The organism is Leptospira wolbachii serovar Codice str. CDC (genome assembly GCF_000332515.2).
In the GTDB taxonomy this organism is placed as follows: Bacteria; Spirochaetota; Leptospiria; order Leptospirales; family Leptospiraceae; genus Leptospira_A; species Leptospira_A wolbachii.
On record NZ_AOGZ02000014.1, the window covers coordinates 2311498 to 2369168 of the forward strand.

At 38.2% G+C, this 57671-nt stretch carries 44 protein-coding genes and 1 pseudogene (2 of these 45 only partly in view); 13 read left to right on the top strand and 32 right to left on the bottom strand.

Annotated features, from left to right (window positions below):
- Positions 1-155, top strand: the 3' end of a protein-coding gene (locus LEP1GSC195_RS16395) for a multicopper oxidase domain-containing protein (protein WP_015680807.1). 907 nt of this gene lie to the left of the window's left edge; 155 of the gene's 1062 nt are visible here — the last part of the coding sequence; the start codon falls outside the window, past its left edge; the stop codon is at positions 153-155.
- Positions 137-703 carry an SCO family protein gene (locus LEP1GSC195_RS16400; protein WP_015681842.1) on the top strand — a complete coding sequence of 189 codons (567 nt, stop codon included), beginning with the start codon at positions 137-139 and terminating at the stop codon, positions 701-703. The genes LEP1GSC195_RS16395 and LEP1GSC195_RS16400 overlap by 19 nt, the downstream gene beginning before the upstream one ends.
- Here the strand turns inward: LEP1GSC195_RS16400 and LEP1GSC195_RS16405 are convergent.
- The 11 genes from LEP1GSC195_RS16405 to LEP1GSC195_RS16455 all read right to left on the bottom strand — a co-directional run bounded on the left by LEP1GSC195_RS16405 (position 681) and on the right by LEP1GSC195_RS16455 (position 11184).
- Positions 681-2597 carry a sensor histidine kinase gene (locus tag LEP1GSC195_RS16405; RefSeq protein WP_015682500.1) on the bottom strand — a complete coding sequence of 639 codons (1917 nt, stop codon included), beginning with the start codon at positions 2595-2597 and terminating at the stop codon, positions 681-683. The genes LEP1GSC195_RS16400 and LEP1GSC195_RS16405 overlap by 23 nt on opposite strands.
- Before the next feature lie 10 nt (positions 2598-2607).
- On the bottom strand, positions 2608-3261 hold the full coding sequence (locus tag LEP1GSC195_RS16410) for an energy transducer TonB (RefSeq protein ID WP_015682490.1): 654 nt from the start codon (positions 3259-3261) through the stop codon (positions 2608-2610).
- The gene (locus LEP1GSC195_RS16415; RefSeq protein WP_015681199.1) at positions 3258-3659 is read right to left on the bottom strand and encodes an ExbD/TolR family protein; all 402 of its coding nucleotides are present in this window, start codon (positions 3657-3659) and stop codon (positions 3258-3260) included. The genes LEP1GSC195_RS16410 and LEP1GSC195_RS16415 overlap by 4 nt, the downstream gene beginning before the upstream one ends.
- 2 nt (positions 3660-3661) lie before the next feature.
- Complete coding sequence (locus LEP1GSC195_RS16420) at positions 3662-4276, bottom strand: MotA/TolQ/ExbB proton channel family protein (RefSeq protein ID WP_015682747.1); 615 nt, start codon at positions 4274-4276, stop codon at positions 3662-3664.
- A 1-nt stretch (position 4277) separates the two neighbouring features.
- Positions 4278-4781, bottom strand: coding sequence for a hypothetical protein (locus LEP1GSC195_RS16425; protein ID WP_015682097.1), 504 nt, complete (start codon positions 4779-4781; stop codon positions 4278-4280).
- Positions 4781-7297: a TonB-dependent receptor plug domain-containing protein gene (locus tag LEP1GSC195_RS16430; RefSeq protein ID WP_015682742.1), complete on the bottom strand. Its 2517-nt coding sequence runs from the start codon at positions 7295-7297 to the stop codon at positions 4781-4783. The genes LEP1GSC195_RS16425 and LEP1GSC195_RS16430 overlap by 1 nt, the downstream gene beginning before the upstream one ends.
- A complete protein-coding gene (locus LEP1GSC195_RS16435) occupies positions 7269-7610 on the bottom strand; it encodes a hypothetical protein (protein WP_015682217.1) in 342 nt (113 codons plus the stop codon). Before LEP1GSC195_RS16435 ends, LEP1GSC195_RS16430 begins: the two co-directional genes overlap by 29 nt.
- A complete protein-coding gene (locus LEP1GSC195_RS16440) occupies positions 7607-8005 on the bottom strand; it encodes a hypothetical protein (RefSeq protein ID WP_040506877.1) in 399 nt (132 codons plus the stop codon). Before LEP1GSC195_RS16440 ends, LEP1GSC195_RS16435 begins: the two co-directional genes overlap by 4 nt.
- 8 nt (positions 8006-8013) lie before the next feature.
- The gene (locus LEP1GSC195_RS16445; RefSeq protein WP_015680878.1) at positions 8014-8385 is read right to left on the bottom strand and encodes an LIC20211 family lipoprotein; all 372 of its coding nucleotides are present in this window, start codon (positions 8383-8385) and stop codon (positions 8014-8016) included.
- Between the two features lie 126 nt (positions 8386-8511).
- Positions 8512-9249 (bottom strand): LytR/AlgR family response regulator transcription factor, encoded by a 738-nt coding sequence (locus LEP1GSC195_RS16450; RefSeq protein WP_084597422.1) that lies wholly within the window; start codon positions 9247-9249, stop codon positions 8512-8514.
- Between the two features lie 9 nt (positions 9250-9258).
- Positions 9259-11184 (bottom strand): PP2C family protein-serine/threonine phosphatase, encoded by a 1926-nt coding sequence (locus LEP1GSC195_RS16455; protein ID WP_015681914.1) that lies wholly within the window; start codon positions 11182-11184, stop codon positions 9259-9261.
- Between the two features lie 92 nt (positions 11185-11276).
- Here LEP1GSC195_RS16455 and LEP1GSC195_RS16460 point away from each other — a divergent pair, with 92 nt between their 5' ends.
- The 3 genes from LEP1GSC195_RS16460 (at position 11277) to ahpF (ending at position 14468) form a co-directional block, all read left to right on the top strand.
- Positions 11277-12194, top strand: coding sequence for a hydrogen peroxide-inducible genes activator (locus LEP1GSC195_RS16460; RefSeq protein WP_015680926.1), 918 nt, complete (start codon positions 11277-11279; stop codon positions 12192-12194).
- A 106-nt stretch (positions 12195-12300) separates the two neighbouring features.
- Positions 12301-12864, top strand: coding sequence for an alkyl hydroperoxide reductase subunit C (gene ahpC, locus LEP1GSC195_RS16465; RefSeq protein WP_002979255.1), 564 nt, complete (start codon positions 12301-12303; stop codon positions 12862-12864).
- 44 nt (positions 12865-12908) lie between these two features.
- The gene (gene ahpF / locus LEP1GSC195_RS16470; protein WP_015681409.1) at positions 12909-14468 is read left to right on the top strand and encodes an alkyl hydroperoxide reductase subunit F; all 1560 of its coding nucleotides are present in this window, start codon (positions 12909-12911) and stop codon (positions 14466-14468) included.
- Here the strand turns inward: ahpF and LEP1GSC195_RS16475 are convergent.
- Together LEP1GSC195_RS16475 and LEP1GSC195_RS16480 are read right to left on the bottom strand one after the other, a co-directional pair.
- Positions 14454-16832, bottom strand: a complete 2379-nt coding sequence (locus tag LEP1GSC195_RS16475) for a PAS domain-containing protein (protein WP_015680666.1) — start codon at positions 16830-16832, stop codon at positions 14454-14456. The two genes, ahpF and LEP1GSC195_RS16475, sit on opposite strands and share 15 nt — an antisense overlap.
- A 44-nt stretch (positions 16833-16876) precedes the next feature.
- Positions 16877-17311, bottom strand: coding sequence for a hypothetical protein (locus LEP1GSC195_RS16480; RefSeq protein WP_015681676.1), 435 nt, complete (start codon positions 17309-17311; stop codon positions 16877-16879).
- Positions 17312-17458: 147 nt separating this feature from the next.
- On the opposite strand from LEP1GSC195_RS16480, the gene LEP1GSC195_RS16485 reads away from it, so the two are divergent.
- Genes LEP1GSC195_RS16485 through LEP1GSC195_RS16495 form a run of 3 tightly spaced genes read left to right on the top strand, consistent with a single transcriptional unit; the run spans position 17459 to position 26344 of the window.
- Entirely contained in the window at positions 17459-22528 is a 5070-nt protein-coding gene (locus LEP1GSC195_RS16485) for an alpha-2-macroglobulin family protein (RefSeq protein ID WP_015682482.1), read from the top strand.
- Positions 22525-24714 carry a transglycosylase domain-containing protein gene (locus LEP1GSC195_RS16490; RefSeq protein WP_015681575.1) on the top strand — a complete coding sequence of 730 codons (2190 nt, stop codon included), beginning with the start codon at positions 22525-22527 and terminating at the stop codon, positions 24712-24714. Before LEP1GSC195_RS16485 ends, LEP1GSC195_RS16490 begins: the two co-directional genes overlap by 4 nt.
- Positions 24715-24757: 43 nt before the next feature.
- Positions 24758-26344: a sulfatase-like hydrolase/transferase gene (locus tag LEP1GSC195_RS16495; protein ID WP_015680554.1), complete on the top strand. Its 1587-nt coding sequence runs from the start codon at positions 24758-24760 to the stop codon at positions 26342-26344.
- Here the strand turns inward: LEP1GSC195_RS16495 and LEP1GSC195_RS16500 are convergent.
- A complete protein-coding gene (locus tag LEP1GSC195_RS16500) occupies positions 26341-27012 on the bottom strand; it encodes a TetR/AcrR family transcriptional regulator (protein WP_015681956.1) in 672 nt (223 codons plus the stop codon). The genes LEP1GSC195_RS16495 and LEP1GSC195_RS16500 overlap by 4 nt on opposite strands.
- A 231-nt stretch (positions 27013-27243) precedes the next feature.
- On the opposite strand from LEP1GSC195_RS16500, the gene LEP1GSC195_RS16505 reads away from it, so the two are divergent.
- Entirely contained in the window at positions 27244-27654 is a 411-nt protein-coding gene (locus LEP1GSC195_RS16505) for a DUF5329 family protein (protein WP_015680925.1), read from the top strand.
- Between the two features lie 78 nt (positions 27655-27732).
- A complete protein-coding gene (locus LEP1GSC195_RS16510; protein WP_015681303.1) occupies positions 27733-28908 on the top strand; it encodes a YncE family protein in 1176 nt (391 codons plus the stop codon).
- Positions 28909-28958: 50 nt separating this feature from the next.
- On the opposite strand, the gene LEP1GSC195_RS16515 is transcribed toward LEP1GSC195_RS16510, so the two are convergent.
- A complete protein-coding gene (locus LEP1GSC195_RS16515; RefSeq protein WP_015681320.1) occupies positions 28959-29807 on the bottom strand; it encodes an NAD(P)H-binding protein in 849 nt (282 codons plus the stop codon).
- A gap of 147 nt (positions 29808-29954) precedes the next feature.
- On the opposite strand from LEP1GSC195_RS16515, the gene LEP1GSC195_RS16520 reads away from it, so the two are divergent.
- The gene (locus tag LEP1GSC195_RS16520) at positions 29955-30851 is read left to right on the top strand and encodes an AraC family transcriptional regulator (protein ID WP_015680852.1); all 897 of its coding nucleotides are present in this window, start codon (positions 29955-29957) and stop codon (positions 30849-30851) included.
- On the opposite strand, the gene LEP1GSC195_RS16525 is transcribed toward LEP1GSC195_RS16520, so the two are convergent.
- The 6 genes from LEP1GSC195_RS16525 to LEP1GSC195_RS16555 form a co-directional block, all read right to left on the bottom strand.
- Positions 30819-31688, bottom strand: a complete 870-nt coding sequence (locus LEP1GSC195_RS16525; RefSeq protein ID WP_015682744.1) for an RNA polymerase sigma factor — start codon at positions 31686-31688, stop codon at positions 30819-30821. The genes LEP1GSC195_RS16520 and LEP1GSC195_RS16525 overlap by 33 nt on opposite strands.
- Complete coding sequence (locus tag LEP1GSC195_RS16530; protein ID WP_015681032.1) at positions 31685-32062, bottom strand: DUF1304 domain-containing protein; 378 nt, start codon at positions 32060-32062, stop codon at positions 31685-31687. Before LEP1GSC195_RS16530 ends, LEP1GSC195_RS16525 begins: the two co-directional genes overlap by 4 nt.
- A 166-nt stretch (positions 32063-32228) precedes the next feature.
- Positions 32229-33848, bottom strand: a complete 1620-nt coding sequence (locus LEP1GSC195_RS16535; protein ID WP_015681795.1) for a hypothetical protein — start codon at positions 33846-33848, stop codon at positions 32229-32231.
- A 109-nt stretch (positions 33849-33957) separates the two neighbouring features.
- Positions 33958-35556, bottom strand: a complete 1599-nt coding sequence (locus tag LEP1GSC195_RS16540; RefSeq protein ID WP_015682304.1) for a hypothetical protein — start codon at positions 35554-35556, stop codon at positions 33958-33960.
- 303 nt (positions 35557-35859) lie between these two features.
- Positions 35860-37383, bottom strand: a complete 1524-nt coding sequence (locus LEP1GSC195_RS16550; RefSeq protein ID WP_015682569.1) for a hypothetical protein — start codon at positions 37381-37383, stop codon at positions 35860-35862.
- A 55-nt stretch (positions 37384-37438) separates the two neighbouring features.
- Entirely contained in the window at positions 37439-38869 is a 1431-nt protein-coding gene (locus tag LEP1GSC195_RS16555) for a glycogen/starch synthase (RefSeq protein WP_015680851.1), read from the bottom strand.
- A 70-nt stretch (positions 38870-38939) separates the two neighbouring features.
- Between LEP1GSC195_RS16555 and pckA the strand changes: the two genes are divergently transcribed.
- A complete protein-coding gene (gene pckA, locus LEP1GSC195_RS16560; protein WP_015681935.1) occupies positions 38940-40532 on the top strand; it encodes a phosphoenolpyruvate carboxykinase (ATP) in 1593 nt (530 codons plus the stop codon).
- Between the two features lie 133 nt (positions 40533-40665).
- Here the strand turns inward: pckA and LEP1GSC195_RS16565 are convergent, their stop codons facing one another.
- From LEP1GSC195_RS16565 to LEP1GSC195_RS16610, 9 genes are all read right to left on the bottom strand, one after another.
- Entirely contained in the window at positions 40666-41049 is a 384-nt protein-coding gene (locus tag LEP1GSC195_RS16565) for a DUF1761 domain-containing protein (protein WP_232227823.1), read from the bottom strand.
- A 118-nt stretch (positions 41050-41167) separates the two neighbouring features.
- The gene (locus LEP1GSC195_RS16570; RefSeq protein WP_232227824.1) at positions 41168-42016 is read right to left on the bottom strand and encodes a helix-turn-helix transcriptional regulator; all 849 of its coding nucleotides are present in this window, start codon (positions 42014-42016) and stop codon (positions 41168-41170) included.
- A 586-nt stretch (positions 42017-42602) separates the two neighbouring features.
- Positions 42603-45923 carry a chitobiase/beta-hexosaminidase C-terminal domain-containing protein gene (locus LEP1GSC195_RS16580; protein WP_015682750.1) on the bottom strand — a complete coding sequence of 1107 codons (3321 nt, stop codon included), beginning with the start codon at positions 45921-45923 and terminating at the stop codon, positions 42603-42605.
- Between the two features lie 296 nt (positions 45924-46219).
- On the bottom strand, positions 46220-46726 hold the full coding sequence (locus LEP1GSC195_RS16585) for a DUF1993 domain-containing protein (protein ID WP_408605946.1): 507 nt from the start codon (positions 46724-46726) through the stop codon (positions 46220-46222).
- 161 nt (positions 46727-46887) lie between these two features.
- Entirely contained in the window at positions 46888-47826 is a 939-nt protein-coding gene (locus tag LEP1GSC195_RS16590; RefSeq protein ID WP_015681027.1) for a hypothetical protein, read from the bottom strand.
- Positions 47827-47971: 145 nt separating this feature from the next.
- Positions 47972-49582, bottom strand: coding sequence for a TPM domain-containing protein (locus tag LEP1GSC195_RS16595; RefSeq protein WP_015682496.1), 1611 nt, complete (start codon positions 49580-49582; stop codon positions 47972-47974).
- Positions 49583-49931: 349 nt separating this feature from the next.
- The gene (locus LEP1GSC195_RS16600; RefSeq protein WP_015682512.1) at positions 49932-50762 is read right to left on the bottom strand and encodes a hypothetical protein; all 831 of its coding nucleotides are present in this window, start codon (positions 50760-50762) and stop codon (positions 49932-49934) included.
- Positions 50763-50939: 177 nt separating this feature from the next.
- Positions 50940-51752 (bottom strand): hypothetical protein, encoded by an 813-nt coding sequence (locus tag LEP1GSC195_RS16605; protein WP_015681827.1) that lies wholly within the window; start codon positions 51750-51752, stop codon positions 50940-50942.
- Between the two features lie 12 nt (positions 51753-51764).
- Positions 51765-52583: an LA_0442/LA_0875 N-terminal domain-containing protein gene (locus tag LEP1GSC195_RS16610; protein ID WP_015680513.1), complete on the bottom strand. Its 819-nt coding sequence runs from the start codon at positions 52581-52583 to the stop codon at positions 51765-51767.
- A gap of 265 nt (positions 52584-52848) precedes the next feature.
- On the opposite strand from LEP1GSC195_RS16610, the gene eat reads away from it, so the two are divergent.
- Entirely contained in the window at positions 52849-54144 is a 1296-nt protein-coding gene (gene eat / locus LEP1GSC195_RS16615) for an ethanolamine permease (RefSeq protein ID WP_015682777.1), read from the top strand.
- Here eat and LEP1GSC195_RS16620 read toward each other — a convergent pair.
- Both LEP1GSC195_RS16620 and LEP1GSC195_RS16625 read right to left on the bottom strand, forming a co-directional pair.
- Positions 54141-56213 (bottom strand): adenylate/guanylate cyclase domain-containing protein, encoded by a 2073-nt coding sequence (locus LEP1GSC195_RS16620; RefSeq protein WP_015681763.1) that lies wholly within the window; start codon positions 56211-56213, stop codon positions 54141-54143. The two genes, eat and LEP1GSC195_RS16620, sit on opposite strands and share 4 nt — an antisense overlap.
- Positions 56214-57671: pseudogene (locus tag LEP1GSC195_RS16625) on the bottom strand (FMN-binding glutamate synthase family protein) (it continues 105 nt past the right edge of the window).

Genomic DNA, 57671 nt, shown 5'->3' on the forward strand with positions numbered 1-57671 from the left:
TCGTTCCCGATGGACATTCTGATGTTGTGACGATTGGCCAAACAGAACGAGTTGTGATTGAGTTTGTGCTTAAGAAAAAAGGTCGGTATATGTTCCATCCGCACCAAACTCATATGGCTGAAAATGGAGGAATGGGTTGGATCGTAGCCGTATAACGCTCGTATGTGTATTATTAGTCTTTAGTTTTTTTTCTTTTTGTAAATCGAAAGAAGATACAATCAAAGAAGAGTGGAAACATCTTTCCTTTGTAAAACCTGATGGAAATTTGCTCGAACCAAAGTTTTGGTCTGAAAAAAAATCAGTTTTATACTTTGGATTTTCCCATTGTCCGGATATGTGTCCGTTAGCGTTGACCAATTTTGGTAGGGCCTCATTGATACTCGGGGAAAAGTCGAATCGGTTTCGATTTATTTTTGTGACACTGGATCCTGAGAGGGATTCTCCTACGACTTTGAAAAACTATATACAGAATTTTCCTGGAAAGAATTTAACAGCACTTTCTCCCAATGCAGAGTCTCTAAGCAAACTTACGGATCTATTTGGAATTGTCAGAGAAAAAGTGGGTGAAGGGAAAACCTATAGAATTGATCATTCTAATTTTATTTATGTATTGGATGAAGATCTTAATACGCTCGCAAATTTTCCTGGCGGAGTTTCTGCAAATGCTCTGGCAACAAAACTTAGAGAACTTGCGGAACTCTAGAAGTGAGTATAATTTCGATTTCTGTTCTCGCACCTTCAGGATAATTTCTAGTCACTTCGAAACTAAACTCGGAATAAAGATTTTTTAATCGTTCTTTTATATTTCCTAAAGATCGTTCTAATAGTTTTCCTTTATCGGAAAGTAAGTCGTCTGGAATACCAATCCCATTGTCGTAGACAACAAAACTAAAAACAGAATCACGTATCATTTTTGCATGAATGAATAATTGGAACTGTTCGTCCGCCGACCCACGAAATCCATGTTTAAAAGAATTTTCTATGATGGGTTGAAGGAGGAGTGGTGGTAGTATGACCGAAGAAAAGTCGCCAGATTTTTTAAAATCAATTTGGATTGTATCGTAAAACCTAAGTTTTTGTAGATGGAGATAATCCTCTAAAAAATTCCATTCTTCTTCGAAGGGAATCCAATCTCTATCAGTTCTGTCTGAAATGAATCTATAATTATTTGCAAGACTCAAAATAGCATCGCCAATTAACTCTGGTTTAATTTTATGCAGAGCGTGGATAGTATTTAGAGAATTGAATAAATAGTGTGGACTCATCTTTGTTTGTAAGGTTTTGAGTTGGCTTTCTTTCAGCGACTTTTCTGCTTTTAATAAATCTTCTTTGTACAATTGTGCCTTTTGCCGGTTTGCGAATATCGTACGCTCTAAAGCAAAACCTTGAGAGATTACGCCAAATAAAACACCCCAAAGAACGACTTTGTTTGTGGAGTTATCATTTGATTTGATTGCTAGGAAAATTTCTAAAATTACAAGGAAGAGTGTGACACTAAAACCTATAAAATGTCCAAACGCATCAGGGTTTCCTTTTTTCCAAGCTTCATAGGTAATATAAATTGGTCCAAGTATATTGAAGAGGTTGAATAGGATAAAAAAACTTCTGCTACTGATAAGTAGCGTATGTGATACATCAAAGAATGGAAGGGAAAAAACTAAAATGGTAGTCAACGTACAAATCAATACATCTATATAAATTAATATATCGAGAACTCTATAACTTCCACTCCCAAAAAGGCGACGAACGCCTGATAACATAGGGATAAAAACAAAGTTAGATGATATCGTCGTTAGTATAAATAAAGTTTCCGAATTGGTAAATAAATAACGAATGAATACATTGGATGTAAGTCCTAACAATCCAAAACATAAGGAAAATGCCGAAAAATCTAAGAGGATATTGTATTGCTTTTTGTATTCAATAAAATAAACAAGAGCACAAATGATTCCGATCATCAAAAAGAAGGAATGAAAGAAAATGGGAGTCAGGTTTTTTAATGCGACCTCACGGTACAAGGCTATTTGTTTTCCGACTAAATTTTCGACTATCGAGATTATAAAGAGAATCCCTCTTTTGTGATATAATCTTAAGTAGTAGTATTCTGAAGTATCGTTGGGAATTTTAATCCATGCAAACTTTGATTGGAATATGTTAGGTAACTTTTCCTGTTCCAAAAAATTCCCGTATTTAAATATAGAATCACCGTATTCGTTAAATATTTCTAGATTTAACCCACCATGTTCTAATAAAAAAAATAAATCTTCGTTTTCTTTGTGATTCGGAAAGGCTTTAGAACGTAACCAGATGAATTCTGAATCTGTGATTCGTTGGAGTTCTGTATCATTGATCCAACCCGAAGTTGATTCCCAATATACTTTGTGCATTTTTTGAAAATCAATTTTGCCATTATCATCTGTCGGTATGTCACCAACAAAGTATTCTGTATTTTCTGTTAGATAGTATTCGGAGATTGAACTGTCAGCTGGTTTTAAAATGGAATAAGCATACGAAGTTAATGAAACTGTTATGACGAGAGAGAGGAGGCAGATGGATAGAGTTGGCCTTTCTAAAAATCTGCTCCAATAGGTTTCCATTGAATTGATGTTAGTCTTCTAACGAAAACAAAATAGGTAATCTATGTGCCATTTTTTTAGGATGTCCCTGCACATAACCTGGACTAAACCGAACTCGTTTGATGAGTTTCATGGCAGCTTCTTCAAATCCATATCCAGCTCGACCGGAAACAATTTTTGCCGATTGTAAACTCCCGTCTTCATTTACTTGCACAAGTAAAACAACTTGTTTTTCAACAATATTGGCAGCCTTTGCTTGCGGAGGAAAGTATTCTTTTAAATCAAAGTCAATGATCGCTGTGGGCATTTTGTCTCCGTTAAAAGAGAAAAGATATCCGTCCTTATCTGTACCATTGCCTGAAAGTTGGTTTGGGTTGATGTCAGAGTTGTCAGGTTCATCGGCTTTGTCTTTGTTACTTCCTTCTACCCATTCTTGTTTTTCTATCGGTGCGGGAGAAGAAGTACCACCAATAAGCTCAGGAGGGATTTCTTCAAAACTGACATCCACATCTTCGAAGTTTGATTCTTCGATCACCTCATCACCATGCAGTTGACTAATCTTATAACCAGCGTAAGTAGCGGTATGGACAAACAAACTCCCAATCAAACAAATGTGGAACAAACGTTCTTTGTTTTGTTTAATCGATTTTTTGAATGATACCAATAATTCCGCAAGGCGATTCATTTTTTTACACTGAGGGCAATTTTAGTAACACCCGCTTTTCGGATGATTCCCATCAGCTCCGTAATTTTTCCATAAGGAAGACTTTCGTCTGCAGAAAGCGTCAAACGCATATTAGGTCTAATCTTTGCTTCTCTTTCTAGATTTCGCACTAGACCAGAAATGTCTGTATCTTTCCCTTCCAAAAGAATGGCACCTGTTTTGGTAATTGCTACTTGCACTGATTCTGCAACATTCGGATCAGCTGCCTGTACTTTGGGTAAATTGATATTTAAACTTTCTTTTTTTAGGAAGTTTGCCGTTACCATAAAAATTACTAAAAGAACTAAAATCACATCCACCATGGGGGTGATGTTAATACTTCCGATTTCTTCGTCTTGAGAACCTGATGCTCCAGCCATAATTATACCTTTGTCTTATTCATTTGATAAGAGAGTAGTTCTTTTTTGAGGATTTCCATATTCTGTAAAATGACTTTAGATTTTCTAGAAAAATAATTGTTTGCCATAACCACAGGAATTGCAACTGCAAGACCCGCTGCCGTTGCAAGTAGAGCTGTTGAGATGGACCGCATGACTACTTCCGCACCCGAACTTCCCAATGTCCCTAAACCATAAAATGCTTTGATGACGCCAAGAACCGTTCCTAGTAGTCCAATAAACGGAGCATTGTTTCCTAAAGTATTTAAGATAGGTAAACGTTTCTCCAACTCCAATTTCTCTGATAGTATCTGGCCATCTAAACTTTCATCCAGACCCTTTCTTCCTAATTTCAATTGTTTGAGAGCAAATTGCACAAATCTTGTATAAATGGATTCTTCGCCTGCATCTGTTTTCCAATGGATTTCAGGTTCTTCTTGTAAGGATGTTCTAACTTCGTTTAAGTAATCTTCGTTTTTTTTACCTAAAGTTTTTTTATAATAAATTAACCTTTCCGCAAAAACTGCCAATGCGATCACACTCGCTACTGCCATTGCAATAAAGATTAATTCTTCGCCTATTTCTACATACTCTTGCATACTATTCTCCGTTTTGAATGTTATTAAATAATAAATATAATGGAATTTGGTCTGCACTTATCTGATTGTTAGTCGATGCAAAACAAGATCGCAAACATGAAATTGCCGTACTAGAAGTTAGACTGGATTCTATTAGTGCTGGGATTGTCGATTGAGCACAAAGCCCTGAATTGGTTTTTGATTTCCAATCAGTTACTTGGCAATTGAAGGCACAGGTTTGTGCAATACCCGACATATTTTTATAAGCAGAATTTGAAATCAATCCTTGGCAAGTCAATGTTTTTGCATTGGATGTAGTTTCAGTAAACGGTGCGCCAACCGTTTGAGCATAAGCTTTGAAACATAGATCTTTATTTGTAATCATCGACTCACATGTCTCTTGTGGAGCATTCTGAGTGAGAAGATATTGTAGTAGTACTGTCTCTTTGTAGGAATCTTCAAATTTTTTAGATTCAGTACAGGAGAGAGTTATTGTGAGACAAAGGAGAAAGATCCAATACTTCATTAGAAATGTACCTCCATACCAATATTAAAAAATGGAATTACAGTTCCGCCTGGCAGTTGTAAGGTCCCAAAGGTATCATTTTGTTTTGGGTTGGTTGCCGAAAATGGTCGTGAATTATCAAAGTCATATCCGTTTTTATTTTTTCTCATATAAACGTTTACGATTTCTAAATACCAGTTCATGTATCCCCAGGAATAGTTTTCAAAAATATCGAACCGAATGTCAAATCTATGAAAATCAGTTCCGCGTTTCACGTAACCATATTCGGACGTGTAAGGATTATTCGAATACTGTGGGTTCCAGTAAGTGAGTCCGTTGAGTGGATTTGAAAATTTACCGCCGTCATCACCAACAACCGGACGTGATGGAACAGATGTTAAATAACTCCAACGACCACCAATTTGAAAACCTTCACTCATTCTCCAGCCGTAGATAAAGTTTGCAACATGGGTTCTATCCCATGGTGCTAGTTGTTCTTTTGAATTTGGAAAATAGGCAGCGAGGATTTTCCTTTCTATTCCACCAATTTGAGAATTATCACCTTCGTATATTTGGTATAAATTTGTGTTTTGAAAAGACTGTGACCAGGTATAGGAAATCCAACCAAACCAGTCCCTCGTGCCGGGACGTGCATTTTTACGAATTAAAAGTTCATATCCATGCGACCATCCAGTAGCACGGTTTGAGTAATTTAACGGTCGATTGGCGACAATAGGTTGTGTTAACCATTGGCCTTTGTCTGGATTTAAGCCAACAGGAGACGATGCATAGGGATCATCAATGATTGTATCAGTGAACTGGTTTTTAAACATTTCTACTTTTACTTGCCAAACTTGATCTATTTTTTGATCGATACCAGCACTGACTTTTCTTGCCCTTTCGAATCGTAAATCAGGGTTTCCTGTTTCTGAATTAAAATTTGTAGTAAGTGGAAATCTAGAAACATCTCCCCCACTTCCATAAACAGTCATTCCCTTACCAACTTCAGGGAATGTATAGGAAGCGGTTGCTCTTGGTGTTAAAGCACCATTGCCAGTGACTTGAATATAATCATAACGAGCACCGGGTTCAAAAAGAAAGTTTCCGAACTTAAAGTGAAGTGTTGTATATGCATTGTAGTAAGGAGTATTTCCTTGTATACTTAAGGGCCTACCAACAAAATCCGGGCTTGCCGAGTTATATGGGTTAGGCGATTGATTGGTTGGATCTCGTAATGCTACCTCAGTTCCATAATCTCTAAAAGAAAATTTTCTAACTTCAGTTCCAAAATCAACTTTTAGAAACCTTGCAGCTGTCCAATATGCATCTTGCCGAACACCAACATAACTTCCTCTTTGGTATTGTTTTCCTTGTATGGATCCAAAACCAACATTATATTCACCAATTGGGTCAAAGTTAATCAAAGTTATGCGGTTCTGAAATTTATCACCTGGAATCCAAGTGTATCTAAGTGCTGTAGTTCGAAAACTTTGGCCAAAACTTGCTCTTGCTCCACTAAGAAGGGCCAGAGCAGAGGAAGTTGGATCATTGGCTGGTTTGTTCGGAACATCGATGGCAAAGTTATCTTGAGCCGTTAGGTTATAAAAAGAGATTTGGTGTTCCGGTGTAAAGTTATGAACGTATTTAATTTGAGAGTCGTTATAACGCGGAAGACGAATCCCTTCTGGTAGAAGTCCCGTGGCACCTAATGTTTTATCCAAATATCCAAGTTTGCCAGCAATTGCAAGATATCCTTTACCGCCTGAAGTGGGTGTCGCCGCATACGCAGTTGTATTCCATAAGGAAACTTGAAAAGCACCTTTCGTTTTCTGAACAGAGTCAACAGTTTCAATTTCAATTATTCCACCTGTCGCATTATTAAAGTTTGCTGGATAAGCACCTGAATATAAGTCAATGGATTTGATTAAATCGTTATGAATCACAGATGTTAATCCGTCCAAGTGAAATGGATATAAAATGGGGAGATCATCATAAAGATATGTGTTTGCATTGGGATTGGCACCCCGAACGATAATACCATTGGCACCACCACCAAACCCGATATTGGGAATGACACCGGGAAGGGTTTCCAAAGCACGAAGAGCTTCCCCAAAGGTTCCTGGCATCCGTTTGATTTCTTCATAACGAACCTTCGTACGAGAAGACACGGTTTTTTCCCGTTCCCCTTCCACTACGATTCCGGTTTTTGGAGCACTAGTTTTCTTTTCGGTGTAGATGGTCCTTGATTCATCTTCGGATCCCACGGAGATTTTTATTTCTTGTATCCCAGTATCACGTAACAAACGCAAGGTGTAGTCTCCAGCAGATGGAAAATCTAGTGTAACATTTCCTTCTGCATCAGTTTGAGCAAATTTTTTCGTTTCAAAAATTAGAACCGATAAGTTCTGTTCTGCAATTTCCTTTTTCGGATTGATCAATTTAGCTCGGATACTCACGGCAAAGAGTGGTGATCCAAAACAAAAAAGAAAAATCCCAAATAGGATACGGTTATTTAATTTGAGTTTTGCTGATTTCATTGAAGTTTAAATACCAAGGGATATCTCCCGTTTCTTGTTCGAGATAAATGAGCGTACAAGGTAAAGGATATCCAAGAAATGGACATTCTGTACGTGTAATCGCAATCGTACACAAATCCAAATTTCTTTGGACTGGTTTATTCAGAACTAACAAAGGTGGATTGGGAATGGGATTTCCACATTTTTCGGATGCAAATTTCGCTGCAGCATAAACTTGGCTTTGTGCATCGTTTGTCTCTACTCGATCAATACCTGATCCACAATTGACAGCGAGTACGATGAAGAATAAACTGATACCTGCTAAGCCTTTCATTTCGTACCTTTTGTTCCGGGAATTTCCGTCTCTTCCGGTTGGCCAACAACATCCGCAGTTACGTTTACCACGGTTACTAGTCCAAGAGGAAAATAAGCTTTATCTTCTCTCTGGATTTTGATATTGATTAAAGTTTTTCCAGTGGGATATTTTTCTAAAATTTGACTCATCGCCAATTCTACGTTAGGTGCTTTTGTTACAGGGAACATTCCAAGTAAGTAGAAAGCGGAGTCTTGACCTTTTCCTTTGCCGAGGATTTTATATTCTGTGGAACGGACAACTGTAGCTGAGTCAAATAAATGAATTTCTTTAGGGACATGAGAACCGATACAGCCCATAACCATGATTAAGGCAGATAAGGTGCTTATAAAGAATTTGAGAATAGAGGTTTTCATTCGTGATACTATTTTTTGCTTTTAATCGTTGGTTGTGATGGAAAACGAACTAAGTCACCTTTGATGGTGAATCGATAACGCGTTAATGGACCAAAAATGGACTTATCATTCCAATAACGAATGTTAACGAGTGCATCTCCCGCATCTTCTTCCATAACTTTTTCGTACAAATCAGTAATGGGTGGTTCAGAGAAAGGGATACCGAAGATGATCAAATCCAATGCATACCACGTAAAGGTTTTCTCTACAGTTTTCACGGTTTCGTAAGGTGTATTTGGGATCGGTTTGTTACTTGTAGCAATTCCAACGGAAGAAGAGGCACAATGGACTAAACCTAAAAATAAAAGAAAGATACTAATAGTGGCAAAAAAATGTTTCATAAAAAGACTCCGTCTGTGTCCAAATCCCATTTTTATGGGTTTGGTCAACGGATTAATTATACTAACGATGATTAACTACTTAACTCGGAATGAACGCTACATATTCCGGAGTGAAATCTAAAATGATTACAATTTGAGTGCTTCTTTTAGATTTTGAGCAAAGGAGCGGCCAACCGGGAGGGTGGTTTCATCCTCGTTTTTTAGTTGGATGGTATAGGATCCGCCCTTGTCATAACGGAGACTAGTCACATAATCCAAATTAACTAAAAATCCTTTATGGATTCGAATGAATTGTGTCGAAGGTAATTTTTCCTCAATTTCTTTAAGTAATTTTGAAGTTTCGTAGTCCTTTTGTGAAGTGTGGATCACGCAACTTTTGTTATTTGCAGAAATGAATTGGATGTCTTGGAACGGTAAAAGAAACACAGCAGAATCTGATTGTATTTTGAGATTGGTTAACTTTTCTTGGGTGGGCTTTTGGGTTTGTTTTGATTCCTGTAAAAAACGTAAAGCTTTATCTACGGATTTTCTAAATCGTTCAAAGGAAAATGGTTTAAGTAAATAGTCGGTCGCATCTAAATCAAAGGCTTCTACCGCATGTTCACTGTAAGCTGTTGTTATAATAAAAAAAATGGATTTGTTATGTTCTTTTCTTAAAATATCCATTCCATTGACAGCAGGAAGGTTGATGTCCATAAAAACTAAATCAAATTGTTTTTCTTGGAGTAGATGCAGGGCTTTGTCTCCACTTTCCGCTATCCCTGCTAGTTTTAATTCGGAACAGTTCATAATATAATCCATCATAAGCATCCTTGCGGGATACTCATCTTCAATGATTAGAACTGAATAGGTGGAGGCGTCCATGGATATAATTTATGTTACATCAATAAAGAAAAAAGTGACATCATCTTTTAATTCTTCTTCTGAAAATTTCGAAATTTGAACAATGATTTCCCTAGACAAAGTTTCTATATCCTTGTTTTTTCCTTTTTCCAGTAGATCAAGTATTTTGCCTTCACCAAATAATTTATTTTCTGCACGAGCTTCTGTTACTCCGTCTGTGAAAAAGAAATACCGATCGCCTGGTTCCATTTTGTGAGTCCATTCTCCATAAGTAAATGAGTCTCGCCAGCCAATGATTGGTCCTCGTATATGCATAAATTCGAATTTTCCTTCGACACGATTGTAAATGATGGGGTTGGGATGTCCTGCTGATGAGAAGGTGATGGTTTTTTCATTTGTATCAATAAGTGCGCAACAAGCTGTAATAAAATATCTGCTGACAAGTGATGTCAAAGCTTGGTTCATGTGTTCTAAAACATCTTTAGGTGAGTTTATGTTTTTTGTTGATTCTCTAAATTGTACCTTTACCATAGAAGATACAAAAGCCGCGGGAACACCGTGTCCTGCTACATCAGCAATTAACAAAAGCAGGCGATGGTCATCAAGTTCTACCCAGTCGTACAAATCCCCTCCCACTTGTTTCATGGGAAGGTAGGTGGTATGGATTTTAATCCCGATTGTATTGGGATGTTCTTTCGGTAAAAGATAACTTTGGAGTTGGGATGCAAAGAACAAGTCTTGTTCTAAATCCTGGTTTTTTTCTCTAAGTTCTAAGGTTCTTTCGCGGACACGAATTTCCAAATCCTTTGTTAGTATTGAAAGTTCTTTTTCATTTTTTGCATGTCGGTAAGAAATTGCGACTCCTGAAAGAATCATTAGAATTAAAAAACCGTATTGTGTTAAATAGATATTTTTTCCCGATGTTACATCGATGATGATATCAATTGTTGCGCCAATGCAGATACAAATAAACCCTACTGCCAAAAAGTAAGCTTCTGCTTTTTTTGCTTTAGCGGCCCGAATGACCCCTCGAATGATAAAGAACACGACCAAAATAAGTGAAAATTCCCAAATCCTGAGAAGTAGAATCCTTGTCGGAATTTGAATTTCCCAGGTTTGCGCAAAGGCAAGACAAAAAAGGAAAAATATTAACAACCTTTCTTTTAGGTGGAACTTGGTTTGGAATAAAGAATAACTAAATAAAAAAATGGAAATAGGAAGTAGTGTCTGAGCTGTAAAAAAAACTTTTAACCAAAAGAAAAAAGAAAAATTTGTGTATGTATAACTAATATTTAATAACGGAAGTCTCCACATAACGAATATTAATGTGGAAAGTAGAAGGTAAAAATTTGCTTTGGCCTGTCTTTTTAAGACAATAGAAAAAATTTGGTAAGCGCCAATTCCAAAGAACAACATGATAAAACAAAAATCTCGCCCATCCTCTCGGATGATGAATTCTTGTAATTGCTCGTAATTTCCCATCACGGGAACTTTCCGAAACAAACCACCCTGAAAGGTTTTATTTCGGAAATGAATTTCAATTTCTAGTTCGTTGACTTCATTTACTTTAAGAACAGAGCCAGGTATAAAATATAGTCTTTTGTAATACCAGTTGGGGGAATACAATCCATCCGCAGAAACACTACCGGTTTCTCCTAACAAAACACCATTGATAAAAAGTTTGTCGACCTCTTGGACCCGGTCTAAGTAGATACCAAGTGGTTTGTTGTTTGGTTCGTAGTAGAAGTTGGTTTTATACGACCCGTGAATCGGTGGGTTCAGTCCTTGTAAAGAGAGACCTTTTCCGACTTGGATTGGTTTTGTTTCCCCTTGGGACGTAAATGTCCATCCTTTCGACAGTGTCGTTAGGTAATCTGGACTTACTTTTAGTCGTTCCGAAGAAAGCGAAAAAACCGCGGAAAGTAAAATGGGGAAAATAAATGAGAGGGATCTCATCACTATCGGCTAAAGATAGTTGTATAAAGAGAGAATGCAAGTTGATTTTCAATCTCTCACATAGTTTAGTAATTTTTTTGGAGAGAATCTAAATGACAATCACTCAACTTCGATATATCGTTGCTTTGGATCAGTTTAAGAGCTTCGCGAAAGCCGCCGAACATTGTTTAGTCGCTCAGCCTACATTAAGTTTACAAATTCAAAAAGTGGAACAGGAGCTTGGTTTTGAATTGTTTGATCGAAAGAAAAATCCCGTCATTACAACTAAATTGGGAAAGGCGGTTGTCGATCAGGCTAAAAATACTTTAAAAGAGGCAGACAAACTCTATGAAATTGCTGGCCAATGGAAGGATGAGCCGGCCGGAAGTATTTCTATTGGAATCATTCCAACTGTAAGTAATTATTTGATTCCTTCTATTTACCAGAGTTTACAAACTGAATTTTCTAAAGTAAACTTTCGAATATCGGAATTACCTACCTTAACCATACTTGAAAAATTGGAATCGGAGGAAATTGATTTAGGGATTCTCGCAACTCCGCTGAAAATTCCTAATATCGTAGAACACCAGCTATACTACGAACCCTTTGTAGTGTACTATCCCAAAAATGCCAAAGAAAAATCTACATCTGTTTCCATGAAACATATCGAAAAATACCCCTTACTCGTGCTTGGTGAAGAACATTGTTTTCGCCACCAGTCCCTAAAAATCTGTAACCGTAACTCACTTGCAAAGATCGAAAGTGGAAGTGTGGAAACTCTAAAACGCATGGTGGATATGGGAATTGGTGTAACCCTTTTACCCAAACTCTCTGTGGATAAATCTTCGGAACGGATTGTTCCTTTTGATTCTCCGGAGCCTGCTCGGGAAATCAGTTTGGTATATAAAAAGGGATTTTACAAAACCAAAATTTTAAAAAAACTCACTAGTTTGATTCTTGGTGTGATTCCTAAAGAATACCATTCTAAAGAAAAATTTAAAATCATTGGGGTGTCTTTAAACCAAGATTAGATTTAATCCGCCCAATAGCTTTTATAAATCCGATCATTTATAGTATTTATTTTACAAATGATCAATTTGCGAGTATATTCTTCTTAATAACAAAGGAGGATATTCAATGTCCAATATCAACACTCAAATTCCTGACTTTACCACGGAAGCTTTCCATAACGGTGCTTTCAAAAAAATTAGCAAAAAAGACGTCCTCGGAAAATGGTCCGTATTTGTTTTTTATCCTGCGGATTTTACTTTTGTTTGCCCGACAGAACTTGGCGACGTAGCTGATTATTATGCTGAACTCCAAAAAATGGGAGTGGAAGTGTACTCTGTCTCCACTGACACACACTTTGTTCACAAAGCTTGGCACGAAGCAAGTGATACTATCAAAAAAATCAAATTCCCAATGTTAGGTGATGCTTCTGGAAAGATCACTCGAGGATTTGGAATTATGATCGAAGAAGATGGTCAAGCTCTTCGAGGAACATTTGTAGTGAACCCAGAAGGTGTGATTAAAACGGCAGAAATCCATGATCTTGGGATCGGACGTTCTGCTGAGGAACTTGTACGTAAAGTGCAAGCAGCACAGTATGTTGCAAACAACGACGGAGAAGTTTGTCCTGCAAAATGGAAACCAGGTAATTCCACTTTGAAACCAGGCCTTGACTTGGTAGGAAAAATCTAAACTAAATTAGGCGGGTTTAAGCCCGCCTAAATCGGGAGGCTATTATGTTAGATGAATCAACAAAAGAACAAGTAAAACAATACTTCGAAAGAATCAAAAATCCAGTAAACATACGATTGTATTCGGGAGATCATGAAAAACGTGAGGAGTTGATTGAGTTTTTAAATGATATCGTCTCCTTAAGTTCTAACCTTTCTTTGGAACATTCTGCGGAAAAAAACGATGGTCTTCGTTTTTCCATTGTTTCGGAAGGAAAACCAACTGGAATTGAGTTTTCAGGAATTCCAATGGGTCATGAGTTCGCATCATTGATCTTAGCAATTCTTCAGTCCGGTGGAAACCCAATCAGATTGGAAGAGGGAATTCTTTCTGCAGTCTCAAAACTAAAAGAAAACTTACACTTTGAAACATTCATCTCTCTTGATTGTCATAATTGTCCCGAAGTGGTTCAAACTCTCAATAGTTTTGCCCTAGTGAATCCTTTCATTTCGCATAACATGATTGATGGGGCCATGTATCCCGATCTTGTAAAAGAAAAAAATATCCAAGGAGTTCCCGCAGTTTTTCTAAATGGAAAACGATTCCTTTCAGGAAAGGCAGAAGCATCCATTATTTTCGATAAACTTTTGGAATTGTATTCCGTTCCTGAAACAAACGAAGAAAATTCCGATATCACCAATCCATCTGATATTTACGATGTAACCGTCATTGGTGGAGGACCGTCTGGTGTGACAGCGGCAGTTTATTCTGCAAGGAAAGGATTAAAAACCCTTGTCATCGCGGATAGGTTAGGTGGTCAGGTGAAGGACACTTTAGGGATCGAAAATATTATATCAATTCCTTATACAACTGGCCCAGAACTTACTCACGTTTTGTCAGAACAATTGGACAAAAATCAAATCCTCAAAAAAGAAAATGTCAGAGTTTTGAAAATTGAATCTGGGAGTTTAAAAACCATCCATTTGAATACGGGAGAACGTATCATTACAAAAACAGTAATTCTGTCAACTGGTGCCAAATGGCGTGAACTCAATGTTCCCGGTGAAAAAGATTTTATTGGAAAAGGGGTTGCCTATTGTCCTCATTGTGATGGTCCTTTCTTTAAAGATAAAGATGTTGCTGTTGTTGGCGGAGGAAATTCTGGTGTAGAAGCTGCACTAGACCTTAGTGGAATCGTGAAATCAGTCACCTTGATTGAGTTTGGTGACAAGTTGAATGCCGACCAAGTGTTATTAGATAAAGTGGCTCAGTCTCCGAATATAAAAACTTTGGTCAAAGCACAAACTATGGAAATCCAAACCAATACAGAGAAGGTCACCGGGCTTACTTATAAAGATAGAAGTTCAGAAAAGTCAGAAACCATTCCTCTCGATGGAGTTTTTGTTCAGATCGGACTTGTACCGAACAGTAGTTTTGTGAACGATTTAGTGGCGACTAACAGATTTGGCGAAATACTTGTCGATGAAAAATGTAAAACCAATGTAGACGGAATTTTTGCTTGCGGAGATGTGACAAACACTCCTTACAAACAAATTATCATCGCCATGGGTGAGGGAGCAAAGGCTGCTATCAGTGCTTTTGAATATCTATTACACGCGGCCTGAGGATATCCATTTTTCAATAGTAGAATAAAGATCGGTGGCGGAAATTGGTTTGGTAAGAAAGTCATTCATTCCAGATTCCATCGCCGTATCTTTTACTGAGAAAAAAGCTCCCGCCGTTAATGCAATGATGGGAGTTTTTTTATTAGAACCTTTTTCAAGTTTTCTAATTTCCCTCGTTGCCGTATAACCATCCATAATTGGCATTTGTAAGTCCATAAAAATCAAATCGGGTATCTGTTGTTGGAACTGATTGACTGCATCTGCACCGTCAATTGCATATCTTAGTTTTATATTTGGGTATCTTTTTAATAACATTTTAGATAAGAGTTTTTTGTTTAAATCATTATCTTCCACAATCAAAATGTCATTCTGAATTAGATTATTCTCAACGATAATGGATTCATCTGGAGATGTTTGTTTTTCTTCGAATAAGTTGGATGATACGGATCCCGTTGTATTTACTTGCAATGATAAAACAAAACTAAATATACTTCCTTTCCCAAGTTCACTATCGAAACGCAAGTAGGAGTTCATTTTCTGGATCAGTTCACTCGTTATAGTGAGACCAAGTCCGGTACCACCATACTTTCTTGTAATAGAAGTGTCCGCTTGTGAAAACGAATCAAATAATTTTGACTTTGAGTTTAGGTCGATACCGATTCCCGTATCTGAAACAGAAAACTCAATATCAATGATGTCGTCAGTTTGTTTGATTGTTTTTACAGAAACTTCAACTTTTCCCTCGTGAGTGAACTTGATAGCATTTCCTATCAAATTGGAGAGCACTTGCCGAACTCGTAAAGGATCTAAAGAAACAAATCGAGGCAAAAGGGGATCTAAATTTAGTTTTAAGGGTATTGCTTTGGACGCAGCAGAAATTTTGAAGAGGTCTACAGTAGATTGGACTAAGTCTGTCAAATCTGTGCTTATCAGTTCAAGTTCCATTTTTCCCGAATCAATTTTCGAAAAATCAAGAATTTGATTTACCAAAGATAATAAACTTTTTCCAGAAAGGTGGATATTTCGTAAGGATTCTTTTTGTTCGTCACTTAATGAAGAGTGTAGCAGTAGTTCGGTGAATCCTATGATTCCATTAAGTGGAGTTCTAATTTCGTGACTCATATTGGCCAAAAAATTTCCCTTAGCCATGTTCGCTGCTTCCGCCATTTCTTTGGCTTTTCGCAAAGTATATTCTATTTTTTTGGTTTCGGTAAGATCGGAATTTGACCCAACCATTCTAATTCTGTTGCCAGAAGAATCTCTTTGAATATAACATCGCGACAGAACATGAGCATAATTCCCTTTCCTTTTTTTCATTTGGAAACTGAATTCGAAAGTTTCTCTTTGTGAGAGCAAAATGTTCTCTAGAAATTCAGTTACCCAATCCACATCATCGGGATGAATCAAACTCTTCCAATAACTAATCGGAGTATTCTCTGGTGGTTCATCGTTGCCAAACTCTAACCACCAGCGACGTGAGTAAATGACCGTATCATTGACTAAGTCCCAATCAAACCATCCATCTGAACTTACTTCTAAAATTAATGCATAACGTTCATTAGATTCTTTTAATGCGGTTTCTGCACGTTTTTGTTCTGTGATATCTTTACTTGCACCCACAATGAATTTATATTTCCCATCCACTTCAATGGGGGTGAGAGCAGTAGTCCAAATTTTAGTTCCCGCAGGCATGGGAATACTTTCTTCATAGGAAATTGTGGTTTTTGCCCTAAGAGCATTCTGAAAGTTTTTGATGACTGGTTTACCAAGTTCTTCACCTAAAAGATCAATCGGAGATTTTCCTTGTATGAATGACTGAGTGAGGCCCGTGGAATTTTCGTATGCTGCGTTGATCCGACGGATAAGAAAATTTCCATTTTCCATCACTTCCACAAGAAACATAGAATCTTGGCTTCCATTAAATAAGATATTGTTTTCGAGTAGTAGTTCTTTGATTTCTACAGACTCATTCTTAATAACATCCTGCAGAGAAAGTAACTCTGAAATATCGGCGATCACACCATCGAAGCGAAGGATTTCTCTGGACTCGTTTCGAATCAATCTTCCTTGGCATTGAACAAATTTAATTTGTTTGTCTTTTGTTTGAAGACGATAACGAATTCGAATCTTATCGTCTACGTTAAGAGAAGTTAACGCAAGTTCAACGATAGATCTATCTTCGGGAAGAATCAATTTTCTCCAAGCATCCAGTTCATTGGTAAAGAATTCGATAGGATAGCCTGTGAGCGTTTCTACAGAAGGACTTATATAAAGGATTTCTAATTCTGGATAACTTGCTGAAAAGACCACCTCCTCCATTGCGGAGAGAATTTGCATTTCCAATGAAGGGGGAGGGGGGTGCATACCCTCCATTGGACGAATCTTTTTTAAGGATCTAACATGTTAGATTAGGATTTTCTAATGAGAAAAGGGAGTGCCAGTTGGGGTGTTAGCTTGCTATAATTCATTCCGAGTAAATCAGTTTCGTTCAAAACTCGAAATTCGTCCACAAAGTAGGGCCATGGAAAGGGGGCATTTTTTGTGTATTCCAGGATTAGACTGGGATTACCGTCGAGTCGTGACTTCCCAATGGACAAATTCATGGGATGACGCATTTGGAAGTCAGAGCTTTGCGGCGGTAAAAATAAATTATAGGCAATGTCTGAGCCATCAAAAGATTTCCCCCACCAATGACGAAAGGACATAAAATTCAAACTAAAACTAGCGCCGACCTGAAACCATTTGGGGCCAAGCCATTCGGCCTTGTAATTTCCGACGGGAAAAGAACTGGGTGCCTTTAATTCGAAAAACTGCTTTTTAATCTGAGAGAGGGACATCGTCATTAATCAAATTTCAAAAAAATAAAAGCATAGCGAAAATTCTGATCCCTTTAAAAAAAACATAGAAAGATTTCCTATTTCATTCAGGAAAGAGTTGGCAATAACACGTGTCCATCGTAGAACAGGGAACATTCGAATTTCGGAGTTCTCATGCGTAAGTTGGTATTGGCTTTTGGTTTTCTTTTTTTCCTTGGATCTTGTAATTCTATAAGCGGTTTTTTTCGGTCCATCAAACGCACCATCTTTCCGAGCAGCTGCCGTATTGAAGTCAAACTAGACACTACGGATCTAAAATATTTAGAGGACCTTTGGGATTACCGCATCACGGTTTCAGAAGATACCAATCTACAAGAGTTCGCATCTGCAGTTCAAATTTCTCCAAAACCATCCAACCCTCGCACAGAATTTTCTGATTATGTAAGCCGGGAATTTTCTCTAGATTCTTGGAATTTTGATCCAGGTGTAGAGTATGAAATCAAAATTGGAAAGTTTTATGCGGAGAACGATTGTTTTTTGGATACGCCTGTTAGTTTTAAACTTCCAGTGATGACAAATAAACCCTCGTTTTATTTATCTCGTGAGAATATCTTTGAATCCAATTTAAACAAAGTACTTCCAATTTCTATTTCGAATGTTCCTGAATTCCAAATCCGATCAGCAGAATTATCTATTCCTGTGCTTGTGAGCGCAATAGCAACATTAGGTGACAAGTATTATGAATACGAAAGTCAATTAAATTGGAAAAAATCAGTCTGGAAGTCCGGTATCAAAATTAATTCTTTTGGTAATCAAGGGATGGACATTGATAATTATTTCGGAACCAAACCGAATACAAAGGCTTGGATTGCACTGCAGTTAGGTGCAAATGTTATTGGGGAAAACAACAAAGAAGAATATAAAAGAGAATCCGTTTTTTTGCAATCCACAAACTTAGGGATCACAACAAAATTGGATCCAAATACACTCCATGTTTGGGTGCATAGTTTATCTAAAGCGGAACCAGTTATTAATACTAATATTACTTTGTATGAAAAGGGTAACTTACGAGGAACTTGTAAAACCGATAAGGATGGACATTGTACTTTGCCATCCCTTAATGATACAAAATCCTTCGACAAGTCAGTGTTAATTGCCGAAGATTCTTCTGGTGATAAAGCTTTTCTTCATTTTAATGAAACACATATTGAAGGTTATAGTGATTATTACACGGAAAATCATGTAAAAGGTAAAATTTATTTCGACAGAAAATTGTACAGACCCGGTGATCGTGTAGAGATTAAAGGAGTCCTTGCTGACAGAAAAAATGGAGTATTGGTTCCTTATTCTTCTAAATCAGTGAACTTACAAATACGCGATTCTCGTGGGAAAGATGTGGCAAATACAAATCTTAGTTCTACGACTCAAGGGGGAGTGGCCACAAGTTATATCGTTCCCTCTGATGCACCTCTTGGTCATTATTCCGTTTCGGTTTACCTACCTGGTAAAGATGGTTCGATCACTTATGATACCTTTCAAGTTGAAGAATTTCGACCAGTAAACTTTATGGTGAATGTTAATTTAGCGAATGCGGTGAACAAAGACCAAAACGTAAAAGGAACCGTAGAAGGTAAATACATGTTTGGTGCTCCGATGGGAGGAGCTAAGATCAGTTATTCGGTCTTAAAAAGGAAAAGATACATATCTTATGATGCGTTTTCGAGTTATGATTTTTCCGACACTTGGTATGATTACGAAGATGAATATTCTAGTGGTAATTCGGATTATGTAACCGGTTCTGAAGGTGTTTTGGATAGTAAAGGTCTTTTTCAGTTAGACATACCGGTACAAGAACTAACCCGCAAATTTGTTACTGATGGTGAAGATATTGAAATCGCAGACCCATTTAACTTGGTAGTGGAATCATCTGTATTTGATGTAGATGGAAAGTCTGTTACAAAATCCTCCAGTATACCTTACAATCCTTCAGAAACCTATGTTGGATTAAAATGTAATGATAGATACCAGTCTTTGGACAAACCGTTTCAATTCGGGGCTGTTGCTGTTAACTTACAAGGCAAAGCCGTTGCTGGCGCTGAGTTAAAGGCATATATCATTTATAATGATTGGACTTCTGTATTGTCACAAGGATTAGGTAAATTCTTCTTTCGAAGCAACCAACTAACAAAAAAAGTCGTTGAGACGAAAAAACTGATCTCAAAAGCCGATGGAGTGTCTTTCGATTATCGTGCTAAAGATCCAGGAAGTTATACGGTTTTAATTTTGAACCGAGACAAAGTTTTTTCTCGAATGGATTTTTATGCCTATGAAAAGGAATCGTATTATACATGGGATTTTCGTGGGGATGACTCGATTGAGTTACGTTCTGACAAACAGGAATATAAGATTGGAGATAAAGCGAAGATCTTAATTAAATCTCCTCTACAAAATGCGCGAGTTATCGTCACTGTAGAAAGAGACTCTGTGTATTTTAAAAAATCTTTTTTGATGAAAGGAAACAGTGCACCATTAGAAATCCCAATAGAAGAGGCATATCTTCCTAATGTGGATGTCAATGTAGTAATGTTATCGGGAAGATTGCCTGTGCCCGAGGGCCTTTCCGCAGAAGATATTAAGCAATTCAACGAACAGGACTTAGGTGCTCCAAAGGCAAAAACAGGCTCAGTCACTTTAAAAGTAAATTTAGCATCCAGGACAGCGCCAGTCGTGATCAAAACTGATAAATCTGAATATCAGCCAAGGGAACAAGTCAAATTGTCCATCCAATCGAGTCCTGGTGCGGAACTCACTGTATCTGTTGCAGATCGCGGGGTATTAGACTTAGTTGGTTATTCATTCCAAAGTCCCGTTCAGATGTTTTATCAGTATTGGTATAGTATTGTAAAAACTTTTGAACTTCGTAGTATGATCATCAAACATTATATATACGAAAACAAAGGGGATAGCCCAGGAGGAGATTACGGTGAAGATTCTGGGGGCGGATTTTCTGCTGAATCAGAATCTGGTGCACGAAAAGACTTTCGATACACCGCTTATTGGAATCCAGTTGTGACGGCTGATAGCAATGGAAATGCAGACTTAAGTTTTACTCTACCGGACAACCTAACAACATTTCGAGTAATGGTAGCTTCTTCTTCCAATGGAAAGTTCGGTGCTTCAAACTCTGAGTTTATAGTCAAAAAGAATTTAGTTTTGCAAAAGACTGTCGCAAGATTCATTCGTGTTGGCGATAGTTTGGAGTTAGGTGGTAGTATCACAAATAATACGAAGAAAAAAGGTAAGTTTAAATATAAAATCGATTCTAAGTTTCTTTCAGAGAATAAGGGTTGGTCATCAATTGAACTTGCCGCAGGCCAAACAAAAGAAGTCCTCAAAACATTCCAAATCTCCGAATCACAATACATCAAACTAAAACTTGATCATCCCAAGGATGAAATCCAATTGTCATATCAAATCTCAGTTGAGCCTGAAAACATATCTGAATTTGCAGATTTGAAAAAATCGGATCTTTCGGATGCTTTGGCAGTGACAATTCCTATCAAAGAATTTGATCCAGTAACATCGGTTCAATTTTCTGGATATACAGATTCGGAACACAAAACATTAATTGCAGTTCCCAAAAAAGAATCAATATTACTCAATAAAGGTTCGTTAGATATCCGTATGTCGGGAACTGCACTTACTGCTTTGAAATCAGCTTTCGACTTTTATGAATCCAATCCTTATTTTTGTATGGAACAAAGAACTTCTGCTTATCTACTTTCTTTGAGTGCAGGAGAGTTGTTGAAAGAATTCCAATACAAGGCACCCACAAAAGATTCTTATGATTTTACTCAAATCGAAAAATTATTTTTAGATGAGATGTCTGATTTCCAGGCGTCTGATGGAAGTTTTAAAGTTTGGAAAGGTCATGGTAGAACCGGGTATCCATATTTGACGGCCTACATTGCCTCGGTAATGCAGATAGCAAAAGATAAAGGGAAAAGATCAAACCCACAAGCGTACCAATCGGCAATTCAATACTTACAAAATTATGTAAAAAATCCTACAGAAACTTCGATTAATTCGTACCAAACTCTTAGTTTGATTTATTCCGTACTTTCGAAGGACAAAAAGGACATTCATTCCTTAGAGAAAACTTTGGTAGACCACTTTGAAGAATTGAATTTAAAATCTCGTGGTATTTTTCTTACTGCCTATGCCGAGACACATAAACTTGAATCTTATGAATCGGACGCTACGTTTAAGAAATTATTCGCAGAATATACAAAATATATTTTGTATGAAAAAGAATTATTCACACTCAAACCTTTAAAACAGAATTCGGATGAATATTATTATTACTCCTATTACAGTTCCTCGACGGTTCTTGGAAATTATTTACGACTGTTACTCAAGGTAGATACAAAAAATCCACGCATTGTGGATTTAGTAAAATCGATTATGATGGATCGGCAAAATCATTTCTGGTCGGATAGTCATAGTGTGGGAACTATAGCACTTGCGTTAGCCGAATATAGAAACCGTTTTGAGTCAACATCTGCTGACACAGAGGGACAAGCTATCTTTGGTGAAAAAACCTTAATTGATGAGTCCTTTTCTGCCTCTTCCGACTCCATCTATAAAGAAGAAATTACCTTTGATCGACTTTTTGAAGGAAAGGATCCATCTGGTAGACCATTGCTTTTCAAACGCACTAGTGCTGAAGGTAGATTGTATTTTCAATCTAGACTGATGTATGTTCCTGTAAAAGATACCACCACACAAAAGTTCAATGGACTGGAAATTCGAAAAATCTTATATCGTATTGATGGAAGGGATTCTAACGGTAATCCAGTTTTGAAAGAAGTAACTAACCTTCAGCGCGGATCAACCTATCTTGTTAAACTGAAAATCTTGAGTAACACCGAACAGGCATTTGGTATGATTGTAGATCCAATTCCTAGTAATACGGAAATTGTGAACACATCATTTTTGACGGAAAAAACTTCTGATGCTGAGGAAACTGATGTCACTGAAAATTATTACGGGGGATATAAAGAATATAGGGATGATCGTGTGATTTTTTCCGAAGATAGACTTGCACGAGGGGAAACAGAATTTAATTATATTTTGAGACCAGTGGCAAAAGGAAATTCGATTATGCCCGCATCGAAAACATTTTTGATGTATCATCCACAGTTTTATGGAAATACCAATACGATCCGAGTGAAAGTGGAGTGATTTCAAAAACAAAGATTGTCATTTATATCCTGTTAGGTGGAAGTATCATATTCCCCATAGCAGGATTTTTACTAAGACCCATTTATTTTGAGTCTCTTCGAAATCACTCAACAGTTAGAATTCTGACAAAAGAAGGGACTCTCATAGGAAGAGGAAAAAACTTAAACCAAACCAAACAGGATTGGGAAAGTATTCAGGAGTATCCAAACTTCGTTCCAGAAATCATCAAAATTGCGGAAGACAAACGATTTGATTCGCATCATGGAATTGATCCATTGGCAGGCTTCAATTCACTTCGTTCATATTTTTTTTCAAAAGGAAAACGTGGAGGTGCCTCTACGATCACGATGCAATTAGTTCGGATACAAAATCCTGAGATTCGTTCCTATCCATTTTTTCTGCGAAAAGTTTTTGAAATGTTAGAGGCACTTCGGTATGAAGTCTGGCTGACAAAGTCAGAAATTTTAGAGGCATACCTGAATTCAGTATCCATTCATTCAAATATCGTTGGTTTTCCATCCGCATCACTTACGTTATTTGGAAAACACATTCGTTTTTTATCGATTGAAGAGGCGGTTTATCTTTCTGTTTTGATTCGAAAAAATAAACCTGAGTTGGAAGAACTATCGATTCGTTATAAGAATTTAAGCGAACGAATTCCTTATGAAATACCGGTTTTAAAAGACCCAAACGAACTTACTGTCGATCCCAATTTCAAAAACAAATCAAGTTTTGCAGAACAATGGAAAGGTGAAAACCAGCACTTTCTTAATTGGATTAGAAAGTTGATTTCTGTTCCTTCAGAAGAGTTTGTGTCTTCCTTATCTTCAGAATTAAATTCAGATTTACATTCAATTGTGAATTCTGAATTGGAAGGTTTGGCGAGATGGAATGTATCCAATGCCTCTGCCATCGTATTGGAACGTGTGCCAGGTAAAGAGGATGAATTAGAACTTAAAGCCATGATTGGTTCCAAAAATTTCTTTGAAGATGGGGATGGAATGGTGAACGGTAGTCTGGCATATAGAGATGCAGGAAGTACTCTCAAACCTCTGTTATATGCAATTGCTATAGAAAAAAAACATTACACTATAAATTCAATATTCTCAGACGAAAAATATTCCTTTTCTTTGGGCCAGGGAGGAAATTATCTCCCAAGAAACGCAGACCTTCGGTATTGGGGAGATTTGACCTTAGCAGAAGCACTTGGTAACTCACGGAATATTCCTGCGGTCACAGCAATCAATCAAATGGGTGTCACCACATTTTATCGCTTTTTGTTATCGGCAGGGTTTACACACTTAAAAGAATCACCACAGTTTTATGGACCAGGTCTTGCATTAGGGTCAGGTGGAACAAGCCTTCTTCAGCTAACGCGCGCTTATGGATCGTTTCCTTTGAATGGTATATTACCCAAAATTCGCCTGGGGAAAATTGATAAAAAACCATTATACTACGGTTTGCCTACTCGATTGTTCTCTGGTGAAACAGCTGAAGAAATAAAGTTTGTTTTAAAAGATCCTAAACTTCGGCAGAGGGCTTTTGGTAGGAGGAGTTATTTGGATTTTCCTTTTCCTGTATCAATCAAAACGGGTACTTCTAAAGACTATCGTAATTCTTGGACAGTTGCATTTAATGAGAATTATGTGGTTGGTGCTTGGGTTGGAAATTTTTCTGGAGAACGAACAATGGATGTTTCTGGATCCTTTGGTGCAGGAAGGATTGTGCAAAACATATTTCGTAGTTTGATGAAAGACAAACCAAAACAGGAATATTCTTCAAATTTTACAGAAATTAAAAGTTTTTGTCGCCTAACTGGAAAGTTAGCTTTGGAAAAATGTCCATCTATGGTTTTGAGAGTTAGAAAAAACATAATACAAGCTGAGTTTTGTGATAAACATAAAGAAGGAGCCAAATCTTCAGTGTTGGGTGTTGGTTTTGTGTATCCGTCTATGGGACAAGTCTATTTATTTCATCCTTCTTATGAAAAAGAAACACAAAGTATTCCTATCAGGATTCGTGAAATCAAAACTTTAAAGGATCCAAAACTCGTCTGGAATGGAGAAAAAGAATTTACACCTTCCACCAATGGGGACTTGCGATTGCCAATCATTCGTGGAAAACAATCCTTAGTATTGTTTGATGGGGAACAGCAGAAGGCTTTTGTAGATTTTGAAGTTAAATAAGTTAAGTTTTTTTCAGATTTGGTTTTCTTGGGAAAAGTCACCAATGTTTTTTTTATATTTGTTTCTGTATTGTTTTCATGGATCGATTTCCATTTCAATTGGAGCATGGAATTATTTTCATGGAATCCTGATTACTACATTTACATTCATTGTTTTGGTTTTAGAATTATTTTTAAAACACAAACAAGAGAAACAAAAACATATTAATACTAGTTTTCGTTTAGGATTATGGACGCTATATGTAATTGTTATAGGATACGAAGAGGTTTATCAAACAGCACTTACTTTTGATATACTGATTTATTTTTTTAAACATGCCTCTCTTTTATATGCCGACTTCTTTAGTTTTATATATCAATGGAAATTAAGGCAGTGGATTGTTTTAGGATTCGGATTTTACTTAATTTTCAGTAACGCTCGCAAGCAAAGTTTAATTGCTTTTTCTGTTGCTATATTTTTGATTCTAACCTCCAGTTTTTATTCTGAATGGAAAGAAACAAATACCTATCAATACAAAATGGTCTCTCCTCAGGTTAAGAGAGGAAAAACAGTTTTAGAATCTATTCCTGACACACCAAATCTTGTTTTTGTTTTGTTAGAAGGTGTTTCTAGAAAACAACTCTCTTCCTTACAATCACGTTATATTGATTTTTCCATTTTGGAAGGATCGCATTTCTGGATTCCAATGCCACATACTTCCAAAAGTTTATTTACTTGGATGACCGGAGAATCGCAACTCAATCATTCTAGATTGCAGGTCGATGATTCGCTAATGGATTTGAGTTTTCCTATGCAGTTACAAAAGAGACACAACTACCGAACCTTTATGATCTACACACAGTCCATTTATTTTGAAGGAATGGATAGGTTCTTTCCAAAAATCTTTCAATTTGTTTTCGATAAAACATATTTAGAAAAACAATTTGGATCTTTGTATTCCTCATTTAGTTGGGGGATGGATGATCGAGTGGTTCTCTCGGCTTTGAAACAAATCAATGATACAAAGAACCATCCTTCGTTTGTGTTGATTGGACTTAGTCAAACACATAGCCCTTATTTTGTTTTTAACGAAAGCTCTAACAACCAGTGGAAATCACCGTTAGTTCGTTATGAAGCATCACTGAAAGAAGAGATTGAGGTTTTAGATTCGATTATAACTTATTGGAAAGAAAACTCCAATCGTGAGACTGTTTTGATTCTTTCTGCAGATCATGGTGAATCTTTCGGAGAAGAAGGTGCACATGCTCATAACTATTCATTATACAACCAGGAAACAGATGTTCCCTTTCTTTTGTATTTTATAAAATCAGGCCAGGTTTACCAGCCGAAACAAGGAAGTTCTGTAGATTTTAAAGAAACAATTCTAACTGTATTGGATACCGATCATAAACAAAGGATTGATCATCTAAAATCAAATTTTTTTCATTCAAACTATGAACCGAATCTAATTTTAAAAACTTGGAATTCGGAAATCCAAAAATCTTGGATTACTAAGGATAAAAAATACATTTATCATAGTGATCGGGACCAATTGTTACAAATGGACTGGATGGATGGAAATAGAATTCCTATTACTGATGTTCGTTTGAAACAGCATGTATTAAAACAAATTTATTCAGGAATTCGTTAAGAAATTTTATTTCCATTCAATAATGTAAGAATGGATGTCCGAAGAAAACTTTTATAGTCTAAAACAAAAATATCCAATCCATTTTCTTTGACCGCCTCTTTCACTTGGTTAGATGGAAATCCATGAGACCAAGAACCGACTGCTAAAGCATGGCATTGCATCAAAAATAAAAATGCTGATTGTACGTTTAGAAAAGGAAAAACTTGGATGAGAAGTGGCAGGATTTTAAAAATCTGCCCTTTTAAACTAAGTTTGAATTCACGAATGGTATCTACACTTGCATTTTTTTCTAAGATAGTGGGAACAATAGGAAGTAGCTTTAAAAATCGAACATGCCTATCCATTGATTCAACAAACCATTTGGAAAAAATTTCAGCATCTATATTCTTTGTTTCTGTTAAAAATGCTTCCATGTCCAGAAACCAAGCTTCATAATCTGCGTTATGTACTCGAAGGCAAAGATCTTCCTTCGTTGGAAAATATAAATACAAAGTCCCTTTTGCGATTTTTGCTCGTTTAGCAACTTCATCCATAGAAAGCTCAGCCCAGTCTTTTTTTTGAAGAAGAAAGGCTGCGGATTGGAGAATTGTAGTACGTTTGGAAAGTTTATCTTTTTCCAAAACGGCTCTCTTTTTGGGCGAACGTTCTGCAATCGGCGCGCGGCTCATACCTCCAGCTTAGGAAAAACCAAAAAAATATGCTAGAAGAAAATGGTTATTGACTACAGGTCAATTTAGAGTAACCCGAAGTCATTTCCATCTGACTTACAGTCATTATATTTGTTTTTTAATCGTTTGGTTTCAATTCTTTCTTGCTAAAAATTGATCTAGGTTGTTATGTTTCGAGCATTATCTTTATTAAATTTACATTGGTGGAATCAATGGAAAAGGGATGTATTTATGAAAGTTCGTCGTTTCTTTCGGTTTATTTCGATCATTATTTTTTTCTTTGTTATTCAGATTCCAATTGTGTATGGAAAAACAAATTCCTGTTCGCCTCTCACGGAAGAACAAAAAATTGAAAAACTTTTAAAGAGCGTGGGAAAAATCCAAGGCAGTTTTATTCGTAACGGAGAAACTCATACACCAGAAGAAGCAGAGAAACACCTTCGTTATAAATTGGAAGAAGCAAAAAACTCTTTCTTTGCCCCGAATCCCAAAGAATGGACGGCAAAACTTTTTATTGAAAAAGTTGCTTCCCAATCGTTTCTAACAGGAACTCCTTATCGAATCAAACCTTCCAACAGTAAGGAAATACTATCGGCGGATTGGTTGTTGGCAGAATTAAGTAAAATAGAATCCTGTTTATAAAATAATGATAAACAATGGTTGTAAAAAAATGAAACTCTTGTAGTGTATTCCTCCATACCCAAACGGTAGGAGCCAATTATGATTCGACTCTTGTTTCTTTATCTCTCGATCCTACTTTTCGGTTTTTCCTTATCCGCACAAAAAATAGAATCAGAGTTTTCTTTTGCTACGGATTTTAATGTGCGACCTACATTTGTAGAAGGGGACAATCCATTCTTTGTCAACGGAGGCAAGTGGATCTATTTCGGAAGGACCGCTGATTTTGATGAACCTGGATTGTATTTTTATGATACTGAGTCAAAAGCACGAATTTATCGCTCGGTTCCCTTGGAGGCCTATTACAGTACACATGCAACAGAGTTTGTAGGCCAAATCGAGATAAAAGGCAAACGATTACCGCTGACCATATACGAGTTTTTGTTTTATGATGAGACAACGCACCGGGCTGGTTTTGTAATAGAAAATAAACATAAATCTGTTAATACCAAAAGGTATTTTTTTATGGGCTGGGACCTTGAAACTAACACTATCGATGTGGTAGAACCGATCTATGAAATTGCAGAAGATGATAAAAAATCTTTCGCTATAAGTTCGGCAATTGGATATTCACAAGCAGACAATACTGGTTACTTTAGTTTTGCTATCGATGCCGATCTAAAAGATGATGCATCGGATGATGTTACCGCTTTTATATACAAAATCCAAAACCAAAATTTGACAAAATTAAAAGAATACAAATCAAAATTTTATCCTTACACACCAGAATTCCATCCAGAATCAAAACAAATACTAATTGCTTGTTATACGGAAGCCTTTCAAAAAAGAAATCCAGTGGGATATTTATTTAAAATAGAATCAAACTCATTCCAAGAGTTCTCCATTCCATCTACTCCTTATGGAATTAGTTTTTCAAGAGATGGAAAGTATTTGTATATGGCAGCAGCTGATACCGGAGAAGTTCGCATGTACAATACAGAAAATCTCTCCGATGTGAAAAAAGCAAAATGGGGAACTCACGGTCATAAATTAGGATTTTGGAAAGAGGGGGAATTGGTTTGGGTAAGAAACTCTGGGCTTCATATTTATGATCCTATTAGTTTAAAACAAAAGAAAGTCATTCCAACAAAAAAATTCTATAAGAATCAAACGAATGTGAGTGGGTCGGTCTTTTGGCCATTTCATAAATTGCTTTTAAGAAATATATTAGAAGATCCGGCTGGAGGAGCTGCCAACCGAATCTTAATTGCCGATTAAAAATTAGATCCTTACCTTAGTAAAAGATTCTAATTTAGATGTTTGGACTTTTATTTCCAAGCATCTGCATATTCTTTTGCATACTGAGCAAAGGAGATAGGATCTTTTCCAGTAAGGGTTTTTACTGTGCCTACGATGGGAGAGGCAAAACCTTCTTTCAAAGCACCTGCAATCATCACAAGAAATGCTGCATAGTCTTTGGTGAGACCGGCAGACACAAGCGAAGCTTCAAATACTTTTGGATCAACGTCTACATATCCAATCGTTTTTCCACTTACCTTTGTTAGATGTTCTGCTACTTCATTGTGGTCGATAGATTCTGGTCCTGTCAATGCGAATGCTTGATTATCATTTTTTGAAGAAGTGAGAAGGACGGCCGCAACCGAAGCAATATCTCTTGCATCAATGAAACTTGTTTTTGCATTTCCACCTGGAAAATAAATCTTCCCATCTTGTTTGATTCCCGCAATCCAAAAGGTATGGAAGTTTTGCATAAACCAGTTGGGACGAATGATATTCCAAGGAATTCCTGATCCTTCTAACAAAATCTCTGTTTTGCGGAATGGTGCTTCTGGCGGAGCGTGTTCCACTCCCATTGCGGTCATCAGCACTAACTTTTTCAAACCCACTTGTTTTGCTTTTTCAATCCAAGGGGATAGAATTTCAAATTGGTTGGTTTGGCCAGGAGGGCTCAAAAAATAAGCAGCATCTACCTTTTCTAAAACTTCCAATCCTTTGGTAAGATTCGATGAATCTGCAAAAACCCAATGTACGTTTGGAGAACTTTTTTGAGATTCCGGTTTTCTTGATCCAACAAAGACTTCGTGCCCCTGTTTTAATAATTCTGTTACGAGGTGGCCACCTACAAGTCCTGAGCCGCCATATACAAATACTTTCATAGTGAATCCTTGAATTCGGAAATACATCCGTTATTGTTTCTATAATATACTCCGTAAAATCTAGACTGTCTATGTCGTGAAATATTAAAAATATATCCAATCGTATAAATTGATGGACATTTGGTGAATATTGGGAGAAATAAACGTATGGATCTACTTTCTGATATTCTCGCTTCCGCTGGTTGGAAAAACGACCTACTTTCCAAAGGGCAAATTTTTGATAGTTTTGGATTCCACTTCCCTTGTGAAAAGAGTGGCGGTTTCCATGTTGTAACACAAGGCAGTTGTTATGCGAGGATGGATGGAACCACCATCCCTCTGCATAAAGGTGATCTTATTTTTATTACAAGAGGAACTAATCATGAATTATTATCCGACCCAAAAGCTAAAGTTGTAACAATTGAACGATTCTTAGGTGATAAAGAGATACAGATCAAAAAAGAAAATCCTGTCACCACCTTTGTTTCCGTTCGTTATGAAGTTCCCCCTGGGCCAATCCATCCGCTTTTTTTGGAATTACCGAATTATATCCATATACCTTATGAAAACATCCAGGCCCACCATGCTCTTGGTGACATCATTCAAATCCTTTCACGTGAATTGGAACTAAACCTAGGAACTGACTTAATTGTACAAAGATTAACGGACATTTTGTTATACTATATGTTACGGATGTGGCTAGGGCAAAATGTTGATTCGAAAGCCGGTTGGGTCAAAGCTTTTCATGATACCTTAGTCTTGTATGCTTTGGAAAAATTACATAATGGGTATAGTAAGGATTGGACTATTGAATCTTTGGCTAAAGAAACGGGAGTCTCTCGGGCAAACCTAGCGAATCGTTTTCGTGATGTTTTGGGAATCCCGCCGATGGAATACTTGGCAAAACTAAGAATGGAAAAAGCAAAACAATTGTTTCAAAAAGGGAATATGGGTTTAGAGGAAATCGCACAAAATGTAGGTTATGCGTCAGCCTTTTCTTTTTCGAAAGCTTACAAACGTATTTTTGGTAATTCACCGAGTCGTGAGTGGAAACGAGTTGTGTAAAAGCGTTCGAATGTTTTCCAATTGGTTTTTTTTTGGTAAGTATTCGGGATGATTACGGAACACTTCAGCAGCCTTTCTGATTTTTGAAGTATCTGCCATCATGGGTTTTATTTCTTTCCATCTTCCATCTGATTTCATTTGTTCTGAAAGTTTGAGATAGGATTTGATCCTTCCGGCCCTTGTGGCATAAGTGATTCGGTTTGTACATTGGCATGGATTGTCTGCATTCGTTAAACTACATTCCTTTCCTAGAAAGGTTTCCATTTGTCTTCTAGATCTAGATAACTTTTGGCGAAAAGCTTCTGGGCGAACACCCATCACAGAGGCACCTTCTTCACTCGAAGTTTGAAATACTTCTCCTAAAAGATAAGCCATTCGGTATGGCCTTGTAAGACCTTGTAACATGGCATAGGTGCATGCCACTTGGACATGTAAAACCAATTCAGAAACTTTTGGTGAACTTTCTTCTTCCAAGGTCTGTGTTAGGAAATGGGAAGAAGGATTGTAGGGGGCTTGAGTTCGGTGTAATTCTTCGCGCACAGCTCTTAAATGAACTTTACGCCTTTCCATTTTTGATTTTTGTACATTGATCAAATGGTTACTAGCAATCCGGTAGATCCAAGTTGATAATTTACTTTCTTTTCGAAACCCTCCTAAGTTGGTAATCACTTTGACCAAAATTTCTTGGGTGGCGTCTTCCGCATCTTCCGGGTTCCATAAAAATTTCAATGCGAGAGAAAAAACTTTTGGTTGGAAGATTTGAATCAATTCTTCCAAAGCATTTGTTTTTCCAGCAAGTGAACTTTCTAATAGAGAAAGATGCGGATCATCGATCATTTATTTTTATTTGCCACCCAATGTACGATTAGTGCCAATAAAGCGGGCAATCCTTGAGAAAAAAGAATGGAGAACTTGGCAGTCGCTGAACCATAAATTCCTGCAACCACTACACAGATGAGAAAAAACAAAATGGTTTGGAATTTTTGTTTTTGATCTTTGATAAAGATAAGTGCCCAAAAAAGTCCCGCAGCTAAAAATCCATTATAAAGTCCTTGGTTTTTTGCTAATTTAGCAGTGATCTCCGCAGTTTCCGGTGTTAGTTGGAATACCTTCATTCCAAACTCGGTTTTCCAAAGGAACATCTCTAATATTAGAATGAACACATGTTCGACGGCAACAAAGCCAGTCAGGATGAGAGAAGTGAGTTTCATAAAATTCTCCTAAAGAATTGTTTTCCTTTTGGGACAATTGATTTTATCATTTGTGACAAAATAGGAAACAAAAATGGGAAAAAGTTTCTGTTTTTTCGGAATTAAATCACTGCCATAAGAAAATCTTATGGTTCTTTGTGGCTCTGATGGGGGCAAGAGGAACCTTTTACGGTTCCTCAACTGCCGGACGAGTGGAGATCTCTACATAGCGTGTGAAACTTGGACTTAGGATCACTGTATCCAAACGAACCAGTCGCCCTTGGCAAACTTCACAAGCTTTGGATTCAATTCCTACTGTATATTCTGCACCTGTGGCATTGGTTTCATAATAAGCCTTTGTGAATTTGCCTGTTTGGTCCAATCGAACGGTGAGACTTTGATTTTCATTTGTACCGGGGCCACTTTCGATTTGGCTAAGGCTCGAATAACGTTTGTTTGTTTCTGGGCCGAGTAGTTTCACTCGGAATTGATTTCCTGGTAGATAAGATGTAGCGGGAAATACGTCTGAAACACCTTCATTTTCCGTACTTACGTTTGTATGCCAAAGTGGATTTCCAATCCAATCCGTTTTAAAAAAAAGATAACTACGATAACCCTCACTTACGGATGGGAAAATTGGGTTTCCGAAGTTTCCAGGATAGAATCCACCGCCAAAAAAACCATCTTCCCCAGAAATAAGAGAAGCTAAGATCACATTAGATTGTGCTGGGTCATTTGATCCCAAGTAACTTGCATTCATTGCTGAAAAATTTTCTATAGAAAGGTTAATGGTAAAAGGTCTGAGGACACTATTGTTTGGATACGGGTGGCCAGGAAAGCCAGCAATATTTCCAGTTGAAATGCCTGATAAAAGGATATTTTGAAACGGGCCGAGCACTGCCGATCGGATGGAAACGGTATTATTGGGATCTCCCAAAATGTATTTTTGTCGGATGGGATTTCCGTTCCCGTTCATGACTACCCAGCCAGTTTCAATGTTACTTCCACCTAAAGATGGTTGCTCTGGCGTTGGGAATTCAATAAACCCGGTTGTATCTGGACCTGTACTCAGGGTTCCAAAGAAAAAATGAACGTTATCTTTTTGGTCAATGACAATGGAAGAGTAAGCATCCTCCAAAGATTCATTACTTTTGTCCAAATAAGTTTGCCAGATTCGATTTCCATTTTGATTAAATCGAACAAATAACATCGAGTCTTCATTATACTTTTCCGAAATTGGAGTCGGTGAATTTTGCCCAGAATAAACATAGGCTTTAACCACAAAATCACCGTTAGCAAACTCTGCTAGATGTGTTGTGTGTGAAATCCCGCTATTAAAACTTGTGGCAGTCACACCTAAATAATCTAACCATTCCATTTGGAAATTTTTTCCATTGATTAGAGCTACAAAAAACTGAGTTCCTGTCGTATATGAATAATTTTTTCCCGTGTTGGATCCGTTCCACTGCAGAGCTTCTCCGGTTGCCCCGAAAATTACCAGATTACCATTTTTCAATTTTAGGAGGTCGTAAGCATAAACTTGTGATGATCCCGAGCCCAAACGTATTGTGCCTTTTAAATTAGGTGTACAAAGACTATTCAGATAGGACTCCCAAAGCCAGGTTTCCCAATAACTTTTTGAATTAGGATCTCTCGGATTATTAAAGCTCAACTTACAGTTGTTAAGTTGAGTGATTAAAATTGAAAAAATGAGAAGTGTAGAAAACTTCTTTTTAAAATGTCTTTGTTGTTTCATCGCCAAACTAAATTTCCTTTCGATTAAGAAAGGTTTTCTTTTTTTAGCCATATTTCTGGAAATAGCGAATTTCTCAAGTCCTTTGCCGATTTCCCTAAGAGGGGAATTGGCTATCAAAACATTTTGCGATAATGTTTGTTTTTGATGAATTCTAAATTGATTATGGTTCTTCCATCGGAGATTTTGTAGAGACTTCTAAAAAACCATTCGTGTTAGGAAAGTATAAGAATCTTTTTAAGGATACCATTCTTCCATTACAAGCATCATGAATGTTGACATCCATTCCTACCAATCCAGAAACCGGTGTGGTCACAAAGATATTGGTTTCATATCGAATGGAACTGTAACGACCAACCCTTCCATCCATACGTAAGGTAATGTCTTGGTAAGGATTGATACCCGAACCATTACTGATAGAATCGAGTCCTGTCATTTTTGTCCCTGATTCTGGGCCTATTAGTTTTACTCGAATTTCATCAAAGTAGGAGATATAGGCAAGGGCAGGTACTTGGTCTATTACGTTGGCATTAGAGGAACCTAAAAATTGGTTCCAAAGTAAATTTCCATTCAGATCAAATTTAACAAATGAGTAGTTTCTGAAATTCCCTGCTGAATAGTATTGATAGTCATGAATGGGAGAACCGTAAGATCCAGCAGCCACACCAGTTCCATAAAACCCGTCGTTTGCCACTTTGATTGCTTCTAGTTTGCCCACATTAAAGGAAGTATTGTTCGACCCAAGATAAGTAATTTTTAATACTTCTTGCGTATTCGAAGTTAATTGTGCGGAAAATCCTCTTGTGAAACCGACCGCTGGATGACCTGAAAAGTTTTCGATAAAATTTAATGCAGAACCACCTAACAATATGTTCCCATCTTTTGAATATGCGGCAGAGATAACTTCAAAATCGCCAGCTCCCCGCAAAAATCTTTGGCGCTGTGGCATTCCATTTCCATTGAGAACGGCCCAACCAATTTCTTTTTGTCCTGCAAACAATCCGTTGGAAGCTATAGTAGGAGCAGGAAATTCAGTGAGACCGACCGTGTTAGGTGTGTTTGCTGCGGTGCCCGTTGAAGTATAAAAAAGATGCATCTGGTCAGTCGAATCGACTACGTGGGCAATTTTGTCTATATTGAAAGTTCCTGCTGCCATATCTAAATAGGTGAACCATACCCTTGAACCAGATGGGGAGTAACGGGCTGCCATAAACGCTTGTGAAAATAGTTTGGGAGAGATGGCGCCTAACTGCTCTGTTCCTATGACTTGGGTAAAAACACCAATTTCACCATTGGAAAATTCAGAGAGACTGGAAAAATGACTATTGGCAGTTGTGGTTGCTGCAGGACCTAGATAATCCAACCATTCTATTTCAAATGTCCTTCCATTTACTTGAAAAATGACAATGGCTGGATCGGTTCCTATCAATCCCGTATAACTATAGTTAACACCGCTACTTCTGCCTGACCAGGTAACGGGTTCTGAAACACTGGCGGTGACCACATAGTTTCCATTTTTCAAAGGGAGGAGGGAATGGGGTAACACTAGATAATTCCCACTCCCAATCCTTACATTCCCTCTGAGATGAGCACTACATACGGATCGTAAGTAAAGGTTCATGAGCGCAGTTTCAAAATAACTTTTGGATTTTGGATCACTTGGATTGTTTAAATCTAATTTGCAATGACCGAAGGAGAAACTGAGACAGAGTAGATAAATTAAGATAATTAGATTTTTGCGAGTTCGTGAATAAGAGAACATAATCTTTCCCAGTCCATTGATCCCATAGGAACGATGGAAATTAATTGTTTAATTCCAAAGGATTACAGAATAGAGAAGGGTTCTCAAGTCATTTGTGGATTTTTATTAGAAAATGCATTCGAGAGTGGTTTGTGGATAGTCCTAATGTGTCCTATGGATTTCCATTTGCCAAGGGAACCCCCGCCAGCGATTGCAGCGGAAATCCTTTCGCAAAGCGAAAGATTGAAGCGTAAAGCGCGGTCGCTTGTTTGATAGAGTTAACCTTCACCAAACAATTGCGAGGCGCCCAAAGGCCATATACACTTAAGGCAAACTTACATTTTCTATGGAAATCTGAGTCGGATTGGGAGAAGGCGACGCTGAAAATTTTGTATAATTCAAACGTGTCAATTTTCCTGAACAAACCTCTCGCATCACTTCTGTTCGCTCCTGTGTTGGGGATGTTAAGTTGGAAGAATAATGAAAGCGATTGAAAGTTCCCATTTGTGGATTGATAAAAACATCGGCAAGTGTATAGGGGCCTGTGCCATTACCTGTAACGGAATCGGGAAGGGAGTTAAATCGGCCATTGATCTCAGTGGTTTGCATTCTAATTAAAAGTTGAGAATTGGAAAGAAGAATTGGTTCTGATTCTGTTGTTTCCATTATGTCTTCTGTTGCACTCCCCAAAAAAGAATTCCATAATACGTTGCCACTGGTATTCAATTTCGAAATGATATAATGTTTTCTAGTACCATCTGTGGCAACAATTGGTTCAACGGGACTTCCATAAGTATACCGACCAGCCCCAATTGTATAAATGGAATCATCTTTTATAAAAAAACGATTCGCTCCGTAGTTTAATTCTGCAGCTGTTCCTAAATATTTGTACCAAATTGTAGTTCCATCGGTTTCGTTTAACTGCATGACAAATGGCATTTGGAAGGTTGCATTGGGATGCGTGGTACCATTGGCACCTTGAGCAGAGGTACCAGTGACAAAAAGTCCGGAAGTATTGGTTTCGACCCCAAAAATAAAATCACCTCCGTTGCTTGTAAAGTATCTTTGGAAGACCATGGCTCCATTTTCATTGACAATTAGGTGAATTGCATCCGAGTCCGCAGAGCCGCCTGATGTGGAATTGCTGATAACAGGTCCATCCACAAAAGCTAAATGCGCAGGGCTCCCACCAAGATTTTCGATAAACACATGCAAACGGTTGGATGTATCTATTGCAGAAACAACGTAATCTCCGATACTTTCGGAATCTAAATAGGTAAACCAAACGCGGGTTCCGTCTTCGCGAATCCTTCCTACAAAAAGTGCCGAAGCTGTTCCCATTCCTGATTTAGCGTTGATGGTTCCCGGTTGTTCGGCCCCTTTCACAATGAATGCAACAGAAATATCGCCATTGGAATACTTTCGTAGTTTAGGTTTATGGCTGACTTCTATACCAGCCTCACCAAGATAGTCTACCCATAAGATTTCGCCATTGGTGCGTGAAACACGCATTAAAAAAGTATTGAGGTTGATACCCTGACTTCCTGAGAAGTTATTTGTTACGCCAGCAGGAGAACCCGGAACCAAATACTCTTGTGTGATCCCAGAAACCAAATAGTCTCCGTTGGATAGAGTGATTAGATCGGATCCAGTAGTTTTGTATGTTCCTGTCCCATAAGTTTTTTTCCAAGTTTGAAAGTTGAGACAAGGATCGGAGAGAAGGAATGCCTTTAGTAAATTTGTTAGAAAAAAATCTTTAGATCTTGGGTCACTGGGGTTGTTGAGATTTAATTTGCAGGAAGATGTGAATAGAACAAAAACAAATACAGAAAAAGAGAAAAATTTCATATACTAATGATAACAATCGAAACCAAACCCCTTCTTAAAGAACAGAAGAAATTGACTAAATTTGTAATTCAATAGATCTAGTGTAGACCAATTGGTATTCTTTTTTTCTTTTTTCCCAACTCCAATCCAAATTCATAATGTTTTTCACTACAACATCTCTTTCATCTGATCGGAACAAATCACTTGCTCGTTCCAAAGCATATCCCAGCGAACCCACGTCATTCGGTTCAAAAACAATTCCTGTTTTATATGGTAAAAGATTCGATTCTTCCACTGTATCTTTGAGTCCACCCACGCGAGAAACAATGGGAATCGATCCATAGACATGGCTGTACATTTGGTTGAGACCACAAGGTTCAAATAGAGAGGGCATGAGAAAAAAATCACTGGCTGCTTCTATTTTGTGAGCTAGACCTTCGTTGTATCCTTTGTAAAAATAAAATATGTCGGGTATGGTTTCCGAAAGATGAAAAAAAGCATTTTCTGTTTCTGGATCACCCGAACCAAGCACCACATAACGGTGCGGCAGGTGGCGTCTTTCTAAAAGTGCTTTTAGGAATGTAGGAAATCCTTTTTGGTAAGTGAGTCGGCCAATCAGTCCCACTAGCGGTGCATCCAGAGGTAAAAAGGGCCTACCGATTTCTTTATATAGTTCTGTTTTGTTTTTTAATTTTCCTTCTTTCCAATTGGAATCAGTAAAAGTTTTATAAATTCGTTTGTCTATCTTTGCGTTCCATTCATCTGAATCGATTCCATTCAATATTCCCGAATAGTCGGAGGCTCTTTGATTCAAACAATAACTCAGTCCAAATCCATTGGGTTCTGTAAGTGTTTCTTCTCTGTATCCGGGGCTTACGGTAGTGATTTGCCCTGCCGAAAGAATTCCTGCCTTCATATAATTGCATTTGCCATTGTGGTCAAAAGGACTTGTGACTAAACGAAAGGGTTCTTCTTTTAAAAATCCAGTCATCCAAAAGGGATGATCTCCTTGGTAAGCCAAATTGTGAATGGTGAAAACAGATGGGATGGGGAAAGGGGAATCTTTTTGCAGAGCAACCGAAAGGGCCGTATGCCAATCATGGGCATGGAAAACATCGACTTTCAGCATTTGGCTGAGCGCATAACAAGCATAAGAGAACATGGCGAACCGAAAGTGTTCATCTGCATGTCCGTAGATGGAATTTAAAGATTGGAAAAGGTCCGATTGGAAAAAGTACAACTTGACCCCTGATTCTTCGGCTTCCAAAAACCGAGATGCCATGAGTACGGAAACAATTAGCGAATCTGTTTTGGCATCCTTCGAAAGTAAAGCTGGGTACTCTTTGCCCGTCCACTGAGGCTCCTTCCCCAAACCACCAATGAATGGTAATGCGACATAAACTTCTTCCGACTTGGCCTGTTCTTTGGTGAGTGAGGCGAGCATGTCGGCAAGGCCTCCCATCTTAATGTAGGGAAAATATTCTGCAGATGCGTGGAGAATCTTCATTTTCTGTTATTGACACCGACTCGCAAAGTAAGAAGCTAGAAAAACACAAAGTGAAATCGAGGAGAGATCCATGTCAGTATCTACTAATCTGCGCGGCCTTGCTGAATTAGGCCTTAAACCGTCTGAAGTCTTCCATAACTTATCTTACGAAGAAATTTACCAGCACGAATTGAACAACAAAGAAGGCGTAACTTCTGATAACGGAACGATGATGGTAGATACCGGGATTTTTACGGGACGCTCCCCTAAAGACAAATATTTTGTCGATGAACCTTCTTCCACAAACAACATTTGGTGGGGACCGGTCAACACAAAGGTTTCCGAAGCAATATTCAATGAATTGTATGCAGAAGTCACTAAATTCCTAGATAACAAAAAACTTTATGTTTTTGATGGTCATGCTGGAACCAATGATGACACACGAATCTCTCTCCGTGTGGTCACTGAAAGAGCTTGGCAACACCATTTTTGCACCAACATGTTCCTTCGCCCTACTAAGGAAGAATTGGAAAAACTTCATCCAGAATTTACCATCATCAATGCTTCTGGTTACAAAAACGCAAAATACAAAGAACACGGCCTTAATTCCGATGTATTCGTAATCTTCCACTTAGCAAAAAAAATCTGTATCATCGGTGGAACAGAATACGGTGGAGAGATGAAAAAAGGAATTTTCTCCGTAATGAACTACTACTTACCACTGAAAAATGTGCTCACTATGCACTGTTCAGCAAACGTAGGTAAGGATGGAGATAGCGCACTTTTCTTTGGTCTTTCTGGAACAGGAAAAACCACTCTTTCTACAGACCCACACCGCCGCCTTATCGGTGACGATGAACATGGTTGGGACAACAATGGTATCTTCAACATTGAAGGTGGATGTTACGCAAAAACTATCAATCTAGATCCAAAAACAGAACCAGAAATCTATGCTGCGATTCGTCGTGATGCACTTCTCGAAAACGTTGTCTTCGATGCTACCACTAAGAAAGTAGATTACTCTTCTGCAGCAAAAACAGAAAACACTCGTGTTTCTTATCCAATCTTCCACATCGACAACATCCAACCAGGATCAAAAGCAGGTCATCCAAACACTGTGATCTTCCTTACTTATGATGCTTACGGTGTTCTTCCTGCGGTTTCTAAACTTTCTATCGAACAAGCGATGTATCACTTCCTTTCTGGTTACACAGCTAAGGTTGCAGGAACAGAGCGCGGTGTGAAAGAACCACAAGCAACTTTCTCAGCTTGTTTTGGTCAGGCATTTATGACTCTTCACCCAACATACTATGCAAAGTTACTTGGTGAAAAAATGAAAACTCACAAAGTAAATGCATACCTTATCAACACAGGTCTTGTGGGTGGAAAGTATGGTGTAGGAAAACGTATGAACCTTCCTGCGACTCGCCAAATCATCAATGAAATCCTAAACGGTAACATTGAAAAATCCGAGTTTGAAAAACACCCAGTTTTCCAAGTGTCTTTCCCTAAAACCGTAGAAGGTGTAGATTCTCATATCCTCAACCCACGTAACGCTTGGGAAAACAAAGAAGAGTATGATAAAACGGCACAGGACCTTGCGAAACAATTCATTGAGAACTACAAAAAATACCTCACTGGTTCCAAAGAATTTGACTACAGCCAATACGGTCCAGTAGCGTAAGTTGTAAAAAAAGATTTCATCAAACCTTGCCAACTTGCAATTGTAAGTTGGTATAGTATAAAGGATGAATTGTGAAAGCCACTCAAAGGGAATCCCTAGGGTGGCTTTTTTTATGGATTTCGGCTTTATAACCTTAGAATTTTTGGATCAATAGTAAAGAGGCGACGTTGATCCCTACAAGATGGTAAGCACTGGAGATCGCACCATAGAGAATTGGTTTTGGAATATTCGGATTGATGGCAATATTAAAGGTATTCGCGGACAAAAATCCAATACCAATGAAACTCCCCCAAACCAGGGCATCGGTCGTTTTTTCGATTTCTAATCTAGAAAATAAGATGGCTGTGGTGATTATAATCACAAGTGCGCAAAGCATCGGGCCGAGTACAAATATCATGGCTAACGGTGGTTCGGTGTCATTTTCTTTTCCGAGGGAAATTCGATACTGTTTCTTAAACAGAATGGTAAACCATATAACCCAGAAAAGAATACAGAAATAATGCCATGAACACGGCAATCCAGTTCAAACCTAAAAAAATCTCTAACATAAACAATTTTCCTTTGATGATAGTGACCCTCTTTATAACGGATTTTTCAAAAGGACGATTGTAAAAAATCAGGGTAGAGGAGTTTTTTTATGCCAAAAATTGTGTGGGAGTTTTTCCAGTGAAGGATTTGAATTCTTTTATAAAATGTGACTGATCGAAATATCCAAAATCATAAGCCAACCTAGTAAAAGAATTATACTTTGGAATTTCTCGTATCGCAGAACTCATTCGAATGATGGATGAAATTCTTTTGGGTGTGCCTCCGGTAATTTCTCTAAATTTCTTTTCAAACGTATCGATACTTAAATTCACAATAGAGGCAATCTCATTGATTTTGATTTTACCTTGGGTTTGGTTCATTTGTGAAATCGCTTCGATGATTCTTTTGTCCATCGTTTGCTTTTTAACTGCCTTCCATAAAAATTTTTCCAGTTCGTCAATCTTGGAGCGATTGTCCTTTGTTTCCAACAACCGTGAGTGCATCTCATCTAGAGCCGTTTTGTTCAATAAGTCATACCCAGAAATGCCAATCTCGTTCAATTCATACATCGGCCGATTGAAAAAAGAAAATGCACCCCAGGGTTGAAACTTAACAATAATGATTTCTGTTCCTTTAGAAAGAGTATTGTGTTTTACCGTTTTACGAAGTCCCGATACAGAAATCGACGGCAACTGATGCATCTCAGATTGCATGTGATAGTCATGATTGCCTTTGAGTTTGATCGTCAAAACAAATGAGTGATGCGGAATGATCGACTTACTAAAACTCTCATCACATTGGATGATAAGATAACTTTCGATATAACGACTGAGTTGTGGCCCGGGTTTGTATTCAGTGACAGTCGGCTCCATGGGTGATTCCAATGAACCTAATTCTGACTCTTTGTAAAGGATTTTCCTGTAGCGGTAGCGAAGGAGGTTGAGGCGTGTGGTCACGACTTAAACATTCAGAATATGTGCGCCTCGAATCGGTTAGGTGATCTTTGTTTGATCCTAAAACCGACCGGGCTCACTCCGGGGTGCGCTAACGCTCCCGTCTCACCCGATGGGTGAGACGGGGCCCTTCAGATCCCTGGCGCGGGGTTGGTTACCAGATGAAGAGGGAGGGCTTGTGCGGGGTAGGATATTTGGTGAAACAACTAATAATTCTCCTTACGCTGCATTTGGAATAGCTGAAGGCATACTTCCGGAATATGAACTTTGGCCAACTGAGATGTCAGTATGAGTACAATTTGATCCATCTAATTCGCATCGAAACAGACTTGGCCTGCTTTGATTTGTATAAAAATTTGTAAAAACTAATAGCTTCGAGTTATTTTACAATAGACAAAGATCACCTTCCTTTCTAGGTTATGTGTCCTGAAGAATTTGAATTAAAAATGAGTTAGAAAAATTTCCACTAAAACGTAATCAGGCTATTAGGTTCCTTTTGAGATCTAAAATCTCTAAGTTCCGTTAAATGTTTTGTAGAACTTAGAAAATCCTTATTTAATGTATTAAACGCGTATAATATTTCTTTAGTTTAACGTATAAAAAATGTTGCTTTATTATTCTGTTTTCCTAGAATCACAAATTTTCCGATTTTTGAATCAAAAATTACTTTCGATCTCCTCTCACTACCTGCTGAACCGTTGGTAAGCGAGATTGTGTTGCAACTTAAATTGTTGCCATTGCATTCAGTAAACTGAAGAGACATAGTAGAGACAACGATTCTTAAAACGGAGGAAATAAACACCTTTTCGTTTAGTTGGTCATAAGCAATACTTGGATACCAATCGAAATTGTTGGTAGAAACCGAGCAGAATGAACCACTAAAATTGCAAATTCTAAGTACAGAAGGTTCTTCTCCTGCAGTGATAAATATTTTTTGATTTTTGAAATCAATTGTTGCATCAGGTGCTGAAACATATGGGGAACCAAATTTAATGTCTGAATGAGTGCATTCAATTCCTTCCATATTGCATTGATACATGCCTAATGAATTAACGTTTTGTGCGATAATAAAAAGCTTGTTATTCTGAATATTCAATAATGCCTTTGGATAGTAACCTGAATTAGTCCCTTGCCCAGCAGAAATATCTGAATGAGAGCAATTTCTACCATCTAGATTGCATTTAAATAAACTTAATTTGTTGTTATTGTTTCCGTTTGTTGTTACGGTAAGTATCTTGGAGTTGATCGGGTCTAGAATAGTGCTCGGATATGTGCCAGAGTTGGAACCTTGTCCAGCAGAAATATCAGAATGGGAACAATTTGTACCATCAAGATTGCATCTATACAAACTGAGTTTATTATTATTTGCAAAGTTTTGAGCTGTTACTAATAATTTATGATTAAGAGTGTCAATAACAGTCGAAGGCTTACTTGCTGAGGAATCTGGTTGATTTGCACTAATATCATGTTGACTGCATTGAAAATCATTCTTATTGCAACGATATAAAGTTAATTTGGAACTTATGACGCTTATAATCAAATATTTGTCGTTTATCGTATCATTTAATAAATTGAATTGATCCGATGCTACTACGACACCTGTCAATTCAACCATATTGGTTGCACTTGTTCCGGGCTGTGTAGTCGTTGTGAAAGCCATCGATTCAAACACCGATACTTCACTCACTCCAACCGCATTACTCGCAATCACTCTAAAGTAATACAATGTCCCACTGGCAAGTCCAGTAATTGTCGCATAAGGATCTGTCACTGGACCAAAACTTGTCGCTGAAGTAGTCACCCCTGGACTTGTGCTATAGTACACTGTGTACGATGTAGCTCCTGAGACTGGCCACCACTGCACAAAAGCACTTGTTCCTCCCGCTTGGGCTTCCACAAAAGCAGGAGCATTCGGTGGACCCAGATGAAAACTTTGGTTTCCAGCAGTGCTTAAATTCCCTGCCAAATCACGTGCCAAATATTTCACTTGATTGCTTCCGTTTGAAAGTGCAACGGGTGAGGAATATAAAGTTCCATTAGTAACCGCTCCACTTCCGTCAAGCGCAGGTTCTGTGCCATTCAAAGTATAGATGACTTTATCGCATCCAGATCCACCTGTGTCGGAGCAAGAGAGTTGGAGTTGGGTTCCAGAAGCAAACGGGCCCGATCCAGAAGGAGAAGCCATCGTCACAACAGGAGCCGTAGTGTCTTTATTAGTTATGCGAGTGGTGGATCCAAAACTACCGATAAGGTTTGCTACGCAAATACGAATGGTGTTGTCCCCTTCTGCAAAGTGGGAAACTCCAATAGAAGAGATTACGGTAGTGTTGGCTGGCATGTTCACTCCAGCGACACTGGTGTTAAAACCAGTATTGGTAAGAGCTGTTCCCGTTGAGCAATTAGATCCACCCAAACGGATTTGGTAGGATCCAGCTTTGGAAGTTTGCCAACTGATGGAAGCATTAGAAATACTGATCGCAGCTGAATGCGAGTTGACCGTGATCGTTGCCACTTCTGTATCCACCGTATAATTTTGAGAGGTCACACTGGAAACATTCCCTGCTTTGTCACGAGCCACAAACTTTGTATAGGTGATTGTTCCATCAGTCATAGCTATGGCTGCCGTGTACAAGGTTCCGCTGGAAACAGTTCCCGTTGTCCCTTGAATGGCTGGATCTGTGGGACTGGATCCCGTCTGTACTGCATAAGCAATCTGTTCACAACCTGATCCACCAGTATCAGAACAGGAGAAAGAAACTGAGGTTGCCGTTCCATAACTTCCAGCACCAGGGTCTGCTGTAACAACGGGTACAGTATCATCTCTTTGTAAGGTGATCGATACAAATCCTGTTAAACCATTTGATGCAGTTACACAGATGCGGTAGGTCTTTGTGCCTTCGCCAGTAAAGTGGGTATGAGAACGAACAAAGGTCTGGTCTACGTTTGCAGTAGCTGTTCCAGTCGTGGCAATGGTTCCCGTTTCACAAGAGCTTCCTTCACGCACAGTAAAAGATCCAGAACGATCAGATCGCCAAGTGGCAGTCGAACTTGCGATGGCATTAGCACGCGAACTGATGGCAAGGGAAGATTGGCTGACAATAGTAAGCGCCGGGATTTTAGTATCAATCGTATAAACAATGCTAATCGGTGTAGATACATTCCCAGCTAAGTCCCGACAAATTGCACTAAGAGTATGTGATCCTTCTGAGGATAAAGAAACGGCCCTAGAAGAAGATGCGATCACGGTTCCATTTTTTGGTGAAAATGCTGGCGCTGACGTATCCAAAGTATATACGATAGAACCAGGTGCTTTATTATCAGAACAAGTCAGAGTTGTCGTTTGCGTAGTTGAGAAAGTTCCTGCTAACAAAGAACTGGTGATTGTTGGTGGGGTTGTATCACTTAAGATTGTGACAATGGCAGTGTCATTTGGGGTTCCGTCTCCATCGGTATCGAATCCAATTGGATTTCCGCTGCCATCTACGATGATGACCACAGGATTTCCTGTTCCGCCAGGCCCAGTGGTAAGAAACCCAGGAGGGTTGGGACTAATGTAATAATCTGGCAACCCGTCCCCATTGGAATCAACAGCATCAGGAATTCCATCTCCATTGGTATCAAGTAAAAGAAGGTTCGGCGTAGTGCCACCCGTGAGATTGATTCCATCGGAGACACCATCGCCATCAGAATCGACCAAAGTTCCATCCGGCTTTCCATCACCTGACAGATCCACGGCGGACCCGGGAGTGAGGTTTTGAGCAGAGGAGGGAGATCCACCGACAAGGCCTAACAAAAATAGAAAGGGACTAAAGCCTGTTTGGGGATTCCCATTCGGTAAGAAAAATACACAATTATGAGCGAATAGGATCAGAAAAGAAAGGAGGAGGAGAATTTTTTTTCGGTTACGCATATAATTTTTAGCCTAAAATTTCGCATTAATATTCAAGAATATTAATGTAGATGATTTTATCTAACACAAACAACTAATTTTCATTAGTTTGTGTAAAAAGAAACTCTAAACCGCTAAAAATGTTTTAAAACCTAGTTTCCACCGTTTTTAACGGTTCAGAAAAGATAACAGTTGTGATGGGAAGAGAAAGTTTGGGGAAATCCTGGGAAAAAATTCCAAGTTCATTCACAAGGGCCCTCTGTGCGAGAGGGCTCCTAGGAAATCCAAAAAATATGGTTCGGTCTTTTTCAAAATCTCTATTTCTTAAAAGGCATCTCCCCTAAATAATCTTTTTTCCCAATCTCAACTCCATTGTGCCGGAGGATCGCATAGGCAGTGGTTATGTGAAAATAAAAATTGGGAATCGCATGATTGGTGAGATATTCGAATCCAGTTAGATATTTCCCTTCCCACCTAGGTTGCGATACCTTGATTTCAGAAACTTGTTTAAAATCGTCTGCTTTATAAGTGTCTAAGTATTGGATTACGGAACCAATTCTAAGTTTTAGTTCCTCTAAGTTAGTTTCGGAATCTTCGTGAGTGGGAGCCTCTTTACCTGAAATACGAGATACACAAAGTTTTGCAGTATCACATGCAATTTGAATTTGTTTTGTTAGGTGGAATTGGTCTGGAAAAAGTCGTGCATTCAGTAAATTCTCAAAGGCAAATTTTTTGGTAACAGAATAGGTTTCTGCTTTTTCCAAAATTTTGATTAAATTCCCAAGTCCTCTTTTGAAAGATTGAATAGAGATTTCATATACAATAGATTCATTCATTGTTCTACTCAAATGAAAAGTGACCACTTACGCAATCCATTAAATCGGGAAAAGTGACAGAATGTTGTCTTGAGAAATTTTTAATGTTTTTGTAGAGAAGGTTTGAGAGAGGCTTCGGTTTTGGGACCAAAGCCTTCTTTATGAAAATCCTAGATGGAAATTCCTCCTGATAAAACCAGTTCCAAAAATCCAAAATTTTGAGAAGCGCGGTTGGAACCTCCACTGGTTAATACATCTGTAAGATCGATATATCCACCTTTGCCACCTAATTCTAAAAAGTAAGTTCTTGAGAACTCGTAACGAGTTGCAACATAACCAGACACACCATAACCAGAAAGATGGAAATTATTGTTTTGACCCTTACCTAACACGCGTACATCGCTTCGGCATACGACAGGTCCTCCTCCGATAGTAGACACCAAACTAACACCACTGAGTCCATCAGAAGAAGTATAAAGCGGAGTGATCCATCCAAAATCTAAAAAAAGATAATTCAATCCATCGGTATGTTCATACTTTAAAATATCGGGAGTTAAAGAAATGGTTTGGTCTCCGCCGTGGTAACCTGCCATTTCCTGAACATGTTCTGGGAAGAGAAGGGTGAAGAGCGCAGCCTCGGTGGACATTGCCATTTGATTTTTTGCAATCACTCCCGGGTCTATGTAACCGGAATACTTTACTGGTTGGCCCTGTGTCACGACATACTTCATGTGGTCTTGTCCAAAAGCCAAAAAGAATCGATCTGTAAAAAAATAACTAAACTTTAGATTGTATTGCGGGATTTCAAATTTGGAGGGGTTTAGGTATACGTCTGCCTTAAAGGATTCAGGTTTGTCTTTTGCATCAACTCCTTTGAGTGTATACTCATATCCGGGGCCACGAAAATTAATATCACTTTGTGTGTAGTAACTTCTATTGTAACCCCACTGGATATTCCAATTCCCCTTTTTATCGTTAATAGTGAGGGGAGTGCTGTTTTCATTGGACCAAAGTGAAGGACTCAAAAAGAGACAAACGAAAAGAACGTAAAATTTATATTTTAGGGAAACAAACGGTTGTTTGTTTCTAAGATAAGACAAATTAAACATAAAGCCATATTCTAAATTGGTGGGCAAATCGAATAGGCGAATGTATGTTTGGTTCCGGAAAAGAAGAAATTTTTAAGTAGGGATAAATACTATATTTTTTTCTTCAGGTCCGGTGTATAAAAAGACTTTTTTGCTTAGATTTCCATTAGTAACTTCCGCCACTTCCACCGCCTCCAGAGGAGCCACCGCCAAAACTTCCACCACCACCGCCTCCGCCAGAAGAACCACCGGAACTACTCTTTTGTTTTTTGGGAATGGTTTCATACTCGATGGCACTGTGTTTACAGTGAGCACAAGTCCTTTTGACTTCCACTTTACCCGAACTGCTGTAAGTCGCTTCTGAAATGATGCTGCTTGATTTACAGACAAAGGTTTCAAAATTACATTCGGGACAGGCTTTGATCTTTCGAAAGGATGTTCCTTTGTAAATATATTCAGGGTTGATGCTTGGAAATTTGAGGATGGCATTGGCATCACAACCTGGGCAAACCCATACATCGTAATCGATGGAATTAACAAGTTCCTCGGAAATTTGACCTTTCGACAAATGGATGTTATCTTCATCTTCCGAAAGTTTAGTCATTGTAGTTCCACATTTTTTACATTTTCTGGGAATGTTTCTAATTTTTAAGAGTCTTTCACTTAACTTACGTAGACGTAAATCACCCCAAAAAATTGCATAAACAACGATAAAGGCAATGATTAAGAATATTGAAATTGGGAAAATGGTATCATCTAAATATTCACTTAGGAGGGTGATGGTGAACACAACGGGGGAGATAATGACTCCATAGAATAAAGGAAAATCTGTTTTGTGAACGATATGATATTTCGTGGTTGGAGATGGAATGATCCAAACAAATATTCTCTGTAAAAGATGTAAAAATATAAAAACTATAATATAACCAAAGATAAAATATTGTTTGTATTGGGTGGTTTCTTCTTTTTCGATTCTTTCTACTTCTGTTGTTTTTTCTGCCCACAACCTGGATTCTTCATCATTTAGAAAATAATTGGATGTTGTATTATAAGTATCAATGGTTCTATCTAAGGTTTGTTTTTCTTCTTCAGTTAGTTGGGTGTATGCTTTACCTTGATAATCATAGTAGTCGGTCCTTTCGTTTGCGGTTTGTTCCCTTGTATCTTCTTGCACAACATCTGCAACGACAACATTGTTTGTATCTGAAAGTAATTGTTCCACTTCCAGTTCTGGATGATTTAGTTTTTTGATCAGTGCTGCTACTGTATCCGCATGTCCTTTCTGAAAATTATCTGCTTTGAATGAGGGGATTGTATAAGTATCAATGATTCGTTTGACAACTACATCGGGAAGGTCTCCTTCTAGTCCGTATCCAATTTCTATCTCCACTCTTCTTTGGTCGATGACGTGTAAAATGAGAATCCCATTGTCTTTGTCTTTTTTTCCAATTTTCCAATGGTTAAATAAGGCAACTGCAAAGTCTTTTGGCACATAACTTTCGATTGTTGGTAATGTGACCACTGCAATTTCGACCCCAGAAGAGGCCTCTTCTGTATTTATCATTTGGTCAATGGATGCCGTGTCTGTCAAAACTCCGGCACTGTCTTCGACCCAACTGTTTCTGAGTTCTTTAGGGTTTGGGACTTGGGTAACTCGTAAGTCGATTCCTTCCTGAGAGGGGGAACAGAAAGAAGTAATGAGTAAGGAGGTCGATACTGCGAGAGTCAGTAGAATTTTATGGAAGTAGATTTGTCTTTGGTTTAAATGTGCGTTCACGACCGCTAAACCGTATGAGGCCTAATTGGTTTGTCAAGTCGGAGTTAAGGAGGTCAAGGGGATTGGCCTGTAAAGGAAATGGTTGTCAGTGGTGGAAATTATTAACAATTCTGAAGGGGACACCAGTCACAGATTCATTAAAACGCCTTGAACTTTGTGCTTTCTGATTGAATCAACACATAGAACCGAAAGCATTTAATTCTTCATTCTTGTATTTTGTGTTATTATACTATAAAACGTTGCGGTAAATATCCTGAATTAATACGTTCACTTTTTGGCAAAAGATCTTTGAAGAAAAATAGTAATCTTTAAATCTCAGTTAAGATCCATTACATGTTGGTTGGTAATTCTAAACTGGTGGATTAAAAAAGAATCGTATAATCCTTTGAGTCAATGGCTTTCCTGAGGCTGAAAGAATGCCTGATTTGAAAGTACACTCATAATTGACAGTATTGGATGAAGGGGTAGCTTGAATAGTTATTGTATTCCCTGTGACTGTCATTGTTGAACCGAATATGACGGTAGGAAAACACGAAATATTTTGCGATGCCCAGCTTGTAACCAAGGGGCCGGGTGTCAATGCCGGAATCGGAGCTTCTGAAAATGTGAAAACAAATGAATCTATGAAACTATTCACTTCTGCATTGTGAAGAGTCAATTCATTCATTGTGAAATCTAACCCTGATACTTTTACCAAATCAAAAAAGTTAGGTGGATTTGTCGGGTCTAACGTTCCTAAATTAGATATCTCAAGCCCTGCTGGTGCACCCGAAGTTTCAGCAGTGATGGCACTCGGGCCCGATACATTTAAGGCCAGTGTAAAAAAGGGTAGACCATCCTTAAAAACATCAAAGTTAAGTTTCCCTGATTGGTAAGGAATATAAAACCTTCCTCCCGCATCAGTCGTGTAAGGTGGTAGTGTAGACTTAGATTGAATGGATACTGAGGATGGAACCAAGGCAAGACCCACCATGGCTACTCCATTGGCATCACGAATTTGACCTGTGATTACTAAATTGGAAGTTCCCCCTAATCCTAACAGTCCTAGAAACGGATTTGTTTTTTCTTTCACTTCTGGATTGACTATGGGTTGAACAAAGGGATTGAAATAGCAATTCCCCAATAAAAACCATAAACATACTAAAACAATTGAAGTTGGTAATTTAGGATGTCGGTTCATAGGAATTGGCTCCACAAGTCAGGCTGATGCTTTTAGAAAAAAGAAACTTTGTCTTGGAAAAAGAACCCAAGACATTTATACTACAGAATACTGGTTCGGTTGGCAAGAAATTTCTTTACTAAAACTAGGGGTAAGGGAGTGGAAATCATCACTAGTTCGAGTGATAGTCCTTCGACTTTACTTTAATAAACCAACGTCAAACGTGAATGTCGTTGGTTTGAGCATTTTCCCTGTTTCCGATCTGATTCCAGAATTTAAAGTAACCGTATATGTTATCGATGGTTGGATTGACGCATTATCCAATGTCAATGTAACGATGTTATTGGTTACATCAATATTAAGTAAATAAACAGAAGGAAAAACGACGAAATTTTCCATTGCCCAGGAAAATTTTACTCCTTCCGCTGGAGCTTCTAGTGTTTCAGAAAAAACAAACTGAGGTCCCAAAGCGATCGTATTGTTAAAGTTAGTTTCGTCGATGAATAACCCATCATACGGCATAGAATAAATTAGTTCCAAGGATTCGGGAGGTTCTACTCCCATTTCATAAACTTCAAAACTCTGGATTTGGTAATTTGTTTTGTCAATAGAGACAAGAGTAGCCGAAGTTTTCGAAACATTCAATTGGAAATTTACAATGGTTCCATTATCAGTAAATTGTAATGAGACAATCCCCGTAGGTGAATCAAAATAGAATCTTCCATAAACATTTGTGGTTGTGGATTTGGTTTGGCTTTTTACAGAAAGGGATGTATTTTGTAATGAGATTGGTACACCTGCAAGAGCACTACCAGCTTTTTTCAATTGCCCAGAGATCCGAACATTTCCTGCCTGGTTTGTAAGACCAGCAATCATTCCGAGTACAGAAGAATTGTCTTTTGTTTCTTCTGGATTGAGTAAATCAAACACAAAAGGATTGAAGTAACAGTTCGTCATAGAGATAAAAAAGACGAAGCATATTAAGATAGGTTTTAAATGGATATGTTTCATCTTTTGATTCCCTTACTTTCTTTTCTTCAGCACTTCTAAGTCTTTTTCTAACTGTTCTAACTCATACTTTTCTTCTGCTTCTTTTATTTCTTGTTCAGTTCTGATTTGTTCAACAGCTTCATCTTTGATACGTTTGATTTCAGAATCAGAAACCATACGGTATCCACTTCCATCACAAACATCGACAATGATTGTTTTACGAGTGATGGTGATGGCAAACCCACCTAGGAGTGTGATGGCTAAATCTTTCCAGGTGGAAGTTTGTTTGATTCGTACGGGACGATTGTCTTTAGGAAGTAATTGATTCCAGTCAGGTTCTTTGAACCGGAGACCACCAAACAACCAAAAGTATTCCGGATACTCACTGAAGGTTTGGCATTTTGCTGAATCGGGAGCAAGGGTAATCATATTTCCATCGGCAACGGAACCAAGGACGAAGGAATCCCGAAGGCTATGAGTGACCACTTCACCGCCTTCTTCATTTGCTTTTCTTTCTGATTCCTGTCTTGCTAGTTCTTCTCTACGTTTGCGGATTTCTTCTTGTTTGGCAGCGATGGCTTTTTCTTTTTCATTTTTCCGTTTCTCCTCTTCTTCCTTACGGATCGTTTCTTCTTCGGATTCGGCAATATCTTTGTAGATAATTTTCAAAACGGACTTTTTGGAAATGACCATATGTTTTCCGTTTTGTGTATCCACTTCGACACTATCTACGTTTTGGTTGGTGACAATGCCTTTGATAGATTTGCCTTGTTTGAGAAGGATGGTCTGTACTGCACTTAAGGGAGAAATGAAATATAAAAGTATAATTAAGGTTAGTTTTAGGATCCGCATATTTTGTTTCCGCTATAGTATTTGCCCTATATTATTAGGATTTAGAATCATTTGCAATACCGAATTTTCTTGTTTTGTGGAAATACTTTCAGAAATGTTCAGTGATCAGGAGTACACAAAATTCGACCCACCAAACAGATCCCAATTGGATTTTGAAAGAACTTGCAAGAGAGAGCAGAAAAATAGTATCTAACATAGTTTGTGGCATTATATTTGCTGATGTTTCGATTTTATTCATGAACAGTTTTTGTTACAAAGAGGTGGCATGAAAGAAGAGGGGAAAATGCATAAAGTTCTACATTCTGTGCATTTATGGGGCATCGCTGTGGGGCTTGTTATTTCTGGCGATTATTTTGGTTGGAACTTTGGTTGGTCTCAAGCAAGTTTTTGGGAATTCAGTTTCGCTGTTATATGGATTGCCACCTTTTATGTATTGTTTGCACTTTGTTTTACGGAACTTGCGGCCAGCATCCCTCAGTCCGGAGGTCCTTCTGCTTATGCCAAACGGGCCCTCGGTGATTTGTTTGGACTGATTACCGGGTATTTGGTTCTTGTGGAATTTTTACTCGCACCTCCTGCCATTGCTTCGGCCCTCGGCGGATACATTCATTTTTTATTTCCCGTTATACCAGCATTTGGTGCTGGAATTGTTATGTTTTGTTTATTGTTGTTAATTAATCTTACAGGAATTAAACAAACCGCACGTTTTGAACTTTTAGTTACCATAGTAGCTGTATTTGGGCTTTTGTTTTATCTAGCATTTCTTTGGCCTCATGTTTCTTTCGATCGCATTCCAAAATTTCCTGAATTCAGATTCATGTCCTGGAGTTCTGTTTTTCTTTCCATTCCCTTTGCGATTTGGTTTTTTTTGGCAGTGGAAGGGGTGGCGTTAGCTGCAGAAGAAGTTCGGAATCCGGCAAGGGACATACCTATTGGATACACAGCAGGTATTTTTACTTTACTCTGTTTGGCGGGCCTCATTTTTGTTTTTACTGCTTCTGTTGTCGATATTAAGGAAATTGCTGAACTAGATTATCCATTATCTTATGTATTACAAAAGTTATATGGTAGTGAAACCATCTGGCCTTTTGTATTTACTTTTATTGGTTTGTTCGGACTTGTTGCCTCTTTATTTGGAATCATTCTGGGGAACTCGCGATTGATTTATGCCATGGCAAAAGAAGGATATTTACCTACCTACCTTTCTAAACTGAGTCATGGTTCCTTGGTTCCGCAAAATGCGGTTCTTAGTGGCGGAGTTTTAGGTATTTTTTGTATGTGTTTTTTGGATACTGCGGAACTCATCACTATTTCCGCATTAGGTGCTTGTGGGATGTATATCTTAAGTTTAGTTTCTTATTTTGTTTTACGTAAAAAAGAACCAGAGATGCCGAGGCCCTACAAAGCTCCACTGTATCCTTTGTTACCCGGAGTTGCCCTTATTCTCGGAATTGTAGCTTGTGGTTCTGTTTGTTTTTCTGAACCATACTTGGCACTTGGAGTTTTAGGATTTGGTATTGTTTTGGGAATTGGTTATCACTTAAAACAAAGAAAAATCTAACTGCCATATTCCATTTTTGATCTTTCTTTTGCTTCTCTACAACGATCTAAAAACAACCTCGATACGGAATCATCGGGGTTTTTATCTAATAGTTTTGAAAATCCATCCATAGCTTCTTCAAAATCGTCTCGTCGAAATGCATCCAATGCTAAAGTGTAATCGTCTTTAATGGAAATGAGTCTGGATGCTTTTTCTGGTTCGTATCCATCCAAAACTTCCACAACAAACACCGATTCTGTTTTCCCTTTGATTGCCACTCGGTCGAGAAGCCGGTAGTGGTATCCTAATCCTTCGGACGCCTCAATGAACGTATCGGCACTGATGACAATTCGTGCAGAAAAGAGTTTGGTAATCCCTTCAATACGAGATGCTAAGTTGACAGCATCAGATATAACAGTTCCTTCCATTCGTTTATGTTCACCTAATATACCCAAGGTGAGATTTCCTGTATGGATCCCGATTCCTACCTCGACAGGGATATATCCACAGTTAGCTCTATGGCCATTATAAATACGAATGGCGTCTTGCATTTCAACGGCCGCTTTGACTGCATCATTGATATCGTAAGGAAATAGTGCCATTACAGCATCGCCAATGAATTTATCTATAAATCCATTATTGTGTCGAATGATAGGTCCTACTCGTTGTAAGTAACTGTTTAAAAAATCGAAGTTTTCTTTAGGAGTGAGTGTCTCTGAAAATTCGGTAAAAGACCTGATGTCAGCAAAGAGTATTGTCATTCTTTTCTGAACCTGGTCTCCTAAGTCCACATATCGAATATCAGATTTGCCTAAATGGTATAAAAATTCTGTAGGAACAAAACGACTAAAGGAATTGCTGAGTTGCTTTTGTTCCTGTGCAAATTCCAAAGTTTTTGTCATGGTTTGGCGAACAATCCGCCCAAAGGTAATGACTTGTAAAAAAACAAAGATAACTACACTTGCTGGAGCGATGTAGGTTGTGTGGATGTATGATTCTGCATGTAAGACATCATTTGTGGCAGCAACAAGAACTAAAAGCATTCCAAACAATAGAGGTTTGGACTCCATACGTTTCTTTTGGTAAGCACGATACAAATAAATAAATATAATAATTCCATTGGCAACAAAAGCAATAGGGTAAATAGACGCCGTCTCTGTAAAATAAACTGGCGGTAATAATAATCCAATCGTTAAGATCGATGAAAGAACATAAAAGAAAGTTCCCATTCGTTTAGAGAAGTCTTCGGGAAAAATGGTATAAAAATAATGATAGAGAAGTGGCGCCGACCAATACCAAGAAAGATATTCCAATCGTAATAGAAACCAATAGGGAAGATCGGCAAACTCTAATAAAATGCGTTCTCCCGTGGAAATGGTTCTAAGTAATACTGCTAAGGAAAATAAAAAGATTCCAATTGTATGTTTACCATCACGATTGTAAAAATACATTACAAAAAAGAAAAATCCAACAAAGGTAAGGATCGAGGACAACATGGTTTCGTTGATCTTTCGTTTGGTGAGTCGACTTTCTGCTTTGGTATAAGTAGAAAGAACAATGTCATTCCAAATTCCACCCTTCCTATGTACGTAATTGGCAACATAGAGATCAATAGTGATCTCAGATGTCTGTGGTAAAACCACAACTGTGGATTTTACTTGTGGAGTGTATTCATTTGGATTGGACCCTGGTTTTCCTGATCCGCCTAAATATTTTCCGTTAACATAAATAGCGTACGAAGTATCCTGTTCTAATACTGTGAGCGCCATAGTTTCGTTAAGATTTTCAGCAAGTTTCAATTTGATTCGGAAACTCGCATGACCATAACCACCAAGAGAACCGTAATCCATTTTGTACCCATTCCAATGTTTGGGAATGTCTAGTAACAAATCAGAATTGGTTTCTTGTATTTGGGAAGGAGCTGTATTCCAAAAAAATTTCCATTCCCCATTCAGTGCTACAAACGGTTGGTCTGTAAAAGAATGTTGGCTGAGATCTAAATACCCTTTCTTTATTTCTGCTTTTACATTCCTTTCCTCAGAGAGACAACCGAGATGGAATAACATAAAGATAAGAAAGAGTTTTTTCATTTAGGCTTGTCGTTTCGGGAATACCGTATAGTCCTGAAGTTTTGTAAATTTCACTTCATCGCGTTTATAACCGAGTAATCCTTCTAAGGTCTGGTAGCGGTTCATTCCCATACTGATTTCTATATCTTGGCCTGTGAATTGTCCTGGGTGTTCGTATCCACAAGAATGTGCTAAACTAAGAAGTTCTTTGCGAAACCCTTGGATGTATTTGGCCGCACGTTTTCCTTTGATCTCTGGATCCACACCGCGTTGTAACCACCAATTCTGAGTGGCAACACCTGCCGGACAATGATCCGTATGGCATTTTTATGCTTGGATGCAACCAATGGATAACATGGCTTCTCTTGCCACATTGATGAGGTCACAACCCATGGCAATCGCAACCACGGCTCTGTCTGGAAAACCTAATTTTCCGGAACCAATCCACACAATTTGTTCGGACAAACCCTGACTTTGGAAGAGAGTGTAGACTCTTTGGAATCCAATTTTGAAAGGTAAGGAAACGTGATCAGCATAGGTAAGGGGGGCAGCTCCCGTTCCCCCTTCTCCTCCATCGATCGTGATGAAGTCGGGTCCCTCTGCACTTTGTTTCATCTCACGAGCAAGTTCTTCCCAAAATTCAATTTCCCCAACAGCACTTTTGATTCCCACAGGAAGTCCTGTGCCGTTGGCAATTTTTTCGATGAATTGGATGAGTTCTTTTACATTGGTAAACTCACTATGGGAGTTCGGAGAAATACAATCCTTTCCTTCTTCGACATGACGGATGGATGCAATTTCTGCATTTACTTTTTTTGCTGGAAGAATCCCACCTTTGCCTGGTTTGGCGCCCTGGGATAATTTAATTTCGATCATCTTGATACAAGGATTTTGTCCCACTTTCTCTTTTAAGACATCCAAACTAAATTTTCCGGAATGGTCTCTGGCTCCAAAATACCCAGTTCCAATTTGCCAAACCATATCAGCGCCTTCCCTATGGTAATTGCTAAGACCACCTTCGCCTGTGTTGTGATAGGCGCCGGAATCTCTCGCACCCCTGTTGAGTGCCATGATTGCATTTTTTCCAAGGGATCCAAAGGACATCGCAGAGATATTCACAATCGAATAAGGTCGATAAGGAAATTTTCGTTTGGTTCCAATGACTTTTAAACAGGGGATACAACTTACATCTTTGTTATGGATATATGCATTTGCTTCTGGATAGGGAAAAGCTTTGTGTTTGATGATGGGATATCCGGGTTCGTATTGGATTTCAGTAGTTCCAAATCCAAAGTTACTGTTTTGTCCTTTGGCAGTGGCATAAATCCAACTTCTTTCGGTTCGATCAAAGGGACGTTCTTCCTTATCATGGGCAACCCAATACTGCCTGAGTTCCGGTCCTATCATTTCTAAAAAATAGCGAAGTCGTCCGACAATAGGAAAGTTTCTCTGAATCGTGTGCGTTTTTTGAGTGATGTC

Excerpts from the sequence above, each read along its gene's own strand:
- LEP1GSC195_RS16405 (WP_015682500.1), bottom strand. The coding sequence starts at position 2,597 with ATGGAAACCTATTGGAGCAGATTTTTAGAAAGGCCAACTCTATCCATC.
- LEP1GSC195_RS16410 (WP_015682490.1), bottom strand. The coding sequence starts at position 3,261 with ATGAATCGCCTTGCGGAATTATTGGTATCATTCAAAAAATCGATTAAA.
- LEP1GSC195_RS16415 (WP_015681199.1), bottom strand. The coding sequence starts at position 3,659 with ATGGCTGGAGCATCAGGTTCTCAAGACGAAGAAATCGGAAGTATTAAC.
- LEP1GSC195_RS16420 (WP_015682747.1), bottom strand. The coding sequence starts at position 4,276 with ATGCAAGAGTATGTAGAAATAGGCGAAGAATTAATCTTTATTGCAATG.
- LEP1GSC195_RS16425 (WP_015682097.1), bottom strand. The coding sequence starts at position 4,781 with ATGAAGTATTGGATCTTTCTCCTTTGTCTCACAATAACTCTCTCCTGT.
- LEP1GSC195_RS16430 (WP_015682742.1), bottom strand. The coding sequence starts at position 7,297 with ATGAAATCAGCAAAACTCAAATTAAATAACCGTATCCTATTTGGGATT.
- LEP1GSC195_RS16435 (WP_015682217.1), bottom strand. The coding sequence starts at position 7,610 with ATGAAAGGCTTAGCAGGTATCAGTTTATTCTTCATCGTACTCGCTGTC.
- LEP1GSC195_RS16440 (WP_040506877.1), bottom strand. The coding sequence starts at position 8,005 with ATGAAAACCTCTATTCTCAAATTCTTTATAAGCACCTTATCTGCCTTA.
- LEP1GSC195_RS16445 (WP_015680878.1), bottom strand. The coding sequence starts at position 8,385 with ATGAAACATTTTTTTGCCACTATTAGTATCTTTCTTTTATTTTTAGGT.
- LEP1GSC195_RS16450 (WP_084597422.1), bottom strand. The coding sequence starts at position 9,249 with ATGGACGCCTCCACCTATTCAGTTCTAATCATTGAAGATGAGTATCCC.
- LEP1GSC195_RS16455 (WP_015681914.1), bottom strand. The coding sequence starts at position 11,184 with ATGAGATCCCTCTCATTTATTTTCCCCATTTTACTTTCCGCGGTTTTT.
- LEP1GSC195_RS16460 (WP_015680926.1), top strand. The coding sequence starts at position 11,277 with ATGACAATCACTCAACTTCGATATATCGTTGCTTTGGATCAGTTTAAG.
- ahpC (WP_002979255.1), top strand. The coding sequence starts at position 12,301 with ATGTCCAATATCAACACTCAAATTCCTGACTTTACCACGGAAGCTTTC.
- ahpF (WP_015681409.1), top strand. The coding sequence starts at position 12,909 with ATGTTAGATGAATCAACAAAAGAACAAGTAAAACAATACTTCGAAAGA.
- LEP1GSC195_RS16475 (WP_015680666.1), bottom strand. The coding sequence starts at position 16,832 with ATGCACCCCCCTCCCCCTTCATTGGAAATGCAAATTCTCTCCGCAATG.
- LEP1GSC195_RS16480 (WP_015681676.1), bottom strand. The coding sequence starts at position 17,311 with ATGACGATGTCCCTCTCTCAGATTAAAAAGCAGTTTTTCGAATTAAAG.
- LEP1GSC195_RS16485 (WP_015682482.1), top strand. The coding sequence starts at position 17,459 with ATGCGTAAGTTGGTATTGGCTTTTGGTTTTCTTTTTTTCCTTGGATCT.
- LEP1GSC195_RS16495 (WP_015680554.1), top strand. The coding sequence starts at position 24,758 with ATGTTTTTTTTATATTTGTTTCTGTATTGTTTTCATGGATCGATTTCC.
- LEP1GSC195_RS16500 (WP_015681956.1), bottom strand. The coding sequence starts at position 27,012 with ATGAGCCGCGCGCCGATTGCAGAACGTTCGCCCAAAAAGAGAGCCGTT.
- LEP1GSC195_RS16505 (WP_015680925.1), top strand. The coding sequence starts at position 27,244 with ATGAAAGTTCGTCGTTTCTTTCGGTTTATTTCGATCATTATTTTTTTC.
- LEP1GSC195_RS16510 (WP_015681303.1), top strand. The coding sequence starts at position 27,733 with ATGATTCGACTCTTGTTTCTTTATCTCTCGATCCTACTTTTCGGTTTT.
- LEP1GSC195_RS16515 (WP_015681320.1), bottom strand. The coding sequence starts at position 29,807 with ATGAAAGTATTTGTATATGGCGGCTCAGGACTTGTAGGTGGCCACCTC.
- LEP1GSC195_RS16520 (WP_015680852.1), top strand. The coding sequence starts at position 29,955 with ATGGATCTACTTTCTGATATTCTCGCTTCCGCTGGTTGGAAAAACGAC.
- LEP1GSC195_RS16525 (WP_015682744.1), bottom strand. The coding sequence starts at position 31,688 with ATGATCGATGATCCGCATCTTTCTCTATTAGAAAGTTCACTTGCTGGA.
- LEP1GSC195_RS16530 (WP_015681032.1), bottom strand. The coding sequence starts at position 32,062 with ATGAAACTCACTTCTCTCATCCTGACTGGCTTTGTTGCCGTCGAACAT.
- LEP1GSC195_RS16535 (WP_015681795.1), bottom strand. The coding sequence starts at position 33,848 with ATGGCTAAAAAAAGAAAACCTTTCTTAATCGAAAGGAAATTTAGTTTG.
- LEP1GSC195_RS16540 (WP_015682304.1), bottom strand. The coding sequence starts at position 35,556 with ATGTTCTCTTATTCACGAACTCGCAAAAATCTAATTATCTTAATTTAT.
- LEP1GSC195_RS16550 (WP_015682569.1), bottom strand. The coding sequence starts at position 37,383 with ATGAAATTTTTCTCTTTTTCTGTATTTGTTTTTGTTCTATTCACATCT.
- LEP1GSC195_RS16555 (WP_015680851.1), bottom strand. The coding sequence starts at position 38,869 with ATGAAGATTCTCCACGCATCTGCAGAATATTTTCCCTACATTAAGATG.
- pckA (WP_015681935.1), top strand. The coding sequence starts at position 38,940 with ATGTCAGTATCTACTAATCTGCGCGGCCTTGCTGAATTAGGCCTTAAA.
- LEP1GSC195_RS16580 (WP_015682750.1), bottom strand. The coding sequence starts at position 45,923 with ATGCGTAACCGAAAAAAAATTCTCCTCCTCCTTTCTTTTCTGATCCTA.
- LEP1GSC195_RS16590 (WP_015681027.1), bottom strand. The coding sequence starts at position 47,826 with ATGTTTAATTTGTCTTATCTTAGAAACAAACAACCGTTTGTTTCCCTA.
- LEP1GSC195_RS16600 (WP_015682512.1), bottom strand. The coding sequence starts at position 50,762 with ATGAACCGACATCCTAAATTACCAACTTCAATTGTTTTAGTATGTTTA.
- LEP1GSC195_RS16605 (WP_015681827.1), bottom strand. The coding sequence starts at position 51,752 with ATGAAACATATCCATTTAAAACCTATCTTAATATGCTTCGTCTTTTTT.
- LEP1GSC195_RS16610 (WP_015680513.1), bottom strand. The coding sequence starts at position 52,583 with ATGCGGATCCTAAAACTAACCTTAATTATACTTTTATATTTCATTTCT.
- eat (WP_015682777.1), top strand. The coding sequence starts at position 52,849 with ATGAAAGAAGAGGGGAAAATGCATAAAGTTCTACATTCTGTGCATTTA.
- LEP1GSC195_RS16620 (WP_015681763.1), bottom strand. The coding sequence starts at position 56,213 with ATGAAAAAACTCTTTCTTATCTTTATGTTATTCCATCTCGGTTGTCTC.